Origin of the sequence: Desulfatiglans sp. (assembly GCA_012513605.1) — a bacterium.
In the GTDB taxonomy this organism is placed as follows: Bacteria; Desulfobacterota; DSM-4660; order Desulfatiglandales; family HGW-15; genus JAAZBV01.
Map to the genome: position 1 here is coordinate 1 of JAAZBV010000032.1, position 53,886 is coordinate 53,886.

Annotated in this window: 45 protein-coding genes and 1 tRNA gene; 27 read left to right on the forward strand and 19 right to left on the reverse strand. The window is 43.7% G+C overall.

What is annotated here, in order from left to right:
• From GX654_03675 to GX654_03685, 3 genes are all read left to right on the forward strand, one after another.
• Positions 1 to 848: pentapeptide repeat-containing protein (locus tag GX654_03675; GenBank protein ID NLD35947.1), on the forward strand; the 848-nt coding region annotated here is incomplete at its 5' end.
• A gap of 52 nt (positions 849 to 900) precedes the next feature.
• On the forward strand, positions 901 to 1,884 hold the full coding sequence (locus tag GX654_03680; GenBank protein ID NLD35948.1) for a magnesium transporter: 984 nt from the start codon (positions 901 to 903) through the stop codon (positions 1,882 to 1,884).
• A gap of 134 nt (positions 1,885 to 2,018) precedes the next feature.
• A complete protein-coding gene (locus GX654_03685) occupies positions 2,019 to 2,303 on the forward strand; it encodes a hypothetical protein (GenBank protein ID NLD35949.1) in 285 nt (94 codons plus the stop codon).
• An 83-nt stretch (positions 2,304 to 2,386) separates the two neighbouring features.
• On the opposite strand, the gene GX654_03690 is transcribed toward GX654_03685, so the two are convergent.
• Positions 2,387 to 3,067 (reverse strand): hypothetical protein, encoded by a 681-nt coding sequence (locus GX654_03690; protein NLD35950.1) that lies wholly within the window; start codon positions 3,065 to 3,067, stop codon positions 2,387 to 2,389.
• Positions 3,068 to 3,344: 277 nt separating this feature from the next.
• Here GX654_03690 and GX654_03695 point away from each other — a divergent pair, with 277 nt between their 5' ends.
• Positions 3,345 to 5,852, forward strand: coding sequence for a PAS domain S-box protein (locus GX654_03695; protein ID NLD35951.1), 2,508 nt, complete (start codon positions 3,345 to 3,347; stop codon positions 5,850 to 5,852).
• A gap of 191 nt (positions 5,853 to 6,043) precedes the next feature.
• On the opposite strand, the gene GX654_03700 is transcribed toward GX654_03695, so the two are convergent.
• A complete protein-coding gene (locus GX654_03700; protein NLD35952.1) occupies positions 6,044 to 6,925 on the reverse strand; it encodes a hypothetical protein in 882 nt (293 codons plus the stop codon).
• Between the two features lie 109 nt (positions 6,926 to 7,034).
• Here GX654_03700 and hypA point away from each other — a divergent pair, with 109 nt between their 5' ends.
• The 3 genes from hypA to GX654_03715 all read left to right on the forward strand — a co-directional run bounded on the left by hypA (position 7,035) and on the right by GX654_03715 (position 9,299).
• Positions 7,035 to 7,376, forward strand: a complete 342-nt coding sequence (gene hypA / locus GX654_03705) for a hydrogenase maturation nickel metallochaperone HypA (protein NLD35953.1) — start codon at positions 7,035 to 7,037, stop codon at positions 7,374 to 7,376.
• Positions 7,377 to 8,030, forward strand: a complete 654-nt coding sequence (gene hypB / locus GX654_03710; protein NLD35954.1) for a hydrogenase nickel incorporation protein HypB — start codon at positions 7,377 to 7,379, stop codon at positions 8,028 to 8,030.
• Positions 8,031 to 8,189: 159 nt separating this feature from the next.
• Complete coding sequence (locus tag GX654_03715; GenBank protein ID NLD35955.1) at positions 8,190 to 9,299, forward strand: 4Fe-4S binding protein; 1,110 nt, start codon at positions 8,190 to 8,192, stop codon at positions 9,297 to 9,299.
• Positions 9,300 to 9,307: 8 nt separating this feature from the next.
• On the opposite strand, the gene GX654_03720 is transcribed toward GX654_03715, so the two are convergent.
• The 3 genes from GX654_03720 to GX654_03730 all read right to left on the reverse strand — a co-directional run bounded on the left by GX654_03720 (position 9,308) and on the right by GX654_03730 (position 12,673).
• A complete protein-coding gene (locus GX654_03720; GenBank protein ID NLD35956.1) occupies positions 9,308 to 10,516 on the reverse strand; it encodes a glycosyl transferase in 1,209 nt (402 codons plus the stop codon).
• 1 nt (position 10,517) lies between these two features.
• Positions 10,518 to 11,777 (reverse strand): glycosyltransferase, encoded by a 1,260-nt coding sequence (locus GX654_03725; GenBank protein ID NLD35957.1) that lies wholly within the window; start codon positions 11,775 to 11,777, stop codon positions 10,518 to 10,520.
• A gap of 89 nt (positions 11,778 to 11,866) precedes the next feature.
• The gene (locus tag GX654_03730) at positions 11,867 to 12,673 is read right to left on the reverse strand and encodes an HAD-IIB family hydrolase (protein ID NLD35958.1); all 807 of its coding nucleotides are present in this window, start codon (positions 12,671 to 12,673) and stop codon (positions 11,867 to 11,869) included.
• A 262-nt stretch (positions 12,674 to 12,935) separates the two neighbouring features.
• On the opposite strand from GX654_03730, the gene GX654_03735 reads away from it, so the two are divergent.
• Entirely contained in the window at positions 12,936 to 13,946 is a 1,011-nt protein-coding gene (locus tag GX654_03735; protein NLD35959.1) for an SDR family oxidoreductase, read from the forward strand.
• Positions 13,947 to 14,178: 232 nt separating this feature from the next.
• On the opposite strand, the gene purQ is transcribed toward GX654_03735, so the two are convergent.
• A complete protein-coding gene (gene purQ, locus GX654_03740; protein NLD35960.1) occupies positions 14,179 to 15,000 on the reverse strand; it encodes a phosphoribosylformylglycinamidine synthase I in 822 nt (273 codons plus the stop codon).
• Positions 14,997 to 17,990 carry a phosphoribosylformylglycinamidine synthase gene (locus GX654_03745; GenBank protein NLD35961.1) on the reverse strand — a complete coding sequence of 998 codons (2,994 nt, stop codon included), beginning with the start codon at positions 17,988 to 17,990 and terminating at the stop codon, positions 14,997 to 14,999. Before GX654_03745 ends, purQ begins: the two co-directional genes overlap by 4 nt.
• A gap of 188 nt (positions 17,991 to 18,178) precedes the next feature.
• Between GX654_03745 and GX654_03750 the strand changes: the two genes are divergently transcribed.
• The 5 genes from GX654_03750 (at position 18,179) to GX654_03770 (ending at position 23,825) form a co-directional block, all read left to right on the forward strand.
• Entirely contained in the window at positions 18,179 to 20,017 is a 1,839-nt protein-coding gene (locus GX654_03750; GenBank protein NLD35962.1) for an AAA domain-containing protein, read from the forward strand.
• Complete coding sequence (gene ahbC / locus GX654_03755; GenBank protein ID NLD35963.1) at positions 20,014 to 21,195, forward strand: 12,18-didecarboxysiroheme deacetylase; 1,182 nt, start codon at positions 20,014 to 20,016, stop codon at positions 21,193 to 21,195. Before GX654_03750 ends, ahbC begins: the two co-directional genes overlap by 4 nt.
• A 110-nt stretch (positions 21,196 to 21,305) precedes the next feature.
• The gene (gene hemB / locus GX654_03760) at positions 21,306 to 22,271 is read left to right on the forward strand and encodes a porphobilinogen synthase (GenBank protein NLD35964.1); all 966 of its coding nucleotides are present in this window, start codon (positions 21,306 to 21,308) and stop codon (positions 22,269 to 22,271) included.
• Between the two features lie 35 nt (positions 22,272 to 22,306).
• Positions 22,307 to 23,377, forward strand: coding sequence for a heme b synthase (ahbD, locus tag GX654_03765; GenBank protein NLD35965.1), 1,071 nt, complete (start codon positions 22,307 to 22,309; stop codon positions 23,375 to 23,377).
• 1 nt (position 23,378) lies between these two features.
• Entirely contained in the window at positions 23,379 to 23,825 is a 447-nt protein-coding gene (locus GX654_03770; protein ID NLD35966.1) for an Lrp/AsnC family transcriptional regulator, read from the forward strand.
• Here GX654_03770 and GX654_03775 read toward each other — a convergent pair.
• The 5 genes from GX654_03775 to GX654_03795 form a co-directional block, all read right to left on the reverse strand.
• Entirely contained in the window at positions 23,822 to 24,118 is a 297-nt protein-coding gene (locus tag GX654_03775) for a hypothetical protein (protein NLD35967.1), read from the reverse strand. The genes GX654_03770 and GX654_03775 overlap by 4 nt on opposite strands.
• 155 nt (positions 24,119 to 24,273) lie before the next feature.
• Positions 24,274 to 24,564: an MTH1187 family thiamine-binding protein gene (locus GX654_03780; protein ID NLD35968.1), complete on the reverse strand. Its 291-nt coding sequence runs from the start codon at positions 24,562 to 24,564 to the stop codon at positions 24,274 to 24,276.
• Between the two features lie 27 nt (positions 24,565 to 24,591).
• A tRNA-Arg gene (locus GX654_03785) sits at positions 24,592 to 24,665 on the reverse strand.
• A gap of 445 nt (positions 24,666 to 25,110) precedes the next feature.
• Complete coding sequence (locus GX654_03790; GenBank protein NLD35969.1) at positions 25,111 to 26,313, reverse strand: hypothetical protein; 1,203 nt, start codon at positions 26,311 to 26,313, stop codon at positions 25,111 to 25,113.
• Between the two features lie 117 nt (positions 26,314 to 26,430).
• The gene (locus tag GX654_03795; GenBank protein NLD35970.1) at positions 26,431 to 27,804 is read right to left on the reverse strand and encodes a M23 family metallopeptidase; all 1,374 of its coding nucleotides are present in this window, start codon (positions 27,802 to 27,804) and stop codon (positions 26,431 to 26,433) included.
• Positions 27,805 to 28,118: 314 nt separating this feature from the next.
• On the opposite strand from GX654_03795, the gene GX654_03800 reads away from it, so the two are divergent.
• Positions 28,119 to 29,468, forward strand: coding sequence for a DUF1015 domain-containing protein (locus GX654_03800; protein NLD35971.1), 1,350 nt, complete (start codon positions 28,119 to 28,121; stop codon positions 29,466 to 29,468).
• Positions 29,449 to 30,177, forward strand: coding sequence for a tRNA1(Val) (adenine(37)-N6)-methyltransferase (locus GX654_03805; GenBank protein ID NLD35972.1), 729 nt, complete (start codon positions 29,449 to 29,451; stop codon positions 30,175 to 30,177). Before GX654_03800 ends, GX654_03805 begins: the two co-directional genes overlap by 20 nt.
• Here GX654_03805 and GX654_03810 read toward each other — a convergent pair.
• Positions 30,158 to 30,466, reverse strand: coding sequence for a DUF721 domain-containing protein (locus GX654_03810; protein ID NLD35973.1), 309 nt, complete (start codon positions 30,464 to 30,466; stop codon positions 30,158 to 30,160). The genes GX654_03805 and GX654_03810 overlap by 20 nt on opposite strands.
• Before the next feature lie 174 nt (positions 30,467 to 30,640).
• Here GX654_03810 and hflK point away from each other — a divergent pair, with 174 nt between their 5' ends.
• Positions 30,641 to 31,687, forward strand: coding sequence for an FtsH protease activity modulator HflK (gene hflK / locus GX654_03815; protein NLD35974.1), 1,047 nt, complete (start codon positions 30,641 to 30,643; stop codon positions 31,685 to 31,687).
• Complete coding sequence (hflC, locus tag GX654_03820; GenBank protein NLD35975.1) at positions 31,684 to 32,622, forward strand: protease modulator HflC; 939 nt, start codon at positions 31,684 to 31,686, stop codon at positions 32,620 to 32,622. Before hflK ends, hflC begins: the two co-directional genes overlap by 4 nt.
• Before the next feature lie 190 nt (positions 32,623 to 32,812).
• Here hflC and GX654_03825 read toward each other — a convergent pair whose 3' ends face one another.
• Complete coding sequence (locus tag GX654_03825; GenBank protein NLD35976.1) at positions 32,813 to 34,279, reverse strand: potassium/proton antiporter; 1,467 nt, start codon at positions 34,277 to 34,279, stop codon at positions 32,813 to 32,815.
• 668 nt (positions 34,280 to 34,947) lie between these two features.
• Between GX654_03825 and GX654_03830 the strand changes: the two genes are divergently transcribed.
• The gene (locus GX654_03830; GenBank protein NLD35977.1) at positions 34,948 to 37,110 is read left to right on the forward strand and encodes a hypothetical protein; all 2,163 of its coding nucleotides are present in this window, start codon (positions 34,948 to 34,950) and stop codon (positions 37,108 to 37,110) included.
• 62 nt (positions 37,111 to 37,172) lie between these two features.
• Here the strand turns inward: GX654_03830 and GX654_03835 are convergent, their stop codons facing one another.
• Positions 37,173 to 37,391 (reverse strand): hypothetical protein, encoded by a 219-nt coding sequence (locus GX654_03835; GenBank protein ID NLD35978.1) that lies wholly within the window; start codon positions 37,389 to 37,391, stop codon positions 37,173 to 37,175.
• Positions 37,392 to 37,760: 369 nt separating this feature from the next.
• Between GX654_03835 and GX654_03840 the strand changes: the two genes are divergently transcribed.
• Complete coding sequence (locus GX654_03840) at positions 37,761 to 38,591, forward strand: LUD domain-containing protein (protein NLD35979.1); 831 nt, start codon at positions 37,761 to 37,763, stop codon at positions 38,589 to 38,591.
• 69 nt (positions 38,592 to 38,660) lie between these two features.
• On the opposite strand, the gene GX654_03845 is transcribed toward GX654_03840, so the two are convergent.
• Positions 38,661 to 39,926 (reverse strand): ABC transporter permease, encoded by a 1,266-nt coding sequence (locus GX654_03845; protein ID NLD35980.1) that lies wholly within the window; start codon positions 39,924 to 39,926, stop codon positions 38,661 to 38,663.
• The gene (locus GX654_03850) at positions 39,919 to 40,842 is read right to left on the reverse strand and encodes an ATP-binding cassette domain-containing protein (GenBank protein ID NLD35981.1); all 924 of its coding nucleotides are present in this window, start codon (positions 40,840 to 40,842) and stop codon (positions 39,919 to 39,921) included. Before GX654_03850 ends, GX654_03845 begins: the two co-directional genes overlap by 8 nt.
• Before the next feature lie 276 nt (positions 40,843 to 41,118).
• On the opposite strand from GX654_03850, the gene GX654_03855 reads away from it, so the two are divergent.
• The 5 genes from GX654_03855 to GX654_03875 all read left to right on the forward strand — a co-directional run bounded on the left by GX654_03855 (position 41,119) and on the right by GX654_03875 (position 47,714).
• Positions 41,119 to 41,826, forward strand: coding sequence for an HAD family hydrolase (locus GX654_03855; protein NLD35982.1), 708 nt, complete (start codon positions 41,119 to 41,121; stop codon positions 41,824 to 41,826).
• A complete protein-coding gene (locus tag GX654_03860) occupies positions 41,819 to 41,989 on the forward strand; it encodes a hypothetical protein (protein NLD35983.1) in 171 nt (56 codons plus the stop codon). The genes GX654_03855 and GX654_03860 overlap by 8 nt, the downstream gene beginning before the upstream one ends.
• A 289-nt stretch (positions 41,990 to 42,278) precedes the next feature.
• Positions 42,279 to 43,196, forward strand: a complete 918-nt coding sequence (locus GX654_03865) for a radical SAM protein (protein ID NLD35984.1) — start codon at positions 42,279 to 42,281, stop codon at positions 43,194 to 43,196.
• 70 nt (positions 43,197 to 43,266) lie between these two features.
• Positions 43,267 to 46,341 (forward strand): CoA activase, encoded by a 3,075-nt coding sequence (locus GX654_03870; protein ID NLD35985.1) that lies wholly within the window; start codon positions 43,267 to 43,269, stop codon positions 46,339 to 46,341.
• A gap of 11 nt (positions 46,342 to 46,352) precedes the next feature.
• On the forward strand, positions 46,353 to 47,714 hold the full coding sequence (locus tag GX654_03875) for a CoA activase (protein ID NLD35986.1): 1,362 nt from the start codon (positions 46,353 to 46,355) through the stop codon (positions 47,712 to 47,714).
• A gap of 2 nt (positions 47,715 to 47,716) precedes the next feature.
• Here GX654_03875 and GX654_03880 read toward each other — a convergent pair whose 3' ends face one another.
• Both GX654_03880 and GX654_03885 read right to left on the reverse strand, forming a co-directional pair.
• Positions 47,717 to 48,079 (reverse strand): response regulator, encoded by a 363-nt coding sequence (locus GX654_03880; GenBank protein NLD35987.1) that lies wholly within the window; start codon positions 48,077 to 48,079, stop codon positions 47,717 to 47,719.
• A 263-nt stretch (positions 48,080 to 48,342) separates the two neighbouring features.
• Positions 48,343 to 48,660, reverse strand: coding sequence for a divalent-cation tolerance protein CutA (locus tag GX654_03885; GenBank protein NLD35988.1), 318 nt, complete (start codon positions 48,658 to 48,660; stop codon positions 48,343 to 48,345).
• Positions 48,661 to 48,955: 295 nt separating this feature from the next.
• On the opposite strand from GX654_03885, the gene GX654_03890 reads away from it, so the two are divergent.
• The 3 genes from GX654_03890 to GX654_03900 form a co-directional block, all read left to right on the forward strand.
• Positions 48,956 to 50,485, forward strand: coding sequence for a hypothetical protein (locus GX654_03890; GenBank protein ID NLD35989.1), 1,530 nt, complete (start codon positions 48,956 to 48,958; stop codon positions 50,483 to 50,485).
• 322 nt (positions 50,486 to 50,807) lie between these two features.
• Entirely contained in the window at positions 50,808 to 51,035 is a 228-nt protein-coding gene (locus tag GX654_03895; protein ID NLD35990.1) for a transposase, read from the forward strand.
• Between the two features lie 84 nt (positions 51,036 to 51,119).
• A partial coding sequence (locus tag GX654_03900; protein NLD35991.1) for a hypothetical protein occupies positions 51,120 to 53,886 on the forward strand: 2,767 nt, incomplete at its 3' end.

Below are 53,886 nucleotides of genomic sequence, written 5' to 3' on the forward strand. Positions count from 1 at the left end.
ATATAGAATCATCAAAGATGGATTACGCCCTTCTGGGCGGGGCCTACATGCATGGTATTTCGATGAACAGGGTAGACCTTAACTTCGCGGACCTGAGTTATGCAGATTTAAGCAGCGCCTTTATCAGAGGTACAAAATTTAATAATGCGGATCTCCAGTATGCGGTGCTTAACGATTCAAGTCTTGAAGGGATTGAGTTTAAAAATGCTAAAATGAGTAATTCCGATTTAAAGAAGGCTGATCTTTCAGGCGCTGTTTTAACCGGGGCGATTATGAATTCTGTTGATCTTTCAGGGTCTGATCTGAGCAGGGTCAGTCTAAGAAATGCAGACCTGACCGGGGCAAAGATCGAGGATGCCAAACTGGATGGGGCTGATTTGACAAATGCCCTGTTAGAGGGGGCAACATTAAAAAATATAACCTTTAACAATGCGACCTTAAATGGTGCCCTGCTAAAAAATGCAGATCTGAAAGAATTGAATTTGAGCGGTATTAAAATGAGCAAGGCACAGTTTTCAGGATCAGATTTTAATGATGTGAACTTCAGTTTTGCCGACTTGAGTTTTGCTGTTTTATCAGGGTGCGACCTGACACTAGCAAGTTTTCAGGGCGCAAATTTAACCAGCACAGAGTTGAGCGGGGCAATACTGGAGGGCTCAATTTTAAAAGATAGCAACCTTAAGAATGCTCTACTGGTAAACGCGAAAATGAACGGAGCGGATCTTGAGGGGGCAGATATAAGAGGGGCTGATTTTTCCGGGGTTGATATTAATTCTATCAAAAATTTTGAGCTGACAAAAAACCGTGACAAGGCAAAAGGGCTGAATATTACAACCCCTGCTGATTAAAATCATTATTGCCATAAATACATTGAGTCTTATGCCAAAGGAGAAACACTAAATGAGCGGAAATCTGGCACATCTGAATACCCCTGTTATCAATATTATACGCAGAGATATGACAAAACTCCCGTCCAATATCACAATCCAGCAATCGCTTGAATACATAAGGCAAAAGGAGATTGGTGAAAAGATAGTCTATTTTTACGTAGTGGATGATGATGACCGCCTGGTGGGGGTATTACCTACAAGGCGACTCCTCACTGCGCCGCTGGATCAAAAGGTATCCGAAATAATGATAGCCCCTGTGGTAACAATCCCTCAATATGCCACGGTGCTTGATGCGTATGAATTTTTTTTACTCTATAAATTCCTTGCGTTTCCGGTGGTGGATGAAAAAAAGGCCCTGCTTGGTGTGGTTGATATAGCAATGTTTGCAGATGATACCTTTGATATAGCTGATCGTGAAAACATGGACAGACTGTTCGAGATAATAGGTTTCAGCGTCACCCAGATGCGTGAGGCATCTCCATTTCGTGCCTTCCGGTTCCGCCTTCCATGGCTTCTTGCCACCATTGCGAGCGGTACAGTGTGTGCCTTACTTGCTGGCATTTACGAGATGACTTTAGCCAAGACTCTTATGCTGGCCTTTTTTCTGACGCTGGTGCTGGGACTGGGTGAAAGTGTAAGCATTCAATCAATGACATTGAGCATTCACAGCCTGCGATCAAAAGAGCCGGATTGGGTATGGTACCTGAAATCCTTTTATCGTGAGGTAGGCGCCGCTGTTTTATTAGGCATTGCATGCGGGGTTATAGTTGGTGTCATTTCCTGGCTCTGGCGTGGTGAAGGGATTGCGGCATTTGCCATTGGCGCAAGCATTATGCTTACGCTCTGCCTTGCTGTTTTTTTTGGCCTGAGTATACCGTCACTATTGCACAAGCTGAAGCTTGATATGAGAATTGCTGCCGGGCCGCTTACTCTGGCATTAACCGATATTTCAACAGTGCTGATCTATTTCAGTCTTGCAAATGCATTGTTGTAAAAATTAATTTTAAAACTATATATTTTTAATATGATTTATTTAAAAAAACATTTACAGAAAAATATATATGTGGTTTTTATATTGCATAGCTTGGATAATTAGTATTTGTTAAATTTTTATTATGGAGGAAAGGCATGAAAAAGGTTGTTCTACTTATAGCGATGCTGTTTTTCATTGGGGCCTGCGTGACAACATCATCAAATAATATGGAGTTTTTAACAACAGCTATTATAAAAGGGACTGAGATAAGAGTACACACCTCTCAGACAACTGTCCAGGAGCTTTTGGGTAAACCTGACTTTGCAACCAGTGATGAATTGCATTATAAAGGGAAAGATAATGAACCAACCTATATTTTAACTTTTAGTGAGTCATCTCTTATCAGAATAGCAAAAGTAACTCCAAAAAACGTTGAATAATCAGAGGCTCAAACAACAAAAAGGCATGAGAATCCTGTTCCCATGCCTTTTTATATATACTCTACCTTTATAAACAGTAGATGTTAGTCATTAATTGTAACATGCCCTGTAGCTATGCGGTTGGCCTCTGTTGCTGTCAGGGTAATTGTGTCGGTTATAACCTTTGATTCTCCTGCATTAAAGGAGCTTGTTGTCTTTGTTTTGCTTCCGACAGACCTGCTGTTTTCATCCATGAATGCAACTGTGATATCCTTGGTCATGGCCTTGTCTGTATTATTTTTTAACTTTACACTGTAAGCAACTTCAACCATATTATCAGATATCTTCTTGAATTTACCCTTGATGCTGTCACCCAGGTTGGCGCTCAGCTCCTGACCTTTTTTATCGGCGCTTTCTTCTACCTTGGAAATCACCACATAACCTGAATTGATCTCCTTTGCATCTGCACCATTAAGAACCACCCTGTTTGATACAATCTTTGATTCCCCGGCAGGGATGGTACGGGTCTTTGATGCCTGGCCGACCTTTTCATTCTCGCTGTTGACAAAATCGACAGTAACATCAAATGTCACTGGTTTATCAGCATTATTCTTTACAGTCGCCTTCCAGATAATTTCTGTTTTCCCCTTATTAGGAGCGTCTTCTGCTATTTTTTTAATGCTCTGTTCATCTATATTATATTTACCACCTGCAAATGTATTTGAAGTGCTGACCATTAACCCTATGATCAATAAAACGCCAATAAATAATCTAGTATTTTTCATGTTTGTTGCCTCCAAGCAAAATAATTTTAAGAAGAATCTCGTAAAATTTAAACCCTTATCGACAGATAATATTGTGGACTTAAGAAAAAATTAATGCACCACATAAAAATTTATGGTCATAAAAACAGCCCCTGCTTGCAGAGATTTTGACATGATAAAAAAATAACAGAGCTATCACATTGAAAATATTAACATTTAATAGTTTGACAAAAGGGCATAACAATTGCAAATAATAAAAAAGGCTTCTCTCTGGTGAAAAAACAGCAGGTAAAAGTACATGGACGATAATAAAATCATTGATTCGGGCAAAGAGGAAAGGGATATTATTTTTAAAAATATCTTCGATAATGCACAGGTCGGGATCGTTGTCACTGATGCAAATGGATATATTTCACTTATAAATCAAGAATTTACCAGAATATTCGGTTTTACTTCCGAGGATGCGGTAGGGAAAAAAATCGATTCATTATTTATCCCTGATGAGGTCTTTAAAAAACATAGGGCGATGGTAAAGCTGCTTGAAAATGGTGACAAGGTTGAGTATGAGACACTTCGCTTACGAAAGGACGGGAGTGTAATCCCTGTTCTTTCCAGGATATCCATGATTTCAAATAATGGCAAAAGGATAGGAGGTTTTGCCATTTATTCGGATATCTCAGAGAGCAAGAGATATCAGGAGGAGCTTTTAAAATCAAAAAATGAGCTTGAGGAGAGGGTAAAAGAGAGGACATCGGCCCTTGAAATTGCCAACATAGAACTCAAGACGCAGATCGAGGAGCGTGAAAAAATAGAAAGGGCGCTCAAGGAGAGCGAGCAGCGGTACAGGACTGCTATGGATAACTCCAATGACGGCATAGCCATAATAAGGGATGGCCATCATGTGTATGTGAATAATAGATACCTGAAGATATATGGATATGATTCGCTGGAGGAGATTGAGCGGGTAGGGATTTACAATATCATACACCCTGATGATGCACAGAAGGTTAGAGAGAGAAGCCAGGCAAGGGTGCGGGGTGAACTGGAGGGTCAGAGTTATGAACACAGGTGCATTAAAAAGGATGGCTCTGTCATCCATGTAGAGGCATCTGCAGCAAGGCTTATATATGAAAATGAACCTGCAGGAATCGCATTCATAAGGGATATCACTGACCGTAAACAGGCAGAACTGGAGCTGAAAAAATCAAAGGAGGAGGCGGACAGGGCCAACAGGGCCAAAAGTGAATTTCTGGCAAATATGAGCCATGAAATCAGGACGCCCATGAATGCAATAATAGGGATGACCGGCCTTCTGCTTGACACAAAGCTGGACGAAGAGCAGGCAGACCACCTTGAAATTATCAGAAGGTCCTCTGATGCCCTGCTAGGTTTGATTAATGACATTCTTGATTTTTCCAAGATAGAGGCAGGTAAAATGGATCTTGAGATCCTGGATTTTGACCTGCGTAATGCCCTTGAAGAGATGGTTTCTTTGCCTGCTGTTGCAGCCCATAAAAAGGGTATTGAGTTTGTATATGAGATAGACCCGGATGTGCCTTCACTTTTAAGGGGTGACCCCGGAAGAGTTCGCCAGGTAGTTCTTAATCTGACCAGTAATGCGGTAAAATTTACAGACTATGGTGATGTACTGCTGCATGTCTCCTGCGAGAGGGAAGATGAGAATGAGGTGGAGCTCAAATTCAGCATCACCGATTCCGGTATAGGCATATCCGAAGAGGAGAGAGCAAAGCTTTTTCAATCCTTTCATCAGGTGGATGCCTCTACTACCAGAAGATATGGAGGCACAGGGCTTGGACTTGTGATATCCAAAAAGCTTGTGGAACTGATGAAGGGGGAGATAGGGGTTGAAAGCGTGAAAGGAGAGGGTTCAACCTTCTGGTTCACCACGGTAATGGAAAAGCAAAAGGGGGTTGTTGAGACTACTCTTGTGCCACCTGAAAATATCAAGGGCAAGAGGTTTCTTGTTGTTGATGATAATAAAACCAATCTTATTATTGTTCAGCGCTATCTTGAGGCATGGGGCTTTGTATGTGACACTGCCTGGAACGGTGAAATGGGGCTTATACTCATGATGGCCGGAGTCAAAGCAAATGCCCCCTATGATTGCGTGATATCTGACATGCAGATGCCTCACATGGACGGTATAGAATTGGGCCGGAAAATAAAGGCAGACCCTGCACTTAAGTCCACCATTATGATCATGTTATCTTCAAGAGGTATGAGGGGTGATTCTGCAGAGGTGAGGGATGTGGGTTATACTGCCTATCTTACAAAACCAATAAGACGCAGCCAGTTGTTCGACTGTATCGTAATGGCCTTTAGCCAGAAACATGGAAAGAAAGCAGAAGATAAAACAATCATAACTCGGCATACAATAACTGATGCCCGGAAGCAGAATATTAAAATACTTATAGCTGAAGACAATATTATCAACCAGAAGCTGGCTTTAAAACTCCTTGAGAAATTCGGATACAAGGCTGATGCTGTTGCAAACGGTGAAGAGGCGGTCAGGCTGTTGAGTATGATCCCATATAACCTGGTGCTTATGGATGTCCAGATGCCCGTTATGGACGGCCTTGAGGCAACAAGGATAATAAGAAACCCTGAGTCGCATGTCATCAACCATTCTGTCCCGGTTATAGCCATGACCGCACATGCAATGGCAGGGGACAGAAAGATCTGCCTGGATGCGGGTATGGATGATTATGTTACAAAACCGGTTAATCCTGACCTTCTGCTGGAAAAGATAAATAGCTACCTGAGATTAAAGGAAGAGAAAGTATAATTCTGCGAAGGGGATTAGAATTTTCCGATATGCCGTTTAAATGGAAGAGTCTTCACCGCGGATTACGCTAAGTTCGCAGAGATTAATATTGAAAAAATACTTCTCCGCGTTCTTTGCGCTCTTTGCGGTGAATAGTATTTTGGGACTTTCTGTATCCCGAAATACCTTTGAAGAGCTGCATTATGCATGATTTATAAATTTGTTGCACGGTATTTTGATGTAAGCGATACCTCCAGAAAATATATCGGTTTATTGACCCTGCTGAAATTCAATGGAAAATGAAAGACACCAGGCGGCACCACCACTATTGTCGGGCCTGTGATCGAATATCTTTCCTTTTCCTTGCCAAAGCAGAACTCTACCTCTGCATCAAACTGGTTCATATCCATTGGATTTGACCCGAAAAAGAGATAGAACTCTGTAAAATTATGCTTGTGGGTAACATCATTGTACATATAGGGTTTTCTCACTACTGTTAAATCCATATTGAGTTTTGCGCCGACAGGCAGGATATGTTCAGGCACGGTGTTTAAACTTATGACCTCACCGCCCCACTTGTTATATCTCACAACACCCTTTGTAAAATACCTGTTATAATCCGGTTCATCTGTGCGTACTTCAAGCAGGTCTTCCCCCAGATCAACACCTGAATACCCTTTTGTCAAAAAGGCCTCAAGGCAGTATATGGGTTTATTGATCTTCGCATATTCAAGGGGGCAGTGATAGACACCAGGCGCCGCAGTGACGATTGTTGGAGAGGTTATAATATGTTTTTCCCGCTCAGGACCAAAGGTATAATGAACCTCTGCATCAAACTGGTTCATATCCATGGGGTTTGACCCGAAAAAGTAAAAGTACTCTGTAAAGAGGTGTTTATGCACCGGCTCATGAAACATGTAGGGCCTCCTGACCGCTGTTACCCCGAGTGTCATCCTTGCATCAGAAGGGATAATATCACTCTTGATTGAACCCAGCCCGATCATCTGGCCACCCCACTCCTCCTTCATTGCGCCACGGACTACTTCCCTGAAAAAATATTTTTCATACACATTTTGCTCTGTCTGCTTTTCCATTTTTCACCCCTTTTTTATCATGATCATAAGTTCTTGACATAAAACAGGCTGACTCATATTGTTCATTCTACATATTGTTCAGGATTTTAAAAGGAAATTATGGCCCCATATGCATGAGCAAAGTATAGTAACATATCTATTGTCAGAGGCCCTTTCAAATGCCGGGAAGGAAAATGCCCATAAAATCTTAAGCATTAAGCTTACTGTGGGAGAGCTGACCGGCATAGAAAAGGATTCGGTTATCTTTTATTTCGGGTTCCTTTCAAAAAATACCATTGCAGAGGGCGCCACCCTTGAATTTGAGTATACAAAGGCACAGTTGAGATGCAGGGAGTGTGATATCATTTTTTCTAAGGATAAGGCTGATTTCATCTGCCCGCAGTGTAATAAAAAGGTGGTTGAGATTGTTGGCGGAAGAGAGCTATACATAGAGAGCATGGAGGTCATCTGATTGGACAAAAGGCAAATAACCATAAAAAAGGATATCCTGAACGCCAACAGGGAGATTGCCTCTCATATCCGCAGACTGCTGGACAAACATCATGTAAGGATGATCAATATCATGTCATCTCCGGGGTCAGGCAAGACCAGCCTCATTATGAAGACCATAACGCATCTCAGGGATAAGTACCATATTGCCGTGATTGAGGGTGATGTGGCATCATCAATAGATGCTGACAGGATTAAAGGGATGAGTATACAGGCTGTTCAGATCAACACTGGCGGAGGCTGCCACCTGGATGCGGCTATGATAGAAAAGACGCTAAGCAATCTTGAGCTTGATCAGCTTGACCTGATTATTGTAGAAAATGTAGGCAATCTTGTATGCACAGCGGATTTTGATTTAGGGGCTCATAAAAACGTAGTAATTTTGAGCATCCCTGAAGGTGATGACAAGCCTCACAAGTATCCTGTTATTTTCATGGAGGCGGATGTTGTGATCATTAACAAGATAGATGTTGCCACAAGTTTTGATTTTGATATGAATAGCTTTTGCGAGATAATAGCCGGGTTAAATCCTTTAGCCGGGGTCTTACCCCTTTCAGCAAAATCAGGTGAGGGATTGGATAACTGGTTTGAATGGATTGAAGGTATGCTAGGTTAATTATAAATGCTCAGTTTTCATCAGAAGATGGTGTGTTCTTTTAAACCACTGAGAGCTGATAGCTGAAAGCTGAGAGCTGAAAGCCTGTAGTAATATAGATAAAAGTGTAATTTTCGGATAGGTAATAGACAATTCGCAATTTATTTTGGGGGGACTAATATGCCTTTTGATCCTGTGTACAAAGAACTGTCAGATAAACTGGGGGTATGGGAATCAGTGCGATTTCTCAGGGTATTGCAGGCAACTATGACACCTTTAGAGGCAAAGATATGCATGGAGCTGTTTGAGCCTGCCACATGCCCGGAATTGTCAGAACGGCTTAACATAGATACAAAGAGCCTCCAGAAACATCTTGATGTGCTGGTGGATAAGGGGATGATAACAAGGGGATTAACCCAGTATGCATTTCATACCACACTCCTTGCCTTTCACCATGAGTGCTGCGCTGATACGGCCCCGCACACAGGCCCGTATGCCATGACAGAGGAGCAGAAGGCGCTGTGGAAGGATTTTTTCTATAATGAATGGTCACATGAATTTATGAAACACATAGAGGAGATGATAAAAAATTTTGGTAAAAACCTGCCTATCTCTCCATCAATACTGGCCCTTGAATTGAGCCCCAATATAAAACCAGAGGATATCCTCCCTGAAGAAAATTTTAAACTCAAGATAGAGAATGCAAAAAGGAGGATACTTGCCCCTTGCGGGTGCCGCACCTCATGGGGGCATGGCTGTGATAAACCGCTTATGACCTGCTTTGCGGCGTTTGACAGGCCAAGGGGAGAGTATTATTTGAATCTTCCTGGCCGCCTCTTAAAGGAGGTCAGCCTTGAAGAGGCCCTTGAGGCGGCCAAAGATGCGGAAAGGGCAGGGCTTGTCCACTGGGGCGACTGTTATTGCTGTGACTCCTGCTGTGAAAACCTCTTCCCTATAACCCGCTCAAAACGATATGACCTCATGACCCCGAACCGCTATGCAGCAGTGGTGGATGATGAGAAGTGCACCGGCTGTAAAAAATGTGAAAAGCGATGCTATTTTGAGGCCATTGAGTTTATACCGGTGGAGGGCAACCCTAAAAGGGTAAAGGCACATGTGATACCTGAAAGCTGCAAGGGGTGCGGCTTGTGCATAATCACATGTAAACCCAATGCCTTAAGGTATGAGATAGTGAGGCCGCCTGAATATCTAAAACAGAAGCCCCCAGAGGATGGCAAGGAGGCAGTGGCGCCGCAGTTTCCGGTATGGGGGCATTATAATTTGAAATAAAACAACTCCTACATATTATCCTCTTCAACAGCATCCCTTAGCCTGTCAGAAAAATCAGGGATGGCTGCCTCTATCCTCACCCAGGCGCTGAGCATGGGGATACCTACCGGATCCTTTACAAACTCTTCCATTGCCACCTTTAAGGAGACAACAAAGGCCTCTATAGCCTCAATCTCATTATGACGGTCATAGGCAAGCCCATTCAATAAAGAGAGTGCATTGTATTTTTCAATGGCAATACGCGCGTCCTGTGTGTAGGATGTCAGGAGGGTCCTGAAAAATGACTGGCTAAACATTATGCCATCCTGGCTCAGCACCCTGAACAGAGCCATTGCAATATCTGTTGCCATACGAATAAGCCCCTTGTCCGGTTTGCTTTTTTCAAGAACCTGATGCTTGTGTTCATAGGTGTTGCTTATCTCCACCTGGCATATCCTGTTTACTGATGTCATCTGGTAAACCTCGCTTAACATCGATACCTCAAGACCCCATGTGGGAGATATCCTGATCCTGCGCGCGAGGTTGCATACAAAGGCAAACTCACCTGAAAGGGCATAGCGAAAATCTGAGAGATAATCTATGAATGCATTATACCCGAGAATACGTTTTATTGATTTGATAAGCGGCATATAAAAGAGGCGTGTCACACGGCCATAAAGCCTGTCTGTCACCCTTGCATAGTAACCCTTACTGAATTCAAAATCCATAGCCGGATGAACCACAGGATAAATTAACCTTGCAAGCATCTCTTTACTGTAATTAACTATATCGCAGTCATGAAGGGCAATGGCATCCACATAGGGATCAGCAAGTATATAACCCATGGTCATCCATACAGACCTGCCCTTGCCTTGCTGGCCAAGTGTAAAATCTGAATCCTTCAGTTCCTGAAGGAGGTTTTTTATCCTTCGTCCATCATGCCAAACGATTCGTACATTGGATGGCAATGGGGTCATTATCTCTTTGATCTTTTTAAACTGGTCTTCATCTGCCTGATCCAGAGATAAAACGATCTTATGTAGATACTCCACCTCCATAAGATTCTTAATAATATTAGGCATTGCAGGGCCGTCGAATTCAGAGACCAGGGCAGGCAGAAGCAGGACCATATTTTTGTCTTTGGAAATATCCTTTAACTCTCTGTTAAAGTCTGAGGCATCCCTGTTTATCAGGTTTTGCAGTGTAGTAATAATCCCGCTTTCACTGAAATCGGTCATTTTATGCACCTCCCTTTCTGTTCCATATCTCAATCATATACCCTTTTAAATCCTCAAAGCATTTAGCCTGTGCCTCGAAATGGTCTTCTGCCTCCTTAGCATTTTTATCCTTTAATTCATTCACAAGCGAGGCTATGCGTGCGTAATAAAGGGGGATCATCGTGTCAAGCACTTTGAAACGCTGTCTGGGCGATGCATGGAACGTACCTGCATACTGATAAACAATTTTAACCCATGTCTCAATCGGCAGGTTGAACTGATCCGGTTTATCGACGATGGCAAGATCATTTATCGACTTCATGTCGTTTTCTTCAATTATATTCTGCCATACCCCGCTGAAGTTCTTCATGCCTACCTTGAAATATTCAATAAGGCTTAAATGGTCGATCTCAAATGGCTCGGCCTCCTGCCCAGCCGCTTCCCCGATGGATGGCACATCCTTTGATCCTTTCACATTCATCCAGTACTCCTGGTACTGCGTCATAAGCTGGAATGTTGTACCCACGACCTGCCTGAACATGGGGCCAAGATCAGCAGTTGGGTCTTTATGTCCATGAACCTTTGCCCCGAGCTTCGCCTGGCAGATCCTGAAACCGCCAACAATCGCCGATGTTGTCATCCATATATCAATGCCAAACTTTGCTACATCGGTCTCCCATACATCCTGATTAAGGTAATACCTGACAAGGGCTGGCGATACCCCAAAATCTCCGCCGATCGGCTGCCGTATCTTCTGGCCATACAGCGCCCTGGTAAGATTATATGCGATGGTATTGGTAATGGTGCCATCAAGTTTATACCTGTTATAATCAGGTGCAACAAAGTCATATCCATCCATTACAGGATCAATCAGGCTCTTAATCCATTCAGGGGTGATTGACATCAGGTCAGAGTCAAAAAATGCCACTGCCCTTGCCTTCAGAAAGGCCGCAATCTCAAGAACAGCCCTTAACCCTGACCCCTTGCCTGGCAGCCCCCTGTAAATTGTGACTATGCTGTCAATATTGTATGACTTTGGATCAACGAGCCTTGCTACCTCTCTCGTATCATCAGTGGATCCGCCATCAGAGACGACAATAAATGCCCTGTGGTCAGGGTAATGCCGTTTAATCCCCTTAAAGATCATTTTGAGTACGTTTTCAATTGACTGGGCGCTGGAAAATGATGGCACGCCGACCACTATATCTGCATGATCCATCTGTTCTATTTTATTTCGTACGTGCTGCCTTAATGCTGTGGAAAATCTCATAGCTGATGTCATTCTCATTTACCTCCAGTTTTATTTCAGGTTATCACTTCAGGTTGCTACCGGCTACATCGTTAATAACCGGTGCAATACCTGTGGTTAATTTATAGTTCATCCAATAGCCTGAATATAACATCATTCCAGCCCTTTGCACCTGCATCTGTCGCCCTGATGAGGCCAGGCAGGCTTATGTCAGGGGATCCCTTCTCAGGGTTAGGTATAAGAACGGGGATATCAACATTATTAAGCATTGGTATGTCATTGATGCTGTCACCCAGGCCAATTGTCAGATGTTTTTCTCCGATCTTTTGATCAAAGATTTTGCGGACTATCTTTACAGCCTCTCCTTTATCCTGATACATGCCGATCATATGATAAAACCTTCCGCCTTTTGTAATTTTGATGCCACGCTTTATTGCAGCCTCCTGAAGCATGTAGATGTCATCATCCCTTTCCAGTATAAAAGGTTCTGTATATTGCCGCTGCTTTGCATATTCCGCACTTTTAAGTGTAAGACCCGTCATGCCGGAGATCTCGCTCGCTGACATATCACCGAAACCGGTGATATTAAACTGATCCCTGATTTCTTCAATAAAGGCCCTTATCCTGCCATAAGATATACCTAACTGAATGGTCTGCGCAACCTGAAAGGGCGGTTCAGAAACCTCATTTTTTAAAAGAAAACTCGTGTATTTGTGAGGGAAAAATATTGCTGCTCCATTTTCCACAATAAACGGATCATCTATCCCTATTTTAATCTGGAGGATCTCGGTCTCACTGTTAGTCTTACTGGTGGTAAGTATCAAAGGTATTGCGGACTGCCTGATTCTTTCAAGGGATGGCAATGCCTCGACAAATGAGTAGTCATCGTGGTTTAACAGTGTGCCGTCCAAGTCTGTAAAAATAATGATATTCATATGGGGAGTATATCTGAGATCAGACAAAATTTGAAGGGAAAAGACCGGCAGTTGTCAGATTTAACTTGATGGTTTTATGCAACATATTTAGATGCCTGAATAATTATGACATTAAATAAAGTAGAAATATGCCTGTTGCAACCTGTAATTAAAACTCATGACTGATTATGGTGTTGAAACCTTGCTGTTAATTCTATATATAAAATAAATACAATATAATACGTGGATATGCTTTTATACTTTAGGAGGCAAAAAAATGGGTGAAAATCTAAAGGGCAAGGTGGCGGTAGTAACAGGTTCAGGACAGGGCATAGGACGCAGCATTGCAATTGCAATGGCAAAAGAGGGCGCAAAGGTGGTTACAAATAACCGCAAACCCGGCTCCACCGGCTTTGCAATCATGGACGAATCTCTTGTTAAGAACCTCAAGAGTGAAGAAAAAGAGGCGCTTAAAAAGAAATCTGAAGAGGCAAAGGGTGATGCTGAAACCACTGCAAAGGCTATAAGAGATGCAGGAGGCGAGGCCGTAGCCTTTTTTGGTGATGCCAGTAATTTTAAAACAGCAGGGGAGCTTATCCAGACCGCAGTAGACAAGTTTGGTAAAATAGATATCCTTGTTAATGTGGCTGGCACCTTTTCATTCAGCCCGATCTGGGAGATGAGCGAAGAGATGTGGGATCACGTGTGTGGTGTAAAGCCAAAGGCATATTTTAATACTATCCGGCATGCCCTGCCCCATATGATGAAGCAGAGGTCAGGCAGAATCGTCAACTGCACATCAGGGGCATTCAAGGGAGGAGGCATACGCCAGGCCCATTATTCCGCTGCCAATGCCGGTGTTGTTGGCCTTACATTCGCGGTGGCCCAGGAGGTGATAGAGTACGGCATCACCTGTAATGCCTTTGCCCCCAATGCACTTACAAGGGCCTCCTTTGAGATAGATGCATATGAAAAGGCAATGCCAGAGGGCCAGGGCCCATGGGTCTTTAATAATTACAAGCTGCCTCTAAATATGAGCCCGAGTCCTGATGACCTGGCCCCTTTTATCTGTTATCTCTCCACGGATGATGCCTCACAGATCAGCGGATCGGTATTTTTTGTGGGCGGGCCGAGCATACATCTCTATTCCGAGGCTGAGTGGCAGAGTTCGCTTATCAAGTATGGTGGGAGATGGACAGTCGATGAACTTAAACAGCAGGTGCCCATGAACCTTATGGGCATGCATAAAAGCTCTACCATGCAGATGTATGAAATGGCAAAAAAATAGTAATGAAGCGTACCAACTGATTTAAAAAAAGAATCAAAGTCACGTTGCTTAAGCTGTTTTATAAGGATAATTCCAAATAATAAAAAAGCGTCAGGTAAGCCCTGCTGACGCTTTTTTATTTCGATTAATCATTTTAACAGCCTGAGCATAACCCTTCCAGTGCAGGGCATCCCTTTTAGCGCCTGATAGTAAGGCGACAGGCAATATCAATGCCCAAGTGCACACGCATGTTTTATCTGTTCTGAATATATTGCACAGCATTCCTGAATATTTTTATTCCCTCTCCCTCACTGTTTTCTATGCTTTTACCCGCCCTTGATAATGTCTCCTTTTTTCTGGTCCAGTCAGGGTGGTTCATGTATGAATTAAATGCCTCAGGGTGCGGCATAAGGCCGAATATCCTGCCTGTAGGGTCACATATGCCTGCGATATCCCTTGTAGAGCCATTCGGGTTTAATGGCCATGAGCCCTTTGCAGGTTTGCCTGCGTTATCAGCGTACTGCATCACCACCTGGTTATCCTTAAAAAGCCGCTCAATATCCTTTTCAGATGCAAAGAGCTTACCCTCACCATGTCTTACAGGGAGTTCAATGGTATCTATCCCCTTTGTGAATACACAGTTTGAAGCAGGGTTGACCTTGAGGTTCACCCAGCAGTCAATAAAGTTACCCCTGTCATTATTTGTTAAGGCCACACGTCTTTCAGCGTAGTTATTATCAAATCCCGGTAAGAGGCCAAGGTTAACAAGCGACTGAAACCCGTTGCATATGCCTATAACCAGGTTCCCCTTTTCAATGAAGCTGTTTATTCTGTCACCGATATTGTATTTGATCTTTGTTGCGAATATCACGCCTGCGCCGTGGTCATCGGCCCAACTGAAACCGCCACCAAATACAAGGATTTGATATTCATCGAGTATCTTACCTGAGTTATCAATCAGGTCATTTATGTGCATCCTTAAGGGCTCTGCCCCTGCGAGTCTGAGGGCATACTCTGTTTCATTATCACAATTTAGCCCGTACCCGGTTAATATGATTGCCTTAACAGCCATTATAATAATCCTCCAAACCTCTTGTGGAAGCTGGTTTTAAGCTCTTTTATTTCCTCAGCCATGATCTCCATTCCGCCTGACCCTGTAATCCTGAAAATATTTGTATTCGTTACCCTGCCGACAAGTCCGGCTGGCATTCCCCTGAAGAGCCCTTCGAACCGCTCTTTTTTTGCCGGGTCAACAGTAACTATAAATCTCCCTGCTGACTCCGAGTAGAGTATCTTTGCATCTGGCAGGCCTGAGACATCGGGCACATTTTTTAAATCTATATCCATACCAGTTTCACCACCCATCGCAACCATTGCCAGGTGAACTGCAAGCCCGCCCCTTGAAACCGCGTGGGCAGAGGCTATCAACCCTTTTCCTATTGCCTCGCACATCTTTTTGTACAGGGGTATAAGCTCTTCTGTATTTACCTTTGGGACATTAACCCCTGTTTCTCCCATCATCTGGTAATACTCGCTTCCCCCAAGCTCATTCCTGGTCTGACCAAGGATATATACAAGGTCTCCTGGTAACTTACTGTCCATTGTCACGCATTTTGCCGTATCCTTTATCACGCTGGATACAGTAAAAAGCAGGGTGGGAAGCCCTGATACCTTTCTTCTTTCTCCGTATGGCCCTTCAAGGTTTCCATCTATATACATGCTGTCCTTGCCGGAAAGGAGAGGTATCCCATATGCAAGGCAGTAATCCTTCAAGGCCCAGTTTGACCTTACAAGCTGGGCGGCCTTGTATTTGCCATCAGGGTTAGTCTCAGGGTGATACTGGACTGTGGGCCAGCAGAAGTTATCAACGCCGCCAAGATGTTCAAAGTCACCGCCAACTGCAATAACCTTTCTTACTGATTCATCTATTATATACCCTGTCATATGGTAGGTATCAATCTCAGATAAGAAAGGGTTGATGGTCTGTGATACTGCAATACCGGCAGGTGAATCAAGCACCGGTTTCACCACAGCGGCATCGCCCGGTATGTCTCTACCCTTACCAACAAGGGGTTTGATGATGCTCCCGCCCTGTACCTCATGGTCATATTGCCTCTGGATCCAGTTCTTAGAGCAGATATTCGGCCTTGCAAGCATGGCCTTAAGCATTTCGCCATGATTTTTTGGCTCACTTATGACAGGTTCGTATAACCCCCTCATCTCAGGAGGGGTCCACTCCGCATCAAACACCCACTGGGGAAAATCAGACTGCATAAAATCCATGCTTATATAGGCACATGTCTTACCATTATAGTCGAGCCTCAGATAGCCTGAATCATTATATTCGCCTATTACAGTGGATTCCACCGCATGTTTTTTGCTAAGCTCCATGAACCTTTCAAGGTGTTTTGGCTTGACTGCGATGGTCATCCTCTCCTGTGATTCAGAGACCCATATCTCCCACTGGTCAAGCCCTTCATATTTGAGCGGCACCTTATCAAGGTCAACCCGGCAGCCGTTACTTAATGTGGCGGATTCCCCTATGGATGATGAAAGCCCTCCGCCCCCATTATCTGTAATAAATGCGATAAGCCCCTCATCCCTTGCCTCAAGCAGGAAATCGTGCATCTTTTTCTGTGTGTAGGGGTCTCCTATCTGTACATGCCCCGCAGGGGTGTGTTCACTGAAGACCTCGGATGATGCGGTAACACCGTGAATCCCGTCCTTGCCGACCCTTCCGCCAGACATGATAATCAGATCACCCGGTTCTGTCTTTTTAAGGTGTGAGGGCTCATTATCTACTGTTGCGGGCATAATGCCTAATGCAGTTACAAATACCAGGCACTTACCCATATACCCTTTGTCAAAGACCACCTGGCCGAATGGGGTTGGCACGCCGCTCTTGTTTCCGCCATCCTTCACCCCCTCTATCACTCCATCAAGCAGCCTTCTCGGGTGCAGATGTGGTTTAAGCGGGCCATTATAATCCCTGTCACCAACACAGTACCCATATATCCCTAAAATAAGTTTTGAACCCTTGCCTGTGCCAAGAGGGTCACGGTATATGCCCACAATACCTGTAATGGAACCTCCATATGCCTCCATGTTTGATGGACTGTTATGGGTTTCACCTGTAATGGTGTAGTTGTTCTTTTCGTCCAGACGTGCCACACCCGCATTATCCCATAAAACCGATACCACCCACTCCTTTTTATCCGCAAGCTCAAGGGTCGGGGCCTGTATGCAGCTCTTGAAGAGGTTATTCACCTCACTCTTTTCCCCTGTGGCGATATCAGTATAATTGAACATAGCGCGGAATGTATTGTGGTTGCAATGGTCGCTTCTGGACTGTGATATATATTCAATCTCAACATCAGTAGGCTCATCAAGCCCTACCTTCTTGCGCTCAGAGCGGATATCTTCTCTTAGAAAATATTGCCTGATAGTCGGGATATCCCTCTCCTGAAGGGCAAGGTTCCTCTCCCCTGATATCCTTTTTAACTCTTCATCAGAGCCGATGGATATGGTGTTTGACTTTGGCACATGATCAAGCCTGACACTCGGGATGATTATCCCTATGCCCTTCTCTTTGTCCCACTCCTTTTTAGAGTAGATCCTGTATTGCTGGATAATATCGTTTGAGAGTATTTCCGAGGCTATTTTCATTGCCCCTGCTTCATCAATACCGCCCCGTATTTCATAGAGTTTGGATGTGTATACAGCCCCCCCCCTATTAAATGGCCTTTTAAGAAAATCCTCTATCGCCTCCACTGCTGTGCTCCCGGCAGTGTCCCTTACACCGGGCCTGTAACCCACCCATATAAGCCAGTCAAAACCGGTCGCCATGGGTGAGAATGAAGATAGCTCTGTTACCGGGTTGGTGAATATCTCTCTCCTGATCGCCTCAAGATCTTTTTCACTGAGGTCTGCGTCTATAGTCAGTATCTTTATTACGCGTATATCATTAACCCCGAGGCCAAAGTAATCATTTGCCTTCTTTTTTATGTTATTACCCTCTGCATCGGGTAACTCCTTTTTCAGTCGTATTTCAAGTCTAAAGGCCATTTCTGGTTCCCTGTTCCTTTAAATGTTTATATCTATTCAATAATTGCCGATCTGTATAATCAGGTATCAATCAGATATTGAGACTTTAATGAAAATATTCGTCTGAGTCAATAAGGTATAAAACATTATTTGGGTTGAAATCAATATCCATAATGTCTATATTTTGACATTAAAATAAAGAGGGTTATATGACCACAATAATAGAAGATCAGGAAAATGGGCGAAATGAGTATGAAAAACTGCCTAATCAGCAGGAACTTGAAAAGGAACTTGGAGATTATCTTTCCAAAAAATATGGAAACCGCATAAAGATTCTATCCCCTGTAATGCTTCCCAAAGGTGATGTTGACGATATTGAAGAGGGGAGGGATTATCAAAACAAAAAGGGTGTGCCTGAATTTGATATGCTCCCTGAAGAGCTTGAGGCGCACCTTGATACCTTTGTGATAAAACAGAAGGACGCAAAGGCAGTGCTTGCCACAAAGATCTGTACCCACTTTAACAGGGTCAATTACCTTAATAAACTCTCGGGCAAAAAGAAACAGTCAGGCGTAGGGATGATAAAAAACAATGTCCTTATGATCGGGCCGACAGGTGTGGGCAAAACCTATATGATAAAACTCCTTGCCCAGAAACTGGGTGTGCCTATGGTAAAGGGTGATGCAACCAAGTTCAGCGAGACCGGCTATGTGGGAGGCGATGTTGAAGACCTTGTAAGGGACCTTGTTTATGAGGCGGGTGAAAACATTGAACTGGCCGAGAACGGCATAATCTATATAGACGAAATAGATAAGATAGCAAGCGCAAACAATTTTATAGGACACGATGTCTCCCGCACAGGTGTCCAGAGGGCGCTTTTAAAACCCATGGAAGAGACAGAGGTTGACCTCAAGGTGGCCCATGACCCTATCTCCCAGATACAGGCAATAGAGCAGTTCAGGCGCACAGGTAAAAAGGAAAAGCGCGTGGTAAACACGAAAAATATCCTTTTTATCATGAGCGGGGCATTCGGCGCCCTTACTGACATCATCAAGAAAAGGCTTCAGAAGCAGGGCATCGGTTTTGAGGCGGATGTCTCTCCAACAGAGATCCCATGGGAGATCATGAAGGAGGTAACAGCGCAGGATCTTGTGGAGTTTGGTTTTGAGTCCGAGTTTATAGGCAGGCTACCTGTTATAGTGGTATTTGATGAACTTACAAAAGAGGACCTGGCGGACATCCTAAAAAATCCAAATAACCCTGTCATTGTGAGTAAGAGACAGGATTTCAGGGCATATGGTATAGATATAAAGTTTGAGGATGAGGCACTGGACAAGATCGCAGAGCTGGCCGCAAAGCTGAAGACTGGTGCAAGAGGCCTTGTAAGCGCAGTGGAAAAGGTGCTCATACCCTTTGAAAAACATCTGCCATCCACGGAGATCAAACAGCTCCTCGTAACACCTCAACTGGTTGACGACCCCAGGGGCGAACTCGCTAAACTCAAGGAGGGGTATGATGACCCTGAGCGTTTAGCCCGTTTTGAGCAGATGAGGAAAAGGGAGCTTGAAAACCTTGCCGCATTTATTGAGGAGAGGGAAAAGGATTTCAGGCATCTGTCCGGCATGGCCCTGAGCCAGGAGAGAAGGGAGCTGATAGGTGAGATTTATCTAAGGACAACCACCGACATAAACAGCGCCTTTGAGGATTATAAAAGAATGTATAGACAGGTGAGGGATGAAGAGATCCTCCTTGCTGAAAAGCTTGAGATCAGCATGTCATTTGATGAAAGCGCTGTTGATGAGCTGATCAGGCAATCACTTGATTCAAACAAGGAACCCGGACCTCTTGCTTTTTATATGGCAAAAAAGCTTGAGTACGGGCTCAAGCTTGTAAAAGATCGCTCCGGCATAGAACATTTTACCTTGAACCGGGATGCCATTATTGATATGGAAAGGTATATAAACACGCTGCTTAAAAGGTATTACAAACAGCACTTTGATGAAAATGAGAATCTGATACCAATTGACACGGATAAAAATATTAAATGATCGGGATTTCTAAGCTTTACTGCGGAACAGTGGAACCTTCGGATGCGCTGCGATATGGGAGGCATTCATCAAAACTGCCCTCCCACCTGCTTCAGTTTTCAAAGGATAAAAAGCCTGTAGTTGTCTGGAACATAACCAGGGCATGCAACCTTAACTGTATGCACTGCTATGCCCATGCCACTTTAAAATCAATCGAGAAGGAGCTTTCAACCGACCAGGCAAAGGTTGTCCTTGATGATCTTGCTACCTTTGGCGCCCCTGTTGTGCTCTTTTCAGGTGGCGAACCCCTTGTACGGCCTGACCTTACAGAGCTTGCAAGCTATGCGGTGGGTAAGGGCATGAGGGCGGTTATCAGCACGAACGGCACCCTTATAACAAAGGAAAAGGCCGGTGAACTTAAAAAGATCGGGCTTTCTTACGTGGGGGTAAGCCTGGATGGGATGGAAGAGGTGAATGACCGCTTCAGAAAAAAGGAGGGGGCATTCAGGGCGGCTATAAAGGGCATAGAAAACTCCCTAGAGGCAGGGCTTAAGGTGGGGTTAAGATTTACCATAAGCAAGTTGAACATGGATCAGGTTGGCTATATCTTTGACCTCCTTGAAAATATGGAGATCCCAAGGGTCTGCTTTTATCACCTTGTGTATGCAGGCAGGGGCTCTGAGCTGATAAGCCAGGATTTATCTCATGCTGAATCCAGAGAGGTGGTTGACCTGATTATCGACAGGACAAGGGATCTCCATGACAGGGGAAAGCCAAAGGAGATACTGACAGTAGATAACCATGCGGATGGCCCATATGTCTACCTCCGCATGCTTAAAGAGAAAAACCCCAGGAGCAGCGAGGTGCTTGAGCTCCTTAAGATGAACGAGGGGAACAGCTCAGGAAGGGGTATAGGCTGCATCAGTTGGGACGGGGCCGTTCATGCAGACCAGTTCTGGCGTCATCACAGCTTTGGCAATGTCCTTGAAAGACCATTCAGCGAGATATGGACAGACATGACTGATCCCCTTATGTCAAAACTCAAGGATAAAAAGAAATATGTTACAGGAAGATGCTCAAGGTGCAAATGGCTTGATATATGTGCAGGCAACTTCAGGGTAAGGGCAGAGGCGGCAACAGGAGATTTATGGGCACCTGACCCGGCATGTTATCTGACAGATGAGGAGATAGGAATTTAAAAAAACGGTGTACGGTTTTTGGTTTACGGTGTAAGGAAAAGCTGCCTCAAAAATCCTGAACAATACATGCTTTGCTTTTGATACATTTTGCTGTTGGAAAGGAAAATCTTATGATCATTCGACCAAGGCGCCTCAGGAGAACACCTGAGATCCGTAACATGGTTAGAGAGACCTCTTTATCGGTTAATGATCTTGTTCAGCCTCTTTTTGTAAAAAATGGAAAGGGTATTAAAGATCCTATACCATCCATGCCTGGGCAATACCATTTCTCAGTAGATACACTGGTTAATGAGGTAAAGGAGTTAAGGGATCTTGGGATTAAGGCCATTATACTGTTCGGGCTTCCTGAAAAAAAGGATTCCATTGGCAGCAGCGCATTTGATGATGATGAGGCGGTGCAGAGGTCTGTCAGGGCGATAAAGGCAAAATTTCCTGACATGGTTGTTATAACAGATGTCTGCCTGTGTGAATATACGGATCACGGCCATTGTGGGTTAATAGAAAACGGCTGTGTCCATAATGACTCCACCCTTGAGATACTTGCAAAAACCGCACTAAGCCATGTAAAGGCGGGCGCTGATTTTGTCGCCCCTTCTGATATGATGGATGGCAGGGTAGCGGCTATCCGTGATATCCTTGATAAAAACGGCTTTTGTGACAGGGGTATCATCTCATATGCGGTAAAATATGCATCCGCCTTTTACGGCCCATTCAGGGAGGCAGCGGAATCTGCTCCTGAATTTGGTGACAGAACAGGCTACCAGATGGACCCTGGTAACAGTGATGAGGCCATAAGAGAGGCCATGCTTGATATTGAGGAGGGGGCAGACATGATAATGGTAAAACCTGCCCTTCCATATCTGGATATTATCCGCCGAGTAAAGGAGATATGCCTTTTGCCGGTCTGCGCCTATCATGTGAGCGGCGAGTATTCCATGATAAAGGCGGCAGAGGAGAGGGGATGGGTGGATGGTAAAAGGATGATGATGGAAAGCCTCACATGCATTAAAAGGGCCGGGGCAAAGATTATATTTACCTATTTTGCCAAAGAAGCGGCAAATTATTTGAACCTTTAACCTTGAGCCTTGCGCCTTGAACCTGGTTTTTATATATGCATAAACCACACCCAACAGATCAAAAATTAAACCCGCCCCGGCTTGTCGCATGGGAGATCACCAGAAGCTGTAACCTGAATTGTGTCCATTGCAGGGCGTCAGCAGAAAAAGGCCCATATGAAGGCGAGCTTGACACCGGTAAATGCAAAGAGGTGCTTGATGAGATCAAACGCACAGGCAGCCCCATCATCATACTCACAGGCGGTGAACCCCTTATGAGGCGGGACGTCTTTGAGCTGGCCAGGTACGGTACAGGCTTAGGCTTAAGGATGGTGATGGCGACTAACGGCACACTCCTTAGCCCTGCGATTGTAAAAGAGATAAAGGAGTCAGGTATCAAACGTTTAAGCATATCCCTTGATGGTGAAACCGCTGAAACACATGATACCTTCAGAAAGGTAAAGGGGGCATTTGATGCATCCCTTAATGGAATTTTCATGTTAAGAGAGGCTGGTATTGAGTTTCAGATAAATACAACTGTAACACGCCACAATGCCGATAATATCGATAACATACTTGAGATGGCCGTTGAACTGGGCGCTGTTGCGCATCATATATTTCTTCTGGTGCCCACAGGCAGGGCAAAGGATATGGAAGAGCAGGAGATAGACGCCATCAAGTATGAAAAACTCCTTCACTGGTTTTACGACATGAGAAACAAGACCCCGCTCCACCTCAAGGCCACATGCGCCCCCCATTACTATCGTATACTCAGGCAGGAGGCACATGCCAAAGGGGAGAAGATAGCATTTGAGACATACGGCCTTGATGCGGTGACAAGGGGATGCCTTGGCGGCACCTCCTTCTGCTTTATCTCATATGATGGGATTATCCAGCCATGCGGCTACCTTGAGTTAAACTGCGGGGATCTAAAAGAGGCATCCTTTGATTCTATCTGGAAAAATTCAAGGATATTTAATGAACTGAGGGACTTTAACCTATATAAAGGCAAGTGCGGCAGGTGTGAATACAAAAAATTCTGCGGAGGATGCAGGGCAAGGGCATATGAGGCAACAGGTGACTATCTTGCTGAGGAGCCTTTATGCGCCTATCAACCGAAGATATAGCATGAACACAACAGACAAAAATCTCCTTAATGAAATACAATCCGGTTTTCCTGTAACCTCAAGACCCTTTCTTGAAATCGGTAACAGGCTTGGGCTCTCTGAGGATGAGGTGATTGCACGCATCAGGCGGCTTAAGCAGGATGGCATTATCCGCAGGATCGGCGGTAATTTTAATTCAAAAAAGCTAGGGTTTACAAGCACCCTCTGTGCTGCAAGGGTGCCTGAAGAAAAGATAGAAAGTTTCGTGGAGGTCGTTAACAGCTACAGGGGCGTAACCCATAACTACCTGAGAAAAAACCCATACAATATATGGTTCACCTTTATAGCCCCTGATATGGCCTCAATAGAAAATTCCCTGAGGGAGATAGCCTTGAGAACCGGGGTGAATGATATCCTCAATTTACCGGCAGAAAAGATGTTCAAGATAAAGGTGGATTTTGAGGTCTAATAACCTTCCTCCTCCTGTGCTGCCTTTTTTGCAGCGTATGCCTCAAGCTCCTCTTCCGTCAGCTTCCCCATCTTTACAAGTAGTTCTCCTATCCCGTCATCCCAGAGTTCAGGTACCTCCAATGCCTTTTCAATTGGTTTTCCCTTTGTGCTGAAAAATGTATATTTCAGTGTAAGTTCAGATTTTTTAAGCATTTTAATAGATTTATCAATGACAATATAATGATATCCCAGAAATAGATAACCGATCAGGCAAATTATACCAAGGGTTAGTAATTTTTTCAAAAAGGCCATGCATACCTCCGGTGTATTTTAATTAAAAAAATCGAATTAATATTAACAGGTCTGTCATGTATTAATCGTTTAATGCCTTGAAGAACTTTAACTCTAAAAAGAGAATTTGCCATTTTGTTGTAGATATACTCGCCCGGGCCTCTCTGCCTGATTTATCATTTTGAAACAGATTCCTTTTTGGATTTTATTGTTGCTTTCTTATCCAGCCTGTCATCCACCTTCAGATCTATCATTATCCGCTTTGCCCCCTCTTTTGCATGTGCGGCATGCACCTGTTTGATGAGATCAAACAGCTCATCAAGGCCAGGTGTTTCAACTGTGGTTGACATGCCGCCCACCTCATATGTGTAACCGGATTTTTCTATAATCGCGACCCCTTTTTTAACAAAGCGGCTCACGCTTGCCCCTTCACCTATCGGGTAGACTGATATTTGTGCAATCATAATCTCGTCCTGATATGATTTTTATAAATATGGGCGATGCGGGATTCGAACCCACGGCCTTTGGCTCCGGAGGCCAACGCTCTATCCATCTGAGCTAATCGCCCGAAAGACTATTTGTTAACATTTTTAAAAAAAAGGGTCAATACAGGTTCTTTAATAAAGAACTGTTTATACGACGGCGAGTAAAATCCAAAGATCAGAGGCTCTGTCTATGCTCCGGCCTTATGTGTTTAAGGCTGTTTTTATACTCTCTTATTACCTGTTCCTTACAGCTTTTACAGATAGTGTGAGTAACCCCTGCTTTTCTGCTGCCGGGGTTACCGAGAGATTTTGTACGAAGCACTTTGTTACACCATGAACAAATTACATCAACGTACATTTTTTACCCCTGTAGATAATATTTTAACAAAATTAGATAAGAATGAATAATTATGCATATTTTTACTATAATGATATGTCTTTTACTATAACATATAACTGAATGTCAAGAGAAAACACCACATATTGTAGATAGATCATCATATGTATGCAAAATATTGCTGTCAGGTACTAAACAACACCTGTAAAAAGCACCAGTTTAAGCCCACCGTGGTCTATAATTGTTTTATCGCCCCTGAGTTTTGTACGATCAAATCCCCTTTTTTCAGGCGAAAACAGGGCAAATCGCCACCCTTTATAATGTTGTTCAAGTTGTTTCAGGATGAGGGAAGAGACCTCTATGCCACCCTTTCTGGTTCCAAGCCGGATGCCATATGGTGGATTGATTATTATCAGCCCGGCCTGGTTTATTTTTGTATAACTATAGATATCTGAAGGGGTAAGTTCAAAGAAGTCCCTATTTATAACCCGGATAGAGCTGTCAAGCCCATATTCGGTAATGGTTTCAGATAGTGCCTCACACATTTCCAGCTCTTTATCATTTGCGAGAATGCATGGTAAATCATTATTAGTCGGCCTTATTTCCTTTTCTACCTGCCTCTTAATATATGCCCACTGGGCAGGCCTGAAACCTGGCCATGACATAAAAGAAAAATCCCTGTACCATCCTGGGGCTATGCGCCTATTTATCATGGCAGCCTCAATGGAAAATGTTCCTGTGCCGCACATCGGGTCAAACACGATCCCATCACCATTGTAGCCTGCCCTTATAAGTGCTGCTGCTGCAATGGTCTCACGCATAGGCGCCCTGCCTGTATGTTGTTTGACACCGCGTTTATAAAGGTTGTCACCGCTACTATCCAGGGAGATGGTCATATGATCATTCACAGAGCGTATGTAGATATCCTGAGTTGCAGGGCCGCTATCCCCGTCTGTAATAAATGGCACAGCCTTTTTCCGGCTGTTGATACTCTCTGTTACCCTTTCTGCGATTGCATCGCTGTGAAAGATCCTGGAATGCCTTGCTGTTACAGTTACAGATGGTTTGCTTTCGGCCTTTAAATAGAGCTCCCAGGGGATCTCCATGAGATATTTTTCAAGTCTTCTGAAATTCGGGGCATTAAATCCGGCCATGCGGAAAAGCACACGGTTGGCTGTCCTGAGGTGAAGGTTGGCAAGATAGCAGTCAATAAGCCTGCCCCTGAACTCCACGCCACCATCTAGAACCTTTATCCCATCACTATCAATGGGAAGCCGCATCAGCTCATCTTTACAGAGCTGCTCAAAGCCGGGTGGGGTAGATACAAAAAACAGGTGACTTGGCCCTGTAATATGCCTCTTTATACGTTTTAAAAGGGGGGATTCCGTGTTCAAGATTCCTGCAAATCTCTCAATGTGTAAAGGATTATGATAATAACCTGACCAGTATCCATTAATTAGACACTGTCCACCCAGAAAGAAGAGGATTCTGGATGGAAAATGTATATTTGATCATTGCTCCTGCTTGATAAGTTCGAGCTTCAGGGTTACATTGTCCTTTATCCAGTGAGGGTCCCACCACTCAATCGGGTTCACAAAGACACCGTGAACAATCACGCTGAAATGGAGGTGGTCACCTCCTGCGAGCCCAGTCTGGCCTGAAACACCTAAGATGTCTCCCCTCTTTACACTGTCGCCCACCTTTACATCAATGCTGTCCAGATGCCCGTATAATGATGCAATGCCCTGCCCGTGATCCAGTATAACAGTAAGCCCGTAAATGCCATTTCTTTCTGCAAAAACAACTGTCCCGCTGTTAGCTGCCTCGATAGGGGAATTGGCCAATGATGCCAGGTCTATCCCCATATGGAACTGCTCATCTATTATTTCACCATTATATAAATAGCTTCTGTGATCTGCAAATTTTGCCGTTTCAGCCGCATTTTTCATCCTGAGCCAGACATCATCCCACAGCTTCAGGGCGCTCGTATTTTTTACCGCCTCATATATGGTATTATTGTCCTTTACTCTTAATTCTCTATTTATCTTCAAATAATTATCCTTGTCACTCAATGCAGGGTCAAGGCCGTAGTAATCAAAATATGGCAGGACTTTCTTGAAGAAACTATCACTAATGTTCAGTTTATCGCTTCTGAATTTTTTAGAAATGATTTTATAATAGAAGGTGGCCCGTGCAGTATTGCCTGCCCTGTCTTTTGCCCATAGATAGATTTCAGGGTCAGTTCCAATGTCAAAGGGAAGGGCAAAATAAGCAAGGGATATGCCGTCCTTTGCCTCTGCCTCGGCAGGAAAGCCCTTAAAGAAGAGCTTATTGACATAAACACCGCTCTCAATGGTATCGGAAGAGGTCTTGTATATTACCAGGCCTGTACCGCCGATATTTACATTGTGCATCCTGCTGACCGCCCTGACTGCGGGTGGGATTGAATCTATTATCATGGAATGTTTAATGACATTCATGTTGCCATCACCGCCATTCCTTCTGCTGTAATCCCACACCTGTATGATAAGATCGAGCCTGCCCTGGGCAAGCCTGAGCTGACCCGGATCAATTTCAAATGTCTTGCCAAACTGTCTGGTACCGTATTTATTCATCAGCCCTTCAAAAGGGAACCTCATCTCAAGAAGAACAACTTCGCTGCTGCCCTGGCTGTAGGAGATCTTTAGTGCCCTGATACCTCTTTTGGTGTCCTCTATATCCACCTGAAAGGCCTGTTTCTGGGAAAGGTATTGTGGAAGGGGGCTCACTTTAACAAAGGGTTGTTCCCCTTCAAATATTACTGTAAAGAGCCATGAAAAGAGAATGATAATCAATATAAGGGGTATTAATGTCAGGTAATATACTATTTTTTTATTTCTGGTCATATTGCCTTTTTATTATGAATTATGTTTATTGTTCAATCAACTTGACTGGAAACCAGTAAGTTCCTGCTGATATTTTATGTAACAATGAATAGAAAAATAATTGGTAATGTGCCTCATAACTGTTTTTATCCATCAATAGGGGGCATTAATCGCAGATTTTCTTAATAATGTCAATTCAGTTCCATTTTAACCTCAGATAGTTGATATCTGTCAGCCTCAAAATATTATTATATCAATATTTTTAATTGACAAGGCTCTATTATCTGGTAGGAAATAGCACAAAAATTCAGGACAATCGGAGGCTTTATAAATAGATGGCGACAATAGCTCCCTTCAGAGGTTTGACATACAATTTTAAAAAGATCATGAACCTGGCAGATATCATCACCCCGCCCTATGATATTATTTCCGAAAAGGAGCAGGAGGAATACTACAATACCCATCCGAATAATATTATCAGGCTGGAGCTGGGTAAAAAAAAGGCGGGCGATAATGATAGTGATAACAGGTATACCAGGGCCGCAGCTTACCTGAAAGAGTGGGAGAAAGATGAGATTATCACCAGGGCAAAGCAGGATACCATTTATCTCACATCCCATTCCTATGACCCTGGCGATGGCTCAGGCACAAAGGTCAGGTGGGGATTTATGTCTCTGGTTAAGATAGAAGAAGAGGGGTCTGGCGTAATACTCCCGCACGAAAAGACCTTTTCCGCGCATAAGGATGACAGGCTGAAACTATTAAAGGCATGCTCTACGCAGTTGAGCCAGGTCTTCGGGCTTTATGATGATGCAGGGAGCGGTATCCTTAATACCTTAAGGAAATTTACAGCGAACACCCCTGATGTCTTATTTACATTCACAGACGGCACAGGGCATAAAATGTGGTGCATCACCGATGCTGAGGTCATATCAAAGGTAAAAGAGCTCATGGACAATAAGCCGATATTTATCGCAGACGGCCATCACAGGTATGAAACCTCCAGGAATTTTCGCAACCATATGCGAGAAAAACATGGGGCAGGCGCGGATAAACCCTATGAATATGTCATGATGTACCTTACAGATATGGGAGAGGATGGGCTGACCATACTTCCATCACACCGCCTTATAAAGATGGACAGGCCCTTTGACCCGGCCCTCTTTCCTGAAAAGGCGGCGCCCTTTTTCAATATTGAAAGGCTTAACGCAGAGAGAGCAGACGAACTGGAATTTGCCATAAAGCTTAAAAATGCACTGGCCCAAAGTGGACTTCAAACTCCCTCCTTTATCTTTTACTCTAAAAAAGAGCGGGATTTCTATCTCATGGGTTTGAAAAAGGGGGCAGCGGATGAACTGTTAAATGACCTTCACCCCTCACTTACAAGGCTTGATGTAATTATCCTGTCAAGGCTTATCCTCGAGAAGGTGATGGAGTTTACCAAAGCTGATATGGATAATGACAGCCTGTTTCACTATGACAGTAATATTTCATCCACATTATCTTCTGTTGACTCAGGAGAATATGATATTGCCTTTCTTATCAACCCGACAAAGATAGGGCAGGTACAGGAGATCGCCAGCGCCTCACAGGTAATGCCCAGAAAATCCACCTATTTTTATCCAAAGGTGCTGACAGGCATGGTTCTGAACAAGATAGACCCTGATGACAGAATCTGCATCTAATGAAATAGGGCCTCTCCCCGGTGAAACTATTGACCCTTTCATGGAGGGGAGGCTGAGGATTATCCAGTCAAAAAAGGGGTACAGGTTTTCTATTGATGCCCTACTGCTTGCCGATTTTGTTACAATAAAAAAAAATGACATAGTGGCTGATCTCGGCACAGGGTGCGGTGTGATACCTCTTTCCCTCCTTGCAGCAAAACCTGCAAAACATATCTATTGCATTGAAATACAGCAGGAGCTTGCATTTCAGGCCATGCGCAATGCAAAACTCAATAACCTTGAAAACAGAATGAGCGTCATTATGGGGGATATAAAAAACCCTTCGCTTCCCGCATCATCTGTTAATGTTGTTGTGTGCAACCCGCCATACAGGCGTAAGGAGAGCGGCAGGATAAACCCGGATCAGCAGAGGGCCATTGCGAGGCATGAGATATATGCCTCCCTCGATGATATTATCAAGGCAGCAAGGTTTTTGCTTACAACAAAGGGCAGGCTATCCATTATTTACCCTGCCGAGAGGATGACATACCTTATAGAAAAGGTGAAGGCAGCAGGGTTTGAGCCGAAAAAAATCAGGATCATTTATCCTGACATAGATGCAAATGCAAAGCTTGTACTCATGGAGGCATGGCTGAACGGCAATAGCGGTCTTACGATTTTGCCTCCCCTTTTTGGCCAGGGGGCATATTCTATAGAGGGCCAGGCCTGAAGATAATTTTATCGACTGCCTTTCTGCCCAGCCTCTGGTTTAATTTTTCTTTTATGGTCTCAGATACATATTCAAGTTCCTGAAGCCATACTGATTCCGGGACATGAACAATTAGTTTATTCTTTTTGATTTTAACCGGGCTTGCATGTTCAGCAATAGCCGGGCCGACAACCTCATCCCATACCTCCCATATCTCAGAGTCAGCAGTGAACCGAGGGTTTGCGCCGGATAATACCCCTTGTAAAATATCCTTTAAGGAGCTCATGGATTCTTTTTTTTCTTCAGCCATTTTTATAGGTCATATCCTGATATCATTATTATGGTGATATTATTCTGGAATAATAATAATTCAAGACATTTTTGTCTTTGACCAAAAACCTTATTTCCCCATTACTCCTTGACTAAAACTATCCCTGCCGCTAAAATGCCTCCAAACTAACAAATAAAAAAACAGAGGGAAATTATGGCATGGGATTGGGAAAAGCTGCAGCAGCAAAAAAAGTCCAGGCAGGGCGGGCCTCCGCCACAGGTGGATGAGGTAATTGAAAAATTTAAAAATATGAATGTGAAGTTCCCGGGTGCATGGGTAATCATACTGATTTTTATTGTTGTAATTCTTGCCTTTAATATGATCTACAAGATTGACCCTGATGAGGTAGGGATTATCCAACGTTTCGGAGAATATACACGAACAACTATGCCCGGGCCTCATATTAAATGGCCTTCTGGAATAGAAACGCTTACAAAGGTGCCTGTGCGCCAGGTTCAGACAGAGGAATTTGGTGTGCCGGTATCAACCGGATCAAGGGCAAGATATACATCTGGATCCTCATATATTCTGGAATCTCTGATGCTGACAGGTGACCTCAATGTTGCGATCGTGCCCTGGGTTGTACAGTATAATATCAAAGACCCATATAACTATCTCTTCAAGGTACGAGATGTAAAAACCACCCTGAGAGATCTCGCAGAGGCATCCATGAGGCTTGTTGTCGGTGACAGGAGCATTACCGAGGTAATAAACAAGAGGGGTGAAATTGCTGATCAGGCCAAATTAGTGCTTCAGGCTGAGCTTGATGAAGCGGTAACCGGTATAAATGTAACCACTATTGAAATGCAGAGGACAACAGTCCCTGAGCCTGTCCAGCCCTCATGGAACGAGGTCAATCAATCCCAGCAGGAAAAGGAGAGGATGATCTATGAGGCAAGGGAACAATACAATAAGATGATCCCCCAGGCAAAAGGTCAGGCAGAAAAAACAATTCGTGAAGCGGAAGGCTATGCCCTTGACCGTGTAAACAGGGCTAAGGGCGATGCAACGAGGTTTATTGCTCTATATGAAGAATACTCAAAGGCAAAGGATGTTACCAAGAGGAGGCTCTATCTTGAGGCATTGAAGGATGTCTTTCCTAAGCTGGGTAATAAATACATACTGGATGCACAGCAGAAAAACATGCTCCCGCTTTTGAACCTTGAAAAGGGAGCTTCCCAGGCAGGAGGTGACAAGTGAAAACAGGCCCTTTTATAATCGTAATAATTATTTTATTTATAATCGGCTACAATTCTTTTTACGTGGTTGATGAAACAGAACAGGTGGTTATCACACAGTTTGGAAAGCCGATAGGCGAATCCATCAGGGAACCTGGCCTGAAATTCAAGATCCCATATTATACTGCAAATGTATTCCCGAAAAATCTCCTTGCGTGGGACGCTGACCCTGGCCAGATACCAACCCTTGACAAGACCTTTATCTGGGTTGACCCATTTGCCCGCTGGAAAATAGTTGATCCGCTTAAATACTTTCAGACACTCAACTATGAAACTATAGCAATCGCCAGACTAAATAACATAATAAACTCTACTGTCCGAAACGCAATAACCTCCAATTCGCTGCTTGAAGCAGTCAGAAACACTGACCGCAAACTGGAGATGGATGAAATGGATGCGAGTTTAACCGGAGAACAGGCCAATGTTAATATCGGCACTGTCAAAACAGGCAGGGAGGAAATAGAAAAAAGGATACTCAATGAGGCGCAGCCAAAGCTTACAGAGTTTGGGATAGAGCTTGTTGATGTAAAGATAAAAAGAATCAATTATGAGGAGGGTGTCCAGGAGTCTGTCTTCGGAAGGATGATCGCAGAAAGAAAACAGATTGCGGAAAAATTCAGGTCTGAAGGGCAGGGCGAGGCGAGAAAGATTGAGGGCGACAGGGAAAAGGAGATGAAGAGGATCACATCAGAGGCATATAAAACCGCTGAAGAGATTAAGGGCAAGGCAGATGCTGAGGCTACGCAGATCTATGCACAGGCATTTGGAAAAGACCCGGAATTTTACTCCTTTGTGCAAACCCTTGATATATACAAACAGAGCATTGGTAAAGACAGTTCACTCATACTCTCAACAGACTCGGAGTTCCTGAAATACTTCAAGGGGTTTAAAGATTAGTAACCCTTTCAGGTAAGAAGCCTGTAAGATGGCACATGAACGCACGGCAGATTTTCAGTTATCTTCCGTGCGTTTTTTTTATCCTGTTCGGGAAAATCCTTAAATTTATTCAGCCAGGTGTTTATCTTGACGATGCTATTGAGGTCTATTTCAAGTTTTTCAATGGCCTGTCCTGATGTGCATACCCAGGTTAATCTTTTACGTTTCCTTTATATAATATGCTGTGAACCTTTGGGAAACTTTCACGGCTGACAAGTGTCAGTAACACATCCCCCTCTTCAAGTGTCGTATCTCCACGAGGGGTGATGTAAGTATCATTCCGGGCGATCAATGTGATAAGACTGTCTTTTGGAAACCCCAGTTCAAATATCGGTTTATTAATCGCTTTTGATCCAAAAGGGACAATTATTTCTTCAAGCTGCATATTCAGCATGCTGGAACTTTCAAAATCAATCGGATGGGAACGTTTACGGACCAAAGGTGCATCTACCTTCAGCAGGCGTGCAAAATACGGGATGGTTGTACCCTGTAATAATACTGAGGTTATAACGATAAAAAAAACCAAATTAAAGATGAAATGATCATTATCAAACCCGGCCTGAAGCGGAAAGGTAGCCAAAACTATGGGAACTGATCCACGGAGGCCGACCCATGAGATCAATGCTTTTTCTTTTAGATCAAATCGTGAAAAGCTGAGCCCTATTAATACGCTGACAGGGCGGGCAACAAATATTAAGAAGAAAGAAATCAATAAGCCCGCCCCTGTTACAGGAATAAGCTGCTTTGGAAAAACGAGGAGCCCCAAAGTCAGGAACAGAACGATCTGCATGAGCCATGACACCCCGTCGTGAAAGCGGATGGAGCTTTTTTTATGAGCAAACTCAAGCTCTCCCTGCATTATACCGGCTATGTAAACCGCTAGAAATCCGCTGCCTCCAAGCACTGCGGTCACTCCATATGTCAATAATACCCAGCCTAAGCTCAGGACAGGATATAAACCTTCATAATCCAGCTTTATACGGTTTACAATCAGGATAAACAGTCTGCTCATAGCATAACCGAACAAGAGCCCGATTATCATTTGCTGGAAAAAGAGGGGAACCAATAACCACATCGACTGACCGGGATGCTTGAGCAATTCAATAAGCCCGATGGTGAGAAAGACCGCCATGGGGTCATTGCTGCCTGATTCAAGCTCTAATAGTGGTCTTAGCGGCTCCTTTAATCCCACATTTTTTGAGCGAAGAATGGCAAAAACCGCGGCTGCATCCGTTGAAGAGACGATTGATCCGATTAAAAGACCTTTCAACCACGTAACACCCAGAGCGTATTTCACGCATGCTCCGGTGATAAGAGCGGTTATTAAGACGCCCAGGGTAGACAACACAAGCGCAGGTTTCAGAACTGTCTTCACCGACTGAATATCTGTGTCCAATCCACCTGCGAACAAGATGTAGGCCAGAGCAATTGTCCCCAGCGCTTGACTCATCCATGCGTTATCGAAATAAATACCACCAGGACCATCAGAACCTGCCAACATTCCAATCCCTAGAAATAATAAAAGGACAGGCACCCCTAACCACTCAGAGATTTTACTCAGACTAACACCGGCGACAAGAAAAATCGCCGTTATAATCATGATTAGATTGATGGACATATATATTCTAGATTCCTTATTAAACCATCTGAAATTATTAAGAGAGACAGTGGCAACAGGGGCTGTCTTTGCGATTAGAAATATCTTGTTCTATTTTTACTCCTCTCCAAGATCAATAAAATGATTACATTTTTTGGTAGCAAAAAGTATCTCAATTTATCATCAAATATCAATCATCGTCAATGACTTCTATCGTTTAGATCATTCATATAGGTAAATTGTCTCAAATTCTCACTGTCAGTGTGATAACGTTTGCTTTGAGTTCTACGATTAACTTTGTTATTGATCCCTTATTTATTGAAAATAACTTGGCAGGCTCAACCAAGTTCCATATCTGTCCATAATAATGTGCTATCATCGCCTAAAACCATTGCAAGGTTATAGGGAAATCCTGATACCAATCTGGGGCACATCATCATTGAGAAAGGTCTGAATAAAAATTATTTGCGATAGCGTGTTTCCATTATCAGAAACGACAAGCTATGAAAGAGGGAACCCTCCTCTTAGCGGGGGTTACCGATATTGGGATAAAAGAAATAATTCAAGAAAGAAAACACCATTATTGATTTAGAAAATCAATACTATTATATTTTGGATAAGAGTGAGTTTTTCATCTTTTCATTTTGAAGTTTTTTAAGGCTCATATGATTAAAAGAAAGGGGCGAGACGTGAAACCATTGTACATAAAGTTAATGCCTTTATTAATTATTGTTTCTCTTTTTTCCGCAAATATACATGCTGACACCTTTAAAGGAAAAATACTTCTTTCACACTTCACCACTTCTGCTGTTAAAATAGATGGCATGCGAGACCCGGTTTGGGATAATGCGGTTTCATCAGAGATCAAAACCACCATGTCCTGGGATCTTAAAACAGTATCCACAGATTGTTCTGTATCAGGCAAGGTAAGCTCACTCTGGGACGGGGCACTTTTATATCTGCTTGTTGAGGTATCTGACTATGATATTTTTACTGAAGGCCGGATGCCGACTGATAATGACGGTATTGAGGTCTTTATTGATCTTCATAATGATAAAAACGCAAAATATCTTGAGGATGACTGGCAGATAAACATTACCGCAAAAGGGGCTATTTCCGGGAAAGGCGCATATCAGGAAAGAGTGAAGGTGTTTGCGGTCGCACCATCTTATGACAGTAACGATAAGCTGGTTGGTTATAAGGTCGAACTGGCTCTATTTACAGGTGGCATCCCGATAAAAAACAACACCCCTGTTGGGATAGAGTTTTCAATAAGTGATGCGTCTTCATCAACAAAAAAATGCAGTAACAGGGTATTCTGGAGCGATGGGAATAACAGGGGGCTTGATGATAACAGGAGATGGGGCATTGTTACCCTGACAGGTCATGATGAAAAATCACCACTCGCGCCTGATACATATATTCTGAATAAAAATATCAGAAAGGCTGAGGCCTTGCCAAAAGGCATCTGGAAGTCCGAAGTAGAGCTTAACGCAGCTCTTGCATTCGCAAAAAAAGTGATTTTATCAAATGACCAGGTAGAGATCGACAGATGCAATATTCAACTTGACGCAGCTTTTAAGAACCTGCGCAGGAATGGCAAATACCCAGACCCAATGGATTTGCCTGAAATTATAACACTACCTGACCCGTTCGCCTTTTTTAATGGTGCAAAGGTAAAATCAATTGAAGAGTGGGACAGGCGCAGGGATGAGATAAAGGAGCTTGCCCGGTATTATGAGTATGGTTATATGCCTGGCCCGCCTGAAAGGGTGACAGCTGAAAACTCAGAAAAAGGCATTAATATAGTGGTGACTGATAAGGGTAAAACAGGTGCCATTACCGGGCTTCTTACCCTGCCCACGGTTGAACAATGCGGTAAAGACGGCCCATACCCTGTTATTGTAAGCATTGATTTCTGGCCCATGAAACCCCATGAAATATTTCTTAAGTCCGGGTATGCAGTGCTAAGCATTACCTATTCAAGCGCTGCAAGCGATGATTATGCACATAAAGGGGCATTCTATACATTATATCCCTATGATGTTACCACAGGTAATGATGCAGGCACCCTGCTTGCCTGGGCATGGGCTGCAAGCCGAGGCGTTGACGGCCTTGAATATCTTATCAGAAACAATCCTGAATTAAAGGACAAACTTGATCTTGATAAACTTGCTGTTACCGGTTTCTCAAGGTGTGGAAAAGCGGCCCTTGCTGCCGGTCTGTTCGATGACCGGTTCAAGGTTGTGAGCCCCGGTGCCTCCGGTTGTGGAGGTGCTGCTGTGTACAGGTATATCTCCTCCGGTAATGAATATGCATGGGGTGTTTCACCCGGTAATGAGGCGCTGGGTGACAAGATAAGGCACCAGGGCCATAACTCAAATGAGATGCTTGCGAGATTCCTGAATTATCCCAGGATATATGAGACAAAAACACACGGCTATGGTGAGAGGCTTCCATATGACCATCATGAAATAATTGCTGCTATCGTACCAAGGGCAGTGCTCATTACCACAGCAACAGATGATTACGCCAATAATGCGGAAGGGGATGCCATTGGGTTTGAAGGGGCAAGGCCGGTTTACAAATTCCATAATGCGGAAAAGAAGCTTGCACTGAATATTCGGACAACAGGTGAAAAGAATCCATATGGATTTGGTGACGGCCACTGGCAGAGTGATAAACAGGTGCAGAACCTTGTTGATTTTTCAAATATGGTCTTTTTTGGAAAGCCCTTGTCTTCTGAGCAGAAAAAGGTGTTCTATTCAAACCCATACTATCCGACTTTTGATAAATATTATGGTGGTATAGAATCAATGATGCCGTGGATAAGTAAAGCGCTTCTCCCTTGATGGGAAAGGAGGATTAAGAATTCTTTAAGTCAACAGAATTGGCATCTATTTCCGACCGGAATTTATGTAGAGACAAACCATGCGCCACATAACCGCAGTAAACCGGCATCTCCGCACACCTGTAGAGACAAGGCGTGCCTTGTCTCTACGCACGGTGAAATGCTAATTGCAGGTATTACCCATGCAAACCTGATCCATATAAAACCTTTTACACGGACAACCCATGCGCCAAATGACCGCAGGAAACAGACATCCCCTCCATGCCTGTTGAGACAAGACATTATATTTTCGAGCTAAATGACAATATATGCATCCCCTCAAAAACCTGTAGAGACAAGGCATGCCTTGTCTCTACAAGGTGGTGTATAATCCACCTCCGCTTCTCAGCTATGGCGGGACAAGAATGCGACTCTACAATCTTTTGGGGAGCTGACTTTGTGCTCAATAAACATTTACATTGAACATACATTGTCATAAATACAATAAAATAATATTCGCCACGGAGACCATCCGCCTTCGCTGAAGCTATGGCGAGACAGGCGGAGAACACGGAATAAAAGCTAAAAGATTAAACCTCCGTGACCTCAGTGGTTAGCTATAAGATGTATACCTACTTCATATAAAAACTATCACCTTTAAAAGGGGCTACGATGAGTAATATAAATAACCTTCTGGAAACAGTAAATCCTGTTATTGATAAGGTAGTCGAGGCATTGAAAAGACGCAAAATCAAAGGCATTGCAGCAGAAGATTCAGCCCATGCGAGAAAACTTATATTGGATATTGTTCCGGAGGGTGCAGTAATTGGCATTGGTGACTCATCCAGTGTGAGGCAGATAGAGGTGGTGAAGGACCTTGAAGAACGGGGTAACAGGGTAATAAACGGTTTTGACCCCGATAAAAAGATCCATGACCTGAAATCCCATTTTGAAAACGGCTTCTGGCCAATGCTTGAGGCAACAGTGTGTGATGTATTTCTCACCGGCTCAAATGCCATTACAGAAGATGGCCGTATAATAAATGTAGATGGCAATGGAAACAGGATAGCAGGGATGATCTGGGGGCACCCCATTACCATCCTTGTTATGGGAAGAAACAAGATAGTGAAAGACCTTGAGGAAGGAATGGAGAGGGTGAAAAATGTTATTGCACCTGAACACCTTAAAAGAAAAGGCTCACCATCACCATGTACCAAAACAGGATACTGTCATGACTGTATCGGGCCCCACAGGGCCTGTGCGATAACAGGCATTATCGAATCCAGCACGCCTCATACTAAAATCCATGTTATTCTGGTTGATGAAGACCTTGGATTAAGCTGGGACAGGGCATGGCCGGAAGAAAGAATAAACCGGATAATCAGTCACCATGAAGAACATATGGTTATGTGCCCCATGCCGGAATGTGTTTTTGAAAAGGGTAATAACGATAAACTGTGGGAAATGGCCAGACAGAAAAGACGGGGCAGTGTCTGGTCCTGAACATGTGTCAGGGCACAGCGCCATTAACCCGCCATAGCTTTTGCTATGGCGGGTTAATGGCTAGAAAAGTTAATCCTTTGCCTTAACCCACCTCATAACCTCTTTTAAGCCCGGTTTTGTACCTGTCCGCAGGATACCCACCCTGTATACCTTGCCCGCAATAGGGATAATTATTCCCAGCGTGGCAATATTTATAAGGCATGAGATAAGTGGATAAATAAATGGAATGTCAACCAGTGTATACCTGCATGGCATAACTATTATAGTTGCAAAGGGGAAGTATGATGCTACAACAGCCAACTGGTTATCCGGATTTCGCAGCATCGAGAATGTAATAAAAAAGGGTATCATAATAAGAAACATTACCGGAAATACACCCTGCTGGGCCTCCTGTGGGTCATTGAATATAGCCCCAACCATTGCAAACAACCCTTGAAAAATCAACATGCCCAGAGAAAAATTTAACAGGAAATAGACAAGATAACCCAGGCCAATATCAAATTTGAATTTGACCGGTAAAGCTATCCATGATGTCGCAATAAGTATGATCATGGGCGATAGCCATATTATCATCTGGACAAGGGCTGTGACAGTGCTGCCTATTATCTTGCCAGCCATCAGTTCCTTGCTGCTTACGCTTGAAAGCAGCACCTCAACAACCTTGCTGGTTTTTTCTTCCATGACAGATGACATGGTCATTGTCCCGGTCATAATCAGGCTGAGGTAGAGTAAGAATGCGAACACAAACGAAAATATCATATTGCCAAAGCCCTGTTCCTCTATTTTCTCCTCCTTTGAGACCTTGAAATTGTTGAATTTTACAGATTGTCTGGCAAAGTTGAGCTCTTCCGGTGAAAGTGTTTTTTCCTTAAAATACTGATCAATCAGGACATTGTTTATTGGCCCGTTCATCTTTTCAAATACAGAGAGTTTATTGGGTATTTTGGCATAATACTCCACATTCTTATCTGTCAAAGCCTTATCAGGGATAAAAATGATGCCGGTAAGTTCCTTAAGGAGTTCACTCTTTTTACTGTCCACATACCCCTTGATTTCCTTCAATGGTACAGTATTATAGGTGATTGTCCACGAACCTTCCTTAATAAATTCAAGTTCTGAAAAGATCTTCCTGCATTCTTCAGTCAGGATAGCGGACTCAGTAACAATCTCTATCTTGGTACCCTTGTCCCCCTGATAAAGCACCATGAGGGCCTGGAAACCCATTATGATCAGCATTATCGCCGGCATCAGTATGGTCATAAATATGAAAGACTTGGACATGAGTTTTTCACGTAGTTCCCTTGTTATGACGGCAAGTATTCTATAATTAGGCAAGGTTGAGTCCCTCCTTTGCCGGGCTTCCGGCCAGTTTAATGAATATCTCGTTAAGGGATATATTGGCGCTGTCAAAACTGATCACCTTTACATTATTCTCAAGGAGTAGTTTTAACAGCTCCTGTGTCTGGCCGGAGCTTTTAAGCGATATGCCGACGCTGTTACCGAAATCCGAGATATTACTTACTATGGGATTATTGTGCAGGAAAAATATATCCCCTTCATAAGTTAGTTTTACATTATTCTTTGAAAAATCGGCCTTTATAGTATTGAGGTCACCGTTTAAAATTATCTTTCCCTTATCGATCATGGCGATGTTATCACAGAGCCTTTCTGCAAAATCCATCAAGTGGGTGGAAAAGATAATAACCTTGCCCTCCCTCTTTTTTTCAAGGATTATATCCTTGAGCAGGTTTGTATTGATCGGGTCAAGTCCTGAAAAGGGTTCGTCCAGTACAATAAAATCAGGGTCATGAATTATAGTGGAAATAAATTGCACCTTCTGCTGGTTACCCTTTGAAAGGGCTTCAAGCTTTGAATTGGCGCGGTCTGAAAGCTCAAATCTTTCAAGATAATCCTTTGCCTTTTTTGTGACATCCTTTCCTTTTTTACCCTTGAGTTCCGCAAAATAAAGGATGGTCTCAAGGACCTTCATCTTTTTATAAAGCCCCCTTTCTTCAGGTAGGTATCCGACCCTGGCCCGGAACTCATGATCAACCGGTCTGCCCCTGAACAATATCTCTCCGGAATTGGGCATATAGATATTCATAAGCATGCGGATTGTCGTGGTTTTTCCTGCCCCATTCCGGCCTATCAGGCCAAAAATAGAACCCTCAGGGATTTTAAATGAGGCGTTATCAACCGCCCTGATATTTTCAAATATCTTTGTAAGATTCTTAACTTCAAGTGCTGGCATGAGTGTTTTTCCTGTATAAAATTATATAAAGTTCAAGACTTCAAAATCCTTACACATCTGTCATGTTACGCTAACAGGCGCAAGGCTCAAGGTTCAAGGCACAAGGAAAAGCTAAAACTTGCTGGATACTAGCAGCTTCATAGAAAATGTCAAAGCCTGAATTTTTTCTGAAAATGAGAATTCTTGACCCCTTGAACCCTCGACCCCTTGAACCCTTCTCAAATTTGTAATAGAACATTCATATTTTATTTTCAGCAAATTTATTTTGGAGAGAATATGCTGCCTAAAGGAATCTTATTTGATCTTGATGACACGATTATTGCCTACAGCGCCAATTCAAAGGCCATATGGAAAGAGGTATGCGGGGAATTTTCAAGGGAAAACCATAAACTTGAACCCGAATCGCTTTATATGACAATAAAAGAGGTAAGCAGTTGGTACTGGTATGACCCTGAAAGGCACAGGATAGGCCGCAGTGACCTGAACAGGGCGAGAAGGGTAATCTTAGAGATGGTATTTGAAAGACTGGGTGTGGATGATATCCCCCTTGCCCATAAGATCGGCGAGACCTTTCAACTTAGAAAAGAGGAGGGGCTTTTTCTTTTTGATGGGGCTGTTGACACACTGGAATACCTTGTTGATAACAATGTCAAACTGGCCATGATGACAAATGGTGAAACAATAAAACAGAGAGAGAAGATAAGAAGATTTAATCTCGAAAAATATTTTTCAGTAATCCTTATTGAAGGGGAACAGGGCTTTGGTAAACCTGATGAAAGGGTGTTTATCAAGGCCCTTGAGGGGTTGGATCTCCGTTCGGAAGAATGCTGGGCAGTAGGAGATAACCTTGAATGGGATGTGGCAGGCCCGCAGAAGATGGGCATATTAGGCATATGGAATGATTTCAGGAAGAGCGGGCTGCCAGAAGATTCTGAAGTCAAGCCGGACAGGATTGTAAACAACATAAGAGAATTGATTGAATAAGGTGGGTCAAGGTGAAAAAAACCGGGCGGCTACAAAGAGGTTTATTAGCACGGCCCCTGCGGTGCCCATTATCAGGGAAATTCCTTTTCTGTTAAGCCCTTCAAGTATATTCAGGACATCCATGCCTGATGTGTGGCCAAGGTTGCCGGTAGTCCTGCCTTAACCTTTGGGGCGTCTACCACCTTTATTGGTTCAGGCAATGAATAATAGTATATTGCATATCCTGTTCCTGAAAGGAGGATAACAAGAATAAGCTAACGTATAATGCGCCCCATTATAGCCTCCTGGTCAACCCGCTGGAGAAGTACGTTTAAATTTGACATGTAAATTGATTAGACCTCTGAAATCTATAATAGCCCATCCTCTATGTCAAGGAAGGCAAAACACTTTTTCCTTGTGAAAATCCCCTGTTTTTATTATCCTTCATGCTTCTTTATATCGGAGGAAAAATCGTGGCACGCATCTTCGGTCCGGTCCCGTCAAGGAGACTCGGGCTTTCATTAGGCATAGATCTTGTCCCATGCAAGACATGCAGCTACAACTGCATCTACTGCGAGGTAGGCAGGACCACTGACCTTATTACAGAGCCATCCTCCTTTATCAATATAGCGGAAACAGTTAAAGAGCTTGAGGAGGTCATATCAAAGAGCCCGCCTGATGTGATAACCCTTGCTGGTTCAGGTGAGCCGACACTTAATCTTGATATAGGGGTCTTGATTTCTGAGATAAAAAAGATTACAAAAATACCCTTGACCCTGCTCACAAACGGTTCGCTCCTCTGGAAAGAGGAGGTAAGGGAAAGATGCATGGGCGTTGATATCATCCTGCCAACGCTCTCTTCGGTTTTTAAAAAGACACATGATATGATCCACAGGCCGCACCCCGGTCTTGACCTTGACAGGATCATACATGGCCTCACGGAGACAAGGAGGCTCTTTAAAAAGGGATATTATCTTGAGGTGGTGCTGCTTAAAGGGATAAATGACAGCGATGAGGAGCTTTCCGGGCTTAAAAAGGCCATAGGGGATATAGCGCCTGACAGGGTACAGCTCAATACGGTTGTAAGGCCCCCTGCTGAAACGAACGCACTTCCTTTGAGCCAGGAGAGGCTTGAAGAGATAAAGAGGTACCTTGGAGGCAATACAGAGATCATTGCCCCATCACCCATAAAGGGCAGGGGGAAGATATCAGATTCAAGGGCAGAAAGGATTTTTGAGATGGTAAGAAGACGCCCTGTAACTATTGATGATATCTCAAATGCCCTGAATATCAGCCGGGCGGAAACCGAACAGATGGTTAAAGGGCTTATGATAAAGGGCATTATTCTGGAACAGAGACATGGAGATAATCTGTTCTACACTTCAAAATAAATAATTTTTTCATTGTTTGCATTCTATCAACTGATTTTTGTTTTTATTACACCTGAAGGGGGATGCATGAATGGACCGGTTATCAGATAAAAACAGTTCAAAGGGCCTGTTTATTGGCATTGATGCAGGGTCAGTCAGCATCAATTCGGTTGTCATGGATAGTGATAAAAATATCATTCATGAATCCGCTTACCTCCGGCATTTCGGCAGGGTGGAAGAGGCTGTGCATGATATCCTTATGGATGCGTACAGGCAGTTCGGGCATGAAAACATAAGGGCAGTCGCATTTACCGGCAATCATGGTGAACAGATCAATAGCAGGCTGAATGGGTTCTATGAGTATGAGACCATATGCCAGGTGATGGGGGTGCTCCATGTTGTGCCATCTGCCAGGTCAATAATCAGCATGGGTGGCCAGGATACCGCCCTTTTCATGATCGGTAGTGAATCAGGAGGAGGTTTTAACCTTGAACACTTCAGCACAAACGGCCCCTGCGCATCAGGGACAGGCTCATTTATTGATCAGCAGGCCCAGAGGTTAGCCACATCAATATATGATAAAAAAAAGAGTGTGAAAGACCATGATATAGACAGGGTGCTTTCTGATTTTATTGCGCTTGGTTTTAAGAGTGACAGACCTTCACACGTTGCATGCAGGTGCACTGTATTTACAAAGTCTGACATGATACACCTCCAGAACAGGGGTGAAAGGCTTGAAAATATCATATATGGCCTGCATCTTGGTAATGCCCGAAACTATATAAGCACAATAGTCTCAAGCCGCAGGCTCAATGACCCTATCGTCTTTATCGGCGGCCTCTCCATGAATGAGCTTCAGGTAAAGGCATTCAGACAGTATTTTCCAGGCCTGACAGTCCCGGGGTACAACACCTCAACGGGAGCCATAGGGGTGGCGCTCCAGGCGATAAGTAAAGGCATAACGAACAGTATAACGCCTGAAGATCTAATGTCACATAAATGGGGGAATCAGGACAGCTTTATCACCGCTCCCGGGCTTGAGATAAAGAAGACCCATTTTGATGAAGATAATTCAGTAAGGGCGGTGCTCACAGGAAAGGATATCCCTGCATATCTTGGCCTTGATATAGGTTCAACAACAACCAAGTATGCCATCATTAACGATAATGGAGATATCATACACAAGGCATATATACACACCAGGGGTAAACCCATTGAGGTTACGCAGACGCTTCTTCAAACCATCAGGGATGAGGCGGATAAGAGGATCATACTTAAAGGGATTGCCACTACAGGATCAGGCCGTAATGTTGTGGGTGACTTTCTTAACGCTGACCTTATCATAGATGAGATAACCGCCCATGCAAACGGGGCGATAGCAATAGACCGTGAAATAGATACTATATTTGAGATAGGCGGTCAGGATGCCAAATATATTTCCATAACAAACAGCCATCCACTTGATTTTGACATGAACAAGGTCTGCGCTGCCGGCACCGGAAGCTTTCTGCATGAGCTTGCTAACAAATACGGGATCAATATTGCTGGCGAATTTCAGGAGATTGCCCTTTCCGCCAAAAAGCCTGTAAAGCTTGCTGAGAGGTGCACAGTGTTTATGGAGTCGGACCTTGTGAGTTATCATCAGAAGGGAGCTGCAAAGGAGGATCTGATTGCAGGGCTCTGTTATGCCATTGCCCATAATTACCTGAACAGGGTGGTGGGAAAACGCAGGATCGGTAAAAGGATAATGTTTCTTGGGGGCCCTTCCCTGAACAAGGGTGTTGTTGCTGCCTTTGAAAATATTTTAGGGCAGGGACTCATTGTGCCCAGGCACAGGGAGGTTTTAGGCGCATATGGCGCTGCCCTGAAGATAAAAGAGCAGATGATCTCCAGTGAAAAAGGAGAGAGCCATTTCAGGGGGCTTGATAACTGCATCAATGACCGGATGGATTATACCGAAAAGGTCTGCATGGCAGACCCCTCATGCCATAATCAGTGCAAGCTCAAGATATATGACTTTGACGGCAGGAGGAGTGTCTGGGGCGGGGAGTGCGGCAGATATGAAATAACAAAAGGCGCCGGTAAGAAAGAGGTAAATTTTTTCAGGCAGAGGGATGATATCTGGGAAAAATATGTAGCAGGTCTTTATGATGTAATTAAGGATGAGCCCATAGTGGAGGTTGATGGAAGGCCGACCATAGGGATACAGAGGTCTCTTTACACTATGCAGACCGCTATCATGTGGGTCCATTTCTTTGATCACCTCGGATTCAGGCCTGTATTTACATCGCCAACCGATAATCATATTGCTGCCGCAGGTATTGAGGCTATGACCGCTGAGACATGCTTCCCGGTAAAGGTTTCACACGGCCATGTGAAGGCCCTTATTGGAAAGACCAGGTACCTGTTCCTGCCTGTACTCATCAACATGGAAACCATCTCTGCTGATGAAAAGGGGTTTTACTGCCCGCTTGTACAGGCGAATAAATATATGGTAAATGCGGCCCTTAATATAGATAAAAATACTTTGATAGGCCCGGTTCTGCACCTTAAGAATGACCCGTCCACGCTTGCAGTGGAACTTAGCGAGCAGATTTCAGGGCAGATCAGAAGGTCTCTTTCAGAGATAAGGGAGGCACTCTTTTATGCAATAAAACGCCAGAAGGCATTTACAGAGGAGATTCATAATGCAGGCAGGGAGATATTAAAAGAACATGATCCGAATCAACCGCTGATCATTGTAACAGGCAGACCCTATAACCTGTATGATGAAAGGTTAAACCTGAGGATCGGGCAGAATCTCTCTAAAATCGGCATTAAGGCGCTTCCAATGGATTATATAGATGTATCAGGTATTGACCTTACCGATTTTCCCAACATGTACTGGGGACAGGGGAGCAGGATATTAAGAACAGCCAAATATATAAAGGCAACCCCCAGCCTTTTCGGCCTTCACCTAACCAACTTCAGCTGCGGCGCAGACTCATTTGTCGAGCATTTTTACAGACATGTTATGGGAGAAAAACCCTCTCTAATACTTGAACTTGATGAACACAGCGCAGTGGCAGGTGTAATGACAAGGCTTGAGGCATATAAAAATGTGGTGGAAAATGTGATCGCCAAACTCAGCAGCAGGGTTGAGAAGAGGTTGAAAATAGTAATGTAGGGAGTTAAACCATGTCACCAACAGAAATAAGGTCATTTCAATCCCTGTCCGAAAATGTCGGGCAGTTCAATCTCACCGGTAAAACAGTGCTCATACCTGAAATGAACAGGCACGGGTGCCGTCTCCTTGCTGCCACATTCAGGAGCTTTGGCATAAATGCCATTGTGATGGATACATTCAAAGGTTTAAGCCTCGGGCTTGAACACACATCAGGCAAGGAGTGCTTCCCCTGCCAAGTGACCCTTGGCGATATACTTTGCCATATGAAGGGCGAACAGGATAAAAAAGGGAAGGGTTTTAATATAAATGACTATATCTATTTTCTTGTTGAGGCTGGCGGGCCATGCAGGTTCGGCATGTACAACAAGTACCAGAGGATAGTCCTTGATACATATCCTGAATACAAAGGGCTAAAGATCAGTTCACTTACCACTGATGATGGGTACTCCTTTAACGGGCTTATTGACAGCAGAAAGGCGGTTGATCTCAGGAAATCTGGCTTTTTCGCACTTGTTATAGGGGATATCCTTGACCGGCTCCTGTGGCGGATAAGGCCATATGAAAAAGAAAAGGGTATGGCCGATGAGTATATGGGTAAGGCCCTTATCATGCTTGAGACCACATTTGAAAAATACGGGGAAAAGAAAAACTTCAGCGCAATAACAGAGAGCCTCGTTGGGATAGTAAAAGAGGCAAGAGAAATCATTGACCCTGTTATCCCGCCAAAGCCTCTTATAGGAATAGTGGGAGAGATTTACCTTCGAACACACACTCACTCAAACCAGGATCTAATTCGCACCCTTGAAAAACACGGTGCAGAGGTGGTGAACGCATCAATAATCGAATGGGTAAATTTTATCAGTTACAATGATTATAAGGGGGCAGGCGGCAGGCTCAGGCTTGACCTTAAACAGTTAAGGTTCAGCTCCCTCATGGACTCCATAAAAAAGGCTATAAAATTCAGGGCAGAGCTGTTTTATCAGGAGATGAGGCAGAAACAGGTATATGACCGGGTCAGGCAGATAATTGATATTGCCAGCGATCACAGTGTGACCCACCTGGAGAGCCTGCTTTCTGAAGATGAACTCTTCAGTTTTGAGGTTGGCACAGAGGCATGCCTGAGCATCTCCGGCATCATGGAGTATGCCCACCAGGGATTTAATGGGATAGTCAATGTATACCCATTTACCTGCATGCCCAGCACCATAACATCGGCTGTGATAAGTCCGGTGATGGGGAGAATGGGGGTTCCATATATTGATACCCCCTATGACTCAAGTCTTCAGCCGGGGAGAGAGGCGGCAATTCGAACATTCATGTATCAGGCAGAACAGCATATGAAGAGGAAGGGTAGGCCAGGAAGCCGGGGCTAGATTTATCTTTCCATTGCCCTTTTTATGGTCAGGTATAAATCATTTCTGCTATAGGGTTTTGTTAAAACCTCTGTTATCCCAGATTCGGACAGGAGGCTGTCATTATCAGAACCTCCTGCACCCGTGCAGAGGATAACCGGTATATCGGGCAATATCCTTTTTAGGTTTGCAGCAAGTTCCACCCCGTTCATGTCGGGCATGGAATAATCTGTCATTACCAGATCAAAACTGTTGCCCTTGTTGGTTAAGCTGCTTAATGCATCACTTCCATCCGAAACAGCCACAACCGAGCAATTCAGGTATTCCAGTAACCGGGTTGTCATTTTTCTTACATCAGAGTCATCCTCAACCAGAAGTATATTCATTTTGTCAGCCCCGCTTTAAGGTTAATCTTAACTCTTTTAGCAGTTTATTGGCTCAGACTGAGCAATTAATTATACAATATCTGTGCCATAGGCAGTAATTAAGGCTTTTCTGAATGGAATGAGCGTTAGAAGCCGCAATGGTAAGGCATTAAACCATCGTGTTATGCTTAGCCCGACTTCCATCAAAAATTATGAAGATATAGAAAAAACTGTTATATGCACACTTTAAGGTGCAGCCATGCACATGATATTGTGCATAGCTGCTATGCGAGTTCGCCCTTAAGCCATTTGAGGTATGAGCTGTTTCCCTCTGTTACTGGTAGTGCGAGTATCTCAGGCACCTCATAAGGGTGTATTCTTTTTACCTCATTTTCCAGTTCAATAAAATGTGCCCTGTCTGACTTTACAATAAGAAGCCACTCCTGATCCTCCACTATTCTGCCCTGCCATCTGTATATGCTGTTAATAGGCCCGCTTATCTGGATGCACCCGGCTAATCGTTTTTCAATAAGCGCTTCCGCAATTTCCTTAGCTTTTTCCCTGTTATTTATGGTTATAAAAACCTGTATAAAATCTGTCATAAATATTTACCCCCTGAAGCCTTCTGCTTTCATTATCACCATCACGGTTGTGGCATTTTTATTGCCCCTCCCACTTTTTCAAGCTTTACCAAAATTAAAAAAATCTGTCTATTACTTGAGATACACTTATTCACCATCATCATTAACAAGGGGAAGATTGATGGTGGATTTGGGAAGCTGATGCCGCTTGACAAAGAGAATAAGCCTAAATATATTCCCTGCCAGTGTCATTGACATGCCGGTTCATTTGTCTACCCGTATTCCAGCAAGGAGTTCATGTTATCTGAAAATGAAAATGATCAAAGAAAAAAGTAAATATCTCAGGGGTGCGAGCCTCATCCTTATTGCATCATTCCTCTGTTTTTTATTAATGCAGACCTTCTTAAATGATAATATCTATTCAGAGACCAAACAGGATACAACCACAAAACAAGATAAAGGTGTTGAAACAGCAGCCCAAAAACCGGCTATCGTAAGGAGTGTTATAGCAGAACTTAACGGTGTCCAGATATCCACACATGATCTCAGGAAGAGGTATGATCTTTTTTTGTTCATGTCAGGTTCTCCTTCCGATTACAGCGAGCGGGTCTCAGTCAATTCTTATCTTGAAAACTATATGGCAGAGCTGCTTCTGCTTCAGGAGGCAAAAAGGCAAAAGATCAGCGCAGGAAAGGATGAGATAGGGCAGGAAAGAAAGAAATATCTTGATAGAAATTTTCTCACAGAGGCTGAATTTTTAAAGAGGCTCAATAACGTAAGGCTTGCAACAGAAGACGCTGACAAATATTTTGAAAATAATGTAACAGCGTACAAGCTGGGTGTTGCAAAGTTTGGAACCATTGACATCCCTGATATGGAGGCAAAAAAATACTATGATCGGAACCATGATCATTTTAACGGGCCGGAAAGGGTAGCATTGAGTCATATTCTCATCTGCCATACTGAGAGCGTTGGTTGCAGGAGTGACCTTAATAAACAAGAGGCAAAAGAATTTGCCGGGAACTTGAAAAAGCTTGCTACCCCGGAAAATTTCTCAAAACTGGCAAAACAGTATTCCTCAGACAGGACAGGCGATGATGGCGGAAGCCTTGGTTTTATTACAAGGGGTTCGGCCGTCCCCTCAATTGAAACAGTTGCCTTCAGCCTTGAAAAGGGGGGCATATCCGATGTAGTTGAAACAGAATACGGGTTTCACATCTTACATGTAACCGCCAGGCAAAAGGCCAGGTCAACCCCATTTGAAAAGGCAAAGGAGACCATCAAAAGTCTCCTCAGGGAGGAACATATTGCATCAAGGCTTTTCAACTATTCCGGTGAACTGCTAAAAACAGCGGTTATCAGGAGATATGGCGACCCGGATAAAGGTGTTGAAGAGGGCGCTAATGAATCAGCAGTAGACGCCGGAAAAGAGACACCATTGCAGGAGAAAAAGTTCCAGACATTCAAAAATTCAGGCCTCAAATTAAATATAAACAGCAAGGGGCAGCCGGTTATACTCTTTTTCGGGAGCATAGGGTGCTCTCATTGCGAATGGATATCAGAGACCTTTGATGCTGTCGCACTTGAATATATGCAAAAGGGGCTTATTGAGGCGCACCATTATGATATGGTAACCATGGACGATATACTCACACCGGCTGTTGAAAAGGAGATCCCAAGGCAGCACCTCAAAATCAAGCAGGAGAGGTCGCCTGATTCTGTGCCATACTTTAATTTTGGGGGTATCTATGAGAGGGTTGGCACAGGTTATGAGGCCTCAGATGACTTTTTTGCTGAGGAGCTGGAGATGCGCCAGGTAATAGACGCCCTTTTGGACGCTGATTGATATCTGCATCCTGCGATAGATGCCGATTTTCGTGTTTTAATGTCATCGAAAAGAGCAGAATCTTTATTTTCAAAAAACTTGACAAAGGACATTTTTCATGACATTTTTCCACAGTCTCACAAAAGACTTACATATTAACCATATACTTTGTTTATTCGCCTGTCCTCTATTGGCAGGTGTGAAATTATAGATTCATCGGGTTCTCTATAAGGGGAAGCTTTTTGGCAAAATGAGAATGTGTTAATCTTTAGAAGTGAATGATTTCATTATTAAAGGATGACAAGATTTCTGGTTAAGGAGCGAGTATTATTCAGTCCAAAAAATATCCGGACACAATAAGGGGAATCATATTTACGGTATAGAAAGACAGAAATGCCTTGTTTACCTTACGAACAATGTTGATTTGACCGTGGAGACAATGGCTATGCGTTATAAGTCCCGCTGGAATATTGAACTGTTTTTTAAAAATAAAGATGAAAATAACAATAACAATAATTTAAAAAAGGAGGAGATGCTGTCTGCCCAAGTGGCTTTCTATTTTGGTTTTTAGGGGGTTAAAGTTATAACCGCTGTTATTATAATTATTTATATTGGCAGCCTAAGGTGTTATTTCCTAAATTGAAAGGAGGAAGGGATGAAATTGAAAAAGTTTAAAAATCAAAAGTTCAGTTTTATGGCAATTGTGGGCTTCATGATTATTATGTTAATCACGGGTTGTGGGGACAAGACCACCGTTGGTGAAAAATCCGGAGGCGACACAGGCGTTGGGAAAGTTCCCTACTACGATATCGTTGGTGTAGTTGTGAACGATTCCGGCGATCCGATACAGCATGTTTTTATTGATGTCATAGATTTTGTTATGAGTGATGGAGGCGAGGAGCCTTTTGTCGCTACAGTCCGCAGTGACGGCAATGGGGAGTTCGGCCTGAGGATACCCGGTGATAATCCCGTAAGACAGGTAACTTTAAGATTTGCCTTTCAAAACGTAGTAACCTATGTCCGGGATGTTGCGGTAATTGCGAATCAAGAGGTTGACCTTGAAACTATAACTTTAACGGTAATGAGTCAAAAGACCATTAACGACTCAACCATAGAAAACACCCTGAATGACAATGTTAGGACAAATGCCTATGTTACAATTGGCGCTAACGCGCTGAGGTACAGTGATGGAACCGCATTTTCCACCGCCACCCCGGTACCAGAAGATGAAGATCCCATCACCGCGACGGTAGCTATCGGCTATGTTGACACAACATCAAACCCAGAGTTTTTCCCTGATAATTTTTACAGCATGGTCAACGGTTCTTTAAGGCTTTTCTCAACTTATGGCATTCTTGAGATAAAAGTTACAACAGATAATGGCAACAAAATACTGAGCCTTGCACCGGGTCAGACAGCTACTATTTCTATTCCTGTTGGAAATATTATTAATGTTAATGACCCTGATTTCCCTGCCACAGTTGACCTTTGGTATTATGATGAAAACGCAGCGGAATGGGTGCTGGAACAGAAAGATGGTTTAACCTATCATGCTGCCACCAGGTCTTTTACAGGAGTCGTCAACCATTTTTCAACATTTAACGCCGGTTACACATTTGAATCAAAGTATGTTCAAGCTAATGTCCAGGATGACAGGGGCATGATGTGTCCGTCGGAGGAGTATGATGCAGAAGACCAGTGTACAGTCCCTGAAGAGCCTTACCTTATCCCTTTACCTGGCTCCACACTTAACATCTTTTCAGACACATTTTCCCCCTATGGTGTTTGGAATGCGACATATACCGCAGGCGCGGATGGAAAAATTCCTGACCGTATGAACCCCTCCATAGCAGGGCTTTTATATAATGATGCAGACGGTTATTTTTTACCTGTGCCGGGCACTGGCCGTTTAATGGCGCTTCTGGAATATACAAACCCCAGGAATAATGAGGATGGTTCGAAAGGCCCTGACCTTATAGCATTCGAAGAGGGAGAAATCAAAATATCTCATGATTATATATTGCCTCTTTCCACCAGTGCTTTTATTATGGGAAAGGTATTCTATGAAAATGGAGAGCCTGCTGAAGGCGCTGTATTTATGTTTAATGATCCTCTTTCCCCCGTCGCACGCTATTCCGGCGGTATAGTTGATGAAGAGGGTCTCTTACGGGAAGCGACGTTTGGTTGGTTTACTGGCTGGGTGCAAAAAGAGGGTTCGGAAGCCGTTGTGCCTGTTGTCGCCGAGATTGAGTCCTATGTTATGGTGCCTTCAGGCTCCGCCGTGACAGCTATTAAAGAGGCGCGCTGGGGAAGTCTGAATGGCGAACTTATTGATACCCCATATGTTTGTGGTGAGGGACTATTCGCGGACCTGGACTGTGGTACTTATGGAACATGGGAGGATAATGGCGCCATTGTACTCACATCACCCAAGTTAAATGAGTCTATCGATTTATATGTTATACTTGCAGATCCTCCGGGCGATATTCGCTACACGCATCTCAGGGGGACCATAGACCTGAATGATATTCCTGATGACGTTGACCCTGATAACCTATGGGTTGTTATTAAGGGCATGTATAACGATAGGCCTATAACAGTTCGCGGTGCAGTTGATGCGGATGGTAATTGGCCTGCTGGTGACGGCACATTTAACCCGGTTACTTTGGAAGGAGAGGAAGGTCTTTGGCTGCAGGTTCCTGCTGATACAGCGCTTACAATAACTATAGGCGATTATATTACCGATCCATTAACGCCTGTAACCTATCAGACTTATACCTACACAAGCAAGAATGATCTGGAAAACATATCTAGTGACCCTGAAAACCCAATATATGTGCCTATAGCAACGGAAATTGTACTTGCTAAAAATACGTATATCAGCGGAACAGTAATCTATAAAGGGAAACCTACCAAAGGGCTTAAGGTTGTTCTTGAGAACCTCACGGATACCGATGAGGATGATATAACTATCATTACTCAGGCGGGCGGAGTTATACCGCAGAAAGCTCTGCCGTTCAGCACCAATTATAGAGTGACTGTCTGGTCAACATATCCAGATAGTACGTTGTCTTTTGAACTTCTTTATACTCACCCGGTACTGATCAGTACTGCTGCCACAGGTGGCCCGGAAAACGATCTCATTCTTGAGATAGACTTTGGCGTGCCTGATCCGGAAACAGGACCGTTTATTCCGGTTATTCCGGCCGACATGGCAGCTATTGTTGGAACCGTACTGGATGCAGAAGGCAACCCCGCGGCTGGCACAGAGATCTGGGTCAGTCCTAACGGAGCCTTTGGTCCAACTTCCATAGCGTGTACAGTTGGTGACGATGGCGAATTGAGTCAACTGACAGGTTATATGGGTACTGTGTTGCATGAAGGCTTTGTAGTTCTTGATCCCACAGTTGCTTATTACGAAA

Excerpts from the sequence above, each read along its gene's own strand:
- GX654_03680 (NLD35948.1), top strand. The coding sequence starts at position 901 with ATGAGCGGAAATCTGGCACATCTGAATACCCCTGTTATCAATATTATA.
- GX654_03685 (NLD35949.1), top strand. The coding sequence starts at position 2,019 with ATGAAAAAGGTTGTTCTACTTATAGCGATGCTGTTTTTCATTGGGGCC.
- GX654_03690 (NLD35950.1), bottom strand. The coding sequence starts at position 3,067 with ATGAAAAATACTAGATTATTTATTGGCGTTTTATTGATCATAGGGTTA.
- GX654_03695 (NLD35951.1), top strand. The coding sequence starts at position 3,345 with ATGGACGATAATAAAATCATTGATTCGGGCAAAGAGGAAAGGGATATT.
- GX654_03700 (NLD35952.1), bottom strand. The coding sequence starts at position 6,925 with ATGGAAAAGCAGACAGAGCAAAATGTGTATGAAAAATATTTTTTCAGG.
- hypA (NLD35953.1), top strand. The coding sequence starts at position 7,035 with ATGCATGAGCAAAGTATAGTAACATATCTATTGTCAGAGGCCCTTTCA.
- GX654_03715 (NLD35955.1), top strand. The coding sequence starts at position 8,190 with ATGCCTTTTGATCCTGTGTACAAAGAACTGTCAGATAAACTGGGGGTA.
- GX654_03720 (NLD35956.1), bottom strand. The coding sequence starts at position 10,516 with ATGACCGATTTCAGTGAAAGCGGGATTATTACTACACTGCAAAACCTG.
- GX654_03725 (NLD35957.1), bottom strand. The coding sequence starts at position 11,777 with ATGACATCAGCTATGAGATTTTCCACAGCATTAAGGCAGCACGTACGA.
- GX654_03735 (NLD35959.1), top strand. The coding sequence starts at position 12,936 with ATGGGTGAAAATCTAAAGGGCAAGGTGGCGGTAGTAACAGGTTCAGGA.
- GX654_03745 (NLD35961.1), bottom strand. The coding sequence starts at position 17,990 with ATGGCCTTTAGACTTGAAATACGACTGAAAAAGGAGTTACCCGATGCA.
- GX654_03750 (NLD35962.1), top strand. The coding sequence starts at position 18,179 with ATGACCACAATAATAGAAGATCAGGAAAATGGGCGAAATGAGTATGAA.
- ahbC (NLD35963.1), top strand. The coding sequence starts at position 20,014 with ATGATCGGGATTTCTAAGCTTTACTGCGGAACAGTGGAACCTTCGGAT.
- hemB (NLD35964.1), top strand. The coding sequence starts at position 21,306 with ATGATCATTCGACCAAGGCGCCTCAGGAGAACACCTGAGATCCGTAAC.
- ahbD (NLD35965.1), top strand. The coding sequence starts at position 22,307 with ATGCATAAACCACACCCAACAGATCAAAAATTAAACCCGCCCCGGCTT.
- GX654_03770 (NLD35966.1), top strand. The coding sequence starts at position 23,379 with ATGAACACAACAGACAAAAATCTCCTTAATGAAATACAATCCGGTTTT.
- GX654_03775 (NLD35967.1), bottom strand. The coding sequence starts at position 24,118 with ATGGCCTTTTTGAAAAAATTACTAACCCTTGGTATAATTTGCCTGATC.
- GX654_03795 (NLD35970.1), bottom strand. The coding sequence starts at position 27,804 with ATGACCAGAAATAAAAAAATAGTATATTACCTGACATTAATACCCCTT.
- GX654_03800 (NLD35971.1), top strand. The coding sequence starts at position 28,119 with ATGGCGACAATAGCTCCCTTCAGAGGTTTGACATACAATTTTAAAAAG.
- GX654_03805 (NLD35972.1), top strand. The coding sequence starts at position 29,449 with ATGACAGAATCTGCATCTAATGAAATAGGGCCTCTCCCCGGTGAAACT.
- GX654_03810 (NLD35973.1), bottom strand. The coding sequence starts at position 30,466 with ATGGCTGAAGAAAAAAAAGAATCCATGAGCTCCTTAAAGGATATTTTA.
- hflK (NLD35974.1), top strand. The coding sequence starts at position 30,641 with ATGGCATGGGATTGGGAAAAGCTGCAGCAGCAAAAAAAGTCCAGGCAG.
- GX654_03825 (NLD35976.1), bottom strand. The coding sequence starts at position 34,279 with ATGTCCATCAATCTAATCATGATTATAACGGCGATTTTTCTTGTCGCC.
- GX654_03835 (NLD35978.1), bottom strand. The coding sequence starts at position 37,391 with ATGTCTTGTCTCAACAGGCATGGAGGGGATGTCTGTTTCCTGCGGTCA.
- GX654_03840 (NLD35979.1), top strand. The coding sequence starts at position 37,761 with ATGAGTAATATAAATAACCTTCTGGAAACAGTAAATCCTGTTATTGAT.
- GX654_03850 (NLD35981.1), bottom strand. The coding sequence starts at position 40,842 with ATGCCAGCACTTGAAGTTAAGAATCTTACAAAGATATTTGAAAATATC.
- GX654_03855 (NLD35982.1), top strand. The coding sequence starts at position 41,119 with ATGCTGCCTAAAGGAATCTTATTTGATCTTGATGACACGATTATTGCC.
- GX654_03870 (NLD35985.1), top strand. The coding sequence starts at position 43,267 with ATGGACCGGTTATCAGATAAAAACAGTTCAAAGGGCCTGTTTATTGGC.
- GX654_03875 (NLD35986.1), top strand. The coding sequence starts at position 46,353 with ATGTCACCAACAGAAATAAGGTCATTTCAATCCCTGTCCGAAAATGTC.
- GX654_03880 (NLD35987.1), bottom strand. The coding sequence starts at position 48,079 with ATGAATATACTTCTGGTTGAGGATGACTCTGATGTAAGAAAAATGACA.
- GX654_03885 (NLD35988.1), bottom strand. The coding sequence starts at position 48,660 with ATGACAGATTTTATACAGGTTTTTATAACCATAAATAACAGGGAAAAA.
- GX654_03890 (NLD35989.1), top strand. The coding sequence starts at position 48,956 with ATGATCAAAGAAAAAAGTAAATATCTCAGGGGTGCGAGCCTCATCCTT.